Raw genomic sequence first — 57,237 nt, 5'->3', positions numbered from 1 at the left:
AGTGGCGATCGAGCAGCGACTACGCGCCCGACGCCGTGGTCGCCGACTACAACCGCGAACTTCCGCCCCCGCCCGGAGCCCGGTCCTTCGTCGTCGCGGAACCCGACCTCGTCGACCTCCGCCTGATCACCGCCGAGACCGCGCGGCGGCACGGCCTCCCCGAGGACCGGGTCGAGGACGCGGTGATGGCGGTGTCCGAACTGGCGGTCAACAGCGTCGAGCACGGCAGCGGCGCCGCGGTGGTGCGGCTGGGTTTCGCGGACGGCGAGCTGGTCTGCCAGGTCCGGGACGAGGGGTGGCTGGCGGATCCGATGGCCGGTCGCGTCCCGGCTTCCCCGGACCAGGTGCGCGGGCGGGGGCTGCTGCTGGTGAACCATCTCGCGGACCTGGTGCGGATGCATTCGGATCCGTCCGGGTCGACGGTGGAGGCGAGGTTCGCCGCCGGGTGAAGGCGTCCGGCGGGCGCGTTTTAGGCTGGCGGGCGAGGAGAACCTATTCGTCGGGCAGGAGAGTGCGAAAGTGACCGCGGCAGCTGGCGACATCGAGAAGGCGGCCGGGGTGCTGCGCGCCGGGGGCCTCGTGGCCTTCCCGACCGAGACGGTCTACGGCCTGGGCGCCGACGCCTCCGATCCGGCCGCGGTTTCCCGCATCTACCAGGCGAAGGGCCGCCCGTCCACGCATCCGCTGATCGTGCACCTCGCCGGGGCCGGGTTCCTCGACGGCTGGGTCGAGAAGCTGCCCGAACCGGCACGGCTGCTGGCCGAGCGGTTCTGGCCGGGGCCGCTGACCCTGGTGCTGCGGCGCGGCCCCCGGGTGTCGTCGGCGGCGACTGGCGGCCTCGAGACGGTCGGGGTGCGCGTGCCGGACCATCCGGTCGCGCTGGCGCTGCTGTCGGCGTTCGGCGGCGGCGCGGCGGCCCCGTCGGCGAACCGGTTCGGCTCGGTCAGCCCGACCACCGCCGAGCACGTCCGCGCGGAGCTGGGCGACGCCGTCGACTTCGTGCTGGACGGCGGCCCCTGCCAGGTCGGCGTCGAGTCCACCATTGTTGACGCGACCAGCGACACCCTCAGCGTGTTGCGGCCCGGCGGCGTGCCCCGGGAAGACCTGGAAGCGGTGCTCGGCGGCCCTCTCGACGTGCCGTCCACGAGCCCGATCCGGGTTCCCGGCCAGCATCCGTCGCATTACGCGCCGCGGGCGAAGGTCGTTCTCGTCGAGCCGGACCAGGTGGTCGCGGAAGCGGCGCACGCGCGGAAACTCGGGCACCGGGTGGGGGTTTTCCTGCCGCCTTCCCAGAACGGCGGAGCCCCGGAGGCGCACGCGGTGGTGGCGGTTCCGGAATCGACGGCCGAGTACGCGCGCGGCCTTTACGGCTTCCTGCGCGAGCTGGACCGGCAGGGGTGCGACCTGATCGTCGCGTCGCTTCCGGAGGAGACCGGCTTGGGCCTGGCGATCGCGAACCGGCTGCGCCGCGCCGCGGGGCCTCGTTCCTGAACGGTCCACAGTAGACAGTTCGGCAGCTCCCGCACGGCCGGTTCCGGCGTGCCCTGATCCGGCCCAAGATCGTGCCGGGTAGGCTTTTCGCCCGGTGCGTTAAGCAGGCAGCGTCCACCATCCCCTGGCCGCGGCGCACCCTGCGCCCGGTCCGGCCCGCTCCTAGGAGTGCGTGTGGCGACCGCCGAGTGCCGAGCATCCCGTCCAGCCCAGCCCGACCAGGGCGTCTTCGCGCGAAGCGGGGTCGTGCGGCTGCCGTGACGGACCTGAAGATCACCCCTCGGCAGCTCGGGGATGCCGTGGTGCTGACCTTGCCGGACCGGCTCGCGACGACTCACGCGGCCGAAATCGCCGACGCCCTGCACGCGGCGGGCCGTGCGGTCTCGCCGGGCACGCGGGTGGTGGTCGACCTGCGGGGCATGCGGCCGTTGACCGCCCTGCTGGCCCGGGCACTGGTCTCGTTCGCCCGTGACCGCGACTGCGTGCTGCTGGCGGCGCCGGACGAGGCCACGACGGCGATGCTGGACAGCGCCGACCCCGGCGCAGCCGTCCGGCGGTCCGCGTCGCTGGCGGAGGCGCTGGCCCGGTCCGGGGACGTCCGGCAGCCGTTGGCGGCGAGCGGCGCGGTGCGGTCGCTCGCCTTCGACAGCGACGATCTCGGCCGCATCGAGGCGTTCCTGAGCAGCGCGTACGCGCCGACGCGGATCGGCAGCGACACCGGCCGCGCGAGCACGCACATCCGCAGGCACGCGGTGGACGGGCTGATGACCGACCGGCTCGAGCTGTCCTTCGAGATGAGCTACGCCGTCGAGCCGCTGGGCGCGATCTGCCTGTGCGACGTCGAAGCGGGCAGGATCGAGGATCATCGCGCGGACGGCCGGCGGGAAACGGAGACGTTCGGCCCCGGGGACCTGGTGACCTTCTCGGCCGCGGACCGGCCCTGCACCGGCCGGATCGCGCGCGCCAAGTACAGCGTCACCCTGTTCGACCCGATCCTGCTGAGCGAGGCGGCGGGTGTCGACCGGCCGGTGCGGCTGCTCGACCGCCGGCCGGTCGACGCCAGCGCCGCCCAGCACCTGCGGGCCGCGGCCGCGCATCTGCGCGACGACGTCCTCGGCGTGCCCGGGGTCGGGGAGAATCCGCTGGCCGTGGCGACGGCGGCGCGCTACTTCGCCGTGGCCGTGCTGAACGCGTTCCCGCACACGGCGTCCGCCGAACGGCCCGGGGACGGGCTCGACGCCCATTCGCGGACGCTTCGCCGCGCGATCTCGTTCATCGAGGCCAATCTCGACCGTTCCGTCGAGATCGGGGAGATCGCCGCGGCGGCCCGCGTTTCGGCCCGCGCGGTGCAGCTGGCCTTCCGCAGGCACCTCGGCACCACGCCGATGGCGTACCTGCGCCGGGCCCGGCTGGACCGCGCCCGAGCGGAACTGCGCGCCGCCCAGCCGGAGGAGGACACCGTCGCCCGGATCGCCGCGCGCTGGGGCTACGCGCCGAGCGTCTTCGCCGCCCACTACCGCGCTGCCTACGGCGAGTCGCCGTCGGCGACGCTGCAGCGGGACACCGCCGAGCACGTTCGTTTCCCTGGCAGCCGGAACTTCGTTCGCACCGCCATCGCGCTGCGAAGCGAACCCGGTGCGGCGGAACGGGAGTGCGGCCGCGCCTCGGCGAAAAGCGGACTGGTGCTGCCCGGCGACCGGGCCAAGACGGACGCCGCGGGCCGGTTCGAGGCGCTGAGCAGGATGCTGCTGTCCGCCACCTCGGTCGCGGACGTGCTGCGCCAGGTCGTCGAAGCGACGGCGGCGGCGATCGCCGGTGCGGACTGGGTCAGCGTGACGGTGCTGGGCTCCGACGGCCGCTTCTCCACCGCCGCGCGGACCGCGAAGACCGCCGCCGAACTGGACCGGATCCAGTACCGGAGCGGGGACGGCCCCTGCGTCGAGGCAGCCCGCGCGGACGGCCCGAGCTGCGTCGCCAGCGCGGATCTGACGGCCGAGGCGCGGTGGCCGCGGTTCACCGCCGCCGCACGCGAACTCGGTTGCCGGGCGGCGTTTTCCACCCAGCTCCCGGCGGCTCCCGGCCTGGACCGCGCGGCGGGTTCGCTGACGATTTACTCCCGCCGCCCGGACAGCCTGGCCGAGACCGACCGCCGCGTCGCGCTGCTGCTGGCGACGCACGCGTCGCTCGCGCTGGCGAACACGCACCTGCGGAAGGCGGCCGAGCTGCGCCGCGCGGAGTTCCGGCGGGCCGTCGACAGCCGGGACGTCATCGGCCAGGCGAAGGGGATCCTGATGAACCGGGAGGGCCTGAGCGCGGACGAGGCGTTCGACCTGCTGCGCCGGACGTCCCAGGACCTGAACGTGAAACTGGTGGAGGTGGCCCGCACTCTCACCGACCGGCACGGCGAACTCGACCAGGACTGATCGCGGATCCGGTGGCGGCCGAGCCGTATCCGGCTGGTTTCGGTCGCGATCGCCCCGGAACCGGCCGCCGCTTGCCGCAGGTTTCGCCGGCGTTCCGGGGGGTGTCTGCCGCCGCGATCGGTGCGGTGCGCCGACCGGTGGTGTCCGGAACTCGGACGGAGCGCCACGATCGGGCGAAGGCTTCTTCTCCTCCCGTTCGCGGGCGCTTTCTTGTCGGGGCCGCTCCTTAAAGTGCGGTCATGGCAATCGACGAGCGCGAACAGGCGCAACGGGTGCTGAGCTTCGCTCCCGGCCCGGCGAGGCGGATGTTCTGGCAGGGCATCGAAACCGCCGTCGTCGTGCGCACGGTCCGCGGGCTTTCGCACGGGGTCAGCGGCCGGGCAGCAGGCAGCGGCGGCCGGGCAGCAGGCAGCGGCGGCCGGGCAGCAGGCAGCGGCGGCCGGGCAGCAGGCAGCGGCGGCCGGAACCGCAGTCCCGGCCGCCGCTCTGGCCTCAGGTCAGTCTTTCACGCCGTCGACGGCGTCCTTGACCTTTTCTCCCGCTTGCTTGAGGGCGCCTTTCGCCTGCTCGGCTTTGCCCTCGGCCTGCCACTGCTCGTTCCCGGTGGCGTTGCCGAGCGCTTCCTTGGCCTTGCCCTTGAGTTCCTCGGCCTTGTGTCCGGCGGTGTCGCTCATCTCGTTACCTTCTTCTCGTCTCCGGGGAGATCTTCGTCCCGCGGCAGGAAAAGCGATCTTCGCGATGAATCCGGACTACCCGCCCGAGGCGGCGCGCAAACGGCGCCCGCGCGGTCAGCGAGGCGTTTTCGCGGCGGCGAAGTACTGGTTGGCGTCCGGGAGAAAGGACAGCACGACGCCGACCACGGCCAGCGCGGTGCTGACGTAGCCGACGACCGTGCTCTGTCCGGCCAGCAGGGAGAGCACCTGGAGCGCGGTGAGCACCGTGAGCACGATCCTCGCCCAGTTGCGGCCCGCGCGGAGCTTGAACGCGAACAGCAGGCGCAGCAACGCGATCGCGATCGCGATCACCGCTCCGACGACGATGCCGATCGTGACGGCCTGGTCGATCTGGGCGTCGGTGAGGCGTGCGGCGTTCTGCCCGTTGGCTCTTCGCATCGCGTCGGCGAGCGCGTCGCGTGCGAAGAACAAGACCACGGCTCCGACCAGGCCGACGAGCGTCGCGGCGACGAACGCCCAGAAGGCCCCCGTGATCACCCCGGGGCGCGGCGGGGCTTCGGCGGGAGGTTCGGCGGAAGGGGACGGGTAACGAGGCATCTCAGTCATGGGGAAAAGGTGGCACAGCGCGAGAAGCCCCGCAGGCCAAAGCCGAAAAATACGGTCCGGGAACCGTGCGGCGACCGGCTGTGCGCTCATTTCCCGGGATTCCGGTTTGGCCTCCGCGGTCCGCGGGTACCCGGTTGCCGGGGATCTGCCAGGAAATTGTGGCGAAATTCGCCGCCGGTACCGGCGAATCGGCTTTCCTGGCGGCGAGGGGAGCGTCCGGTGCCGAGGGTGGAGTGGACCGCGGCAGATGCGGGTATCTCCTCCGCACAGGCGCGGCACCGGCCGAGGAGGAGGTCAAGCGTGAGTGTGGACGAATTCCGGCGCAGCCGCTCGCCCGAGCGCGCCGGGCCGCCGGAGGAAACGAGCCCGAGGCTGGACTTGGCGCTGGCACAGGATTCCGCGATGCTGCGCCGGATCCGGGACCAGGCCGCGGCGTTCCTGTGCGGCCATCGCCCGCAGGTCGACGCGGACACGGTGGCCGACGTGCGCCTGGTGCTCGACGAGATGGTCTGCAACGCGATGCGGCACGCGCGCCCGCCGTCCGCGCTGGCCCTGACGCTGCGCGGGGACCGGCTGCTGATCGAGGTGTCCGATTCGCTGCCGGACCTCGCCCGCTACCGCGAAGGCTACGCGGGCGGGGGACGCGGGCTGGCCCTGATCAACGCGATCGCCGTCCGCTGGGGGCAGACGCCCCGGGAAGGCGGCAAGACCGTCTGGGCCGAGCTGGCCGTCTGACCGGATCCGCGCCCGGCCCGGAGCATGATCCGCTAGGTTGCGGCAGTGGAGATCCAAGTGGTGGAGGGGGCGCTTCGCGAGGCGCCGACCCGCGCGGTCACGGGAATGGACCGGCGGGCGTTCGGGGAGTTCGCGGGGCCGCGGGGAGAATTGGCCTCGTACGCGTTCGGCTGGACGACCGGCGCGGAGCCGCACGTCGCCCGTCTGTCGGTCGGGATCGGCGCGGGCAACCCCGGCGGCGGGACGTTTCACGCGGTCGTCTTCGTCAACGAAGACGGGCACGCGTTCTCCCTGATCGACGAGCCGTTCGAACGCGTGCCGGAAGGCGGGCCGGACCTGTCCGCGGAGCAGGCGCGCGCCCACCCGGACCTGCCGTTCGTCTGGGCGGTCGCCGATCTGGCGCTGCAGCGCGACCGGCGGGCGTGGTGGATGCTGCACTGGCTGCGGGAAACGGCCTGCGTGCAGACCGCCGAGGTTTTCGAGCGCAAGGAACCGATTCTGCACGTCCGGCACGACGGGGGCGACGGCGTCTGGCATCTCTCCGGCACTTCCGGGGCAGACCGGCGAACCGCCAAGATCGGGCATCTGCACCACGCCGTCGACGAGGAGCCGAGCCTGCTCGACGTCCTCGATCTGGCGCCCGGGAGCGGCGCGTCCCGGACAGCCGTCGGATCCTCGTGGAGCGGCCGCTTTTAGGCCGGCGGATGCGGAGGAACCCCGCGGGTCCCGGGGTTCCTCCGCGTGCGGACGGCGTCAGGAGCGAGCGAGGTACTCCGCCGCGGCCCGCAGGCTCACGTAAGAGCCGCTGAAGGTGTCGATCCGCGGCCCGGCGCCGGGGTCCGGCCCGGGCACCCCGGTCTCGACCCGGATGTAGTCCACAGTGGACAGACCGGCCAGGAACTCGCGCACCGCCGGATGCCGGTGCGCCTCCCGGGTCACCACCACGACGCTGTCCGCCGCCGAGGCCTCGGCCCGGACCCGCGAGACCTCGTCCGGGGAAACCGCGAGCGTGCGGGTGCCCGGAACCAGTTCCGCCAGATGCGCCCCCAGCCCCCAGGGCATCGGGCCGGCGGCGATGCCCGGTTCGGTCTGCACGTCCACCACCAGCGACGCGCCGGCGAGCCGAGGCGTGCCGGTGATCCGCAAGGCGGCCCGCGCGGCGGACAGGCCGAGCGAGCAGTCCACCGGCCGCACCGCCGCCGGCGCGGGGGAGGTGCCCAGCGAAGCGGTCCGGGCAGCGGCATCGGCCAGCCGCTCCACCGAAAGCCGCCCCTCGGTCACCGCCGCGACGATCGCCTCCGCGGTCCGGTCCAGCGTCTCGGCGTCGAACGCGGCGCCGCCGAGACACAGCGCGTCCGCGCCGCCCAGGAGAGCCCGGACCGAGGCCTCGCCGATTCCGTCGTGCCGTCCGTACGCGCCGGAAATCGCGCCCATCTCCAGTGCGTCGGTGATGACCGTTCCGGTGAACCCCAGTTCGCCGCGCAGCACGTCGACGAGCGCGGTCCGGTTGAACGTCGCCGGCTCCTCGCCCCATTCCCGCACGACGAGGTGCCCGGACATGACCGTCCGGACGCCCGCGTCGATCGCGGCGGCGAACGGGACCAGTTCCACTTCCCGGAGTTCGGCCGCGGTTCGCGGCAGCACCGGCAGCGAGAGGTGCGAATCCTCGGTCGCCGCGCCGTGGCCGGGGAAGTGCTTCGCGCACGCGGCGACGCCGTACTTCTGCATCCCGGTCACGAACGCCGCGACGTGCGGCGAGGCCGCGACCGGGTCCGAGCCGAACGCCCGCACGCCGATGCCCGGATCCTCCGCCGCGAGCGTGAGATCCGCGCACGGAGCGAGGTTGACCGTGACCCCGCACGCCGCCAGCCGTTCGCCGAGCGCGGCCGCGACGGACGCGGTCAGCTCCGGGTCCCCGGCCGCGCCCAACGCGAGCGGGCCGGGCACGAACGAACCCTTGCCGACGTCGAGGCGGGTGACGTCGCCGCCCTCCTCGTCGATCCCGATGACGACCCCGTCGCGCTCGGACCGCAGCGCGGACGTGAGCGCGGCGACCTGCTCGTCGTCGACCACGTTGCGGCCGAACAGGATCACGCCGCCGAGCCCCTCGGCGAGGCGGCGGCGCACCCAGTCCGGTGCCGTGGTGCCCGCGAATCCGGGCAGCAGAACGGCTTCGGCCAGTTCGCGAGGGTCGGCCACCGTCATCCCTTCACCGCCCCGGCGGTCATGCCGGACACGAGTTTCCGTTGCACGATCAGGAAGAAGATCACCGCGGGGATCGCGTAGATCACCGACGCGGCCATGACGCCGCCCCAGTCGATCGAGAACGCGGTCTTGAACGACGACAGCCACACCGGCAGGGTCTGCTTCGACTGGTCCCGCATGAACACCAGGGCGAACAGGAATTCGTTCCACGCGGTGATGAAACTGAACACCGACGTGGTCACCAGTCCCGGGCCGAGCAGCGGCAGCGTGACCCGGCGGAACGCGCCGACCCGGCTGCAGCCGTCGATCATCGCGGCCTCTTCGAGGTCATACGGGATGCCGTTGACGAACCCGTAGAGCATCCACACGGTGAACGGCAGCGACGTCGCGAAGTACACCAGCAGCAGCGACGGCAGCGTGTTCAGCAGCCCGATGTCGCGCATCAGCAGGTACATCGGGATGAACAGCGCCGAGAGCGGGGCCAGCTGCGCCACCAGGATCAGCAGCAGGAACCCCTTGCGGCCGCGGAAACGGAAGCGCGCCAGCGGGATCGCCGCGAGCACGCCCACCACGAGCGCGGCCAGCACCGCGCCGAGCGTCACGATCAGGCTGTTGCTCAGGTACGTGACGAACCCGGGCTTGGTCAGCGCCGACGCGAAGTTCGACAGCGTCGCCGAGGTCGGGATCAGGTCGTACTTGGGCGACAGCACGTCGCCCGGCGTCTTCAGCGACGTCGTGAACATCCAGTACGTCGGGAAGAGGAACAGCAGCGCCACGAGGACGCCGGCGACCGACACCAGCACCCGGGCGGGCAGGGACTTCCTCATGCGATCTCCCCGTCCTTGGTCCGGACCAGCAGCTGCACGTACCGGCCGGTGACCAGCAGGAGCAGCACCAGCATGATGGTCGCGATGGCCGCGGCGGAGCCGAAGTGGCTGCCCGCGATGCCCTTGAGGTACTGCAGGATCGCCAGCGTCGTGCTCGCGCCGTCCGGGCCGCCCTGGCGGATGGCCCACACCTGGGCGAACATGTTGAAGTCCCACAGCATCGACAGGAACGTCACCATCGTCAGGATCGGCCGGATCGCGGGCCAGCTGACCGCGCGGAACGTCTGCCACGGCCCGGCCCCGTCGATGCCCGCCGCCTCGTACTGCTCGCGCGGCACGCCGATGAGGCCCGCGTAGAGCGTGAACGCGACGAACGGCACGGCCTGCCACAGCACCAGCAGCCCGATCACCACGAGCGTGCTCGCACCGGTGGAGAACCACGAGTACCCGATGAACGAATGGAAGCCCAGCCGGTCCAGCGTCTTGTTGAGGATGCCGTACTGCTGGTCGAAGATCCACTGGAACACCGTGGTGGTGGCGATGACCGGCACCGCCCACGCGAGCACCAGCGAGACCTGCACGAAGATCCGCAGCACCGGGTGCAGATGCCGCATCAGCACCGCGATCAGCAGCGCCACGAGCAGCGTCGCGGCGACGAGCGCGCCGGTGAAGAGGACCGTGCGGAGCGCGACTGCCCAGAACTCGGGGTCGGACAGCACGTCGGTGTAGTTCTTGAAGCCGATCCACACCATCTTGCCGGTCACCAGCTCGCGCAGGTCGAGCTGGCGGAGGCTGATGCCGAGCATCTGGACGGTGGGCCAGCCGAGCAGCACCAGCACGGCGGCGAGCGCGGGCAGGATCAGCAGGTACGGCATGAGCCGTTCGCTGAACCAGCCGCTTCCTCGCTTCCGCGCCGCCCCGACGTGCGCCGATGCCGGCGGGGTCGCCCCCGCCGGCATCGGCTTGTCCTTCGTCGCGGTCATCCGCCGATGATCTTGTCGAGGGCCGTGTTCGCGTCGGCCGCGGCCTGGTCGAGGGTCTTCTTCCCGGTCAGGTAAGCGGTCAGCATGTCCTTCAGCGGGTTCTGGCCGGATTCGACCTCGCCCCACTTCGGGCTGGCCGGCATCGCGTGGCCGTTCTTCGACGCCTTCGCCATCACCGAGCCCAGCGGGTCCTTGTCGAGGGCGCTGACGTCGGTGGAGGTGCCCGGCACGTAACCGGCGGCGGCGAGCTGCGTCATGTACTTGGTGCTGGTCAGCAGCTTCAGGTAGTCCTTGGCGAGGTCCTGGTGCTTGCTGTTGAGCGGGACGACCAGGTTCGAGCCGCCGAGGAACACCGGGGCGGTCTGGGCGGGAGTCTTCGACGGGATCGGGAACGCGCCGGTCTTGGCGGTGATGCCCGGGTCGGTCTTCGCGGCGGTCGCCACCTCGTTCGGGGTGCCGATGAACATGGCGACCTTGCCCGCGCCGTAGATGCCCGCCTGCTGCGGCGTGGCCTCGTCGTTGTCCTTGGGCGCGGTGGTGCCGGAGGCGTCCACGAGCTTCTTGTAGAACTCGAGGCCCGCCTTGGCTTCCGGCGTGTCGAGCGAGGACTTGAAGGATTTGCCCTCGGCCTTCGCGATGTCGCCGCCGTTGTCCCAGATGAACGACGACAGCGCGTACCAGTTCTGGCCCGGCATGTAGAGCGGCTGGAACTGCGGGTCGCTGCCGAACTTCGTCTTCAGCTTCGCGATGTCCGCGAGCCATTCGTCGTTCGAGGCGGGCGGCTGGGTGATGCCGGCCTGCTCGAACATGTCCTTGCGGTACATCACGACGCGGTTCGCGGCGTAGAACGGCACGCCGACGGTTTTGCCGTCGTACTGGCCGGACGCCTTGAGCCCGGCGAGCCACTGCCCGCCGTTGAGGTTGTTGACGTCGCCGGAGAGGTCGGCCAGCACGCCCTGGGAGGCGAACGCGGGCGTCTGGGTGTTGCCGACCTCGATGACGTCCGGCGGGGTGTCGCTCGCCAGCGCGGTGGTCAGCTTCTGCTGGATGCCGTTCCACTGCTGGATCTGGTAGTCGACCTTGACGCCGGGGTGGGCGGCCTCGAATTCCTTGTTCAGGGCGGCGGTCAGGCCGTCCGGCGCGGAGCCGGTCATCAGCCAGACCGTCAGCTTGCCGTCCTGCGCGCCCCCAGCGCTCGAGGCGTTCTCACTCCCGCCGGAGCCGGCGCACCCGGCCGTGGCGAGCGTGATGGCGGCGGCTCCCGCCGCCAGCTTGAGCCAGCGCTTCACGTGTCTCGTCCTTTCGGTGCCCGGTCGTCGGCGACCGGGGCTGAATGACAAATGGTGTAGACCAATGTCCTGCAGAGTGGTCCGGACCACAGCCGGTGTCAAGCCGGTTGCCAAGATGTTGCGAAGACGTCGGCCGGGTTGACGCTGCGTGTCCGGGCCGTTACCGGCCCTGCGGATAAAAGTGCTGGTAGAGGGCGATTTCCGCGGTGCGGGCAAGGGTTTCCGGCGCACGGGAGTTGTTCGTGAACGGCTCGCCGGGCCGGGCGTGTCGCGCTCCGCGCGCGGATTCGCGGCGGCGCCGAGCGACCGACTTTCGGCCCTTGCGCGAACGCGGAACTCCGGATTCGCGGCAACCGCTGTCCGGTTCGGGACAGGGCGCCGCTCCGCCCCCGGATGGCTGATCACTCACTGCGACGCGTGGCGAATCGGCCGCCGACAGTGACCCGGGGTGGGTGAGTTTCATCCCGGTCGGGGCGGGTCGTACCCCCGGTGACCTCGGAAAACCTCTTGTGTACCACGCGTCACATCACTCCCAGTGGTTTACAGGCGTCCCGCGTGTCACACACACTGGGGCTCGCCCAGGTGATCCGGTGCCGATCTTGGGGAAGAGACTCGGACGGCCGGAGCGCTCCCAGGGCGGGAAAAGAAGAGGGAGTAGAGGATGACGGGCTCCGGGCGGATAGCGGCTCGGGCGGGTGCGGTCGTCGCGGCGGCAGCGGTTGCCGCGGTCGGTGCTTTGGGGCTGCTGCACGCGCCCCGGGCGGTGGCGGCGCCTGCCGAGGTGCCGGGCATGGACGTGTCCGGCCATCAGGGCAATGTGGACTGGAAAGCGGCCTGGAACGCCGGCGCGCGTTTCGCGTACGTGAAGGCGACCGAGGGAACCGGGTACCGGAACCCGTACTTCGCGCAGCAGTACAACGGTTCGTACGACGTCGGGATGATCCGCGGCGCGTACCACTTCGCCCGGCCGGACGTGTCCGACGGCGCGACGCAGGCGGACTACTTCGTGGCGCACGGCGGCGGCTGGTCCGCGGACGGCCGCACGATGCCGCCGATGCTGGACATCGAGTACAACCCGTCCGGCTCGACCTGCTTCGGCCTGTCGCAGTCGGCGATGGTGTCGTGGGTCCGGTCGTTCTCCGAGCGGGTGCACGCGAAAACGTCGCGCTGGCCGATGCTCTACACCACGACCGACTGGTGGAAGACCTGCACCGGGAACTCGGCGGCGTTCGGCGACACGCATCCGCTGTTCATCGCCCGCTACGCGCAGAGCGCGGGCCCGCTGCCCTCGGGCTGGCGGTACTACACGATCTGGCAGTACTCCGACTCCGGCAACAAGCCCGGCGACCAGGACTCGTTCAACGGCTCAATGGAGCAGCTGATCAAGCTCGCCGGGGGAGACGCCCCGAAGAGCGAGGCCCCGGCTCCGCCGAAGCCGAGCACCTCGACGAAGCCGCCGACGTCGGCTCAGCCGACCACGAGCGCGCCGCCGACCTCCGCGACGAAGACGCCGGCCAGTTCGGCCACCAGTTCGCCGGCTGCGCCGACGAAGACGAGCCCGACGACGTCCAGCAGCCCGGCGTCCTCGACGTCTTCGGCGTCTTCGGCGACCAAGCCGCCGACGTCGACCTCGTCGGCCACGCCGAAGAAGGACATCAGCGGTCTTGTCTGGGCGGGCGGCAAGCAGGCGAACCCGCCGGGGTCGCTGTCGGACGCCAAGCACGCCGACCAGCTGACCGCTCGCGTGCACGAGGTCGCGAAGGTGACGCCGAAGGCCCCGGTCGCGCAGAAGGCGACGACCAGCGAGCCGACGCAGACCTCCGCGCCGGAAACCAGCCAGCCGAAGCAGCAGGCATTGGCGAAAACCGGGGTGAGCACCCCGCGGCTCGCCGTGTTCGGCGCGGCGCTGCTGGTGTTCGGGGCGATCCTGATGACGCTGTCCCGGATGGTCGCCCGGCGCTGATCCCGGCCGGGTCCGCACTCCGCGCCCCGGAGCGCGGGCCCGGCCGTTAGGCTTCCCGGCGTGACCACCACTCGACCCGAATTGCGCGGTTTCCGCGGCGCGGTGCTCGCCGTCCGCTTCCTGACCGAACTGGCGCTGCTCGCCGGTCTCGCGGTCGCCGGAGCGCGGCTCGGCGGGAGCGTGTTCCTCGACATCCTGTCCGCGGTGCTGTGGCCGGCGCTGGCCGGGGCGATCTGGGGACTCGTGATCGCGCCGAAGGCCAAGCGGCGCGCGCCCGAGCCGACGCGGTTTTTCCTGGAGGTCGGGCTGTTCGCGGTCGCGGCGCTCGGACTGATCGCGTCCGGGCTGCTGGTCGCGGGGATCGTGCTCGGCGTGGCCGGGATCGCGGTCGCGGCGGCCGTGCGGGTGTGGGCGAAAGACGGCTGAGTTTCCCGAGCGGGGACCGGTCCCGGCGCTGACTCAGTACGGTGCGCGCATGGACTTTCGCACTGCTGCCCGGACGGTCTTCGCGCCGGTTGCGCTGCTCGCCGCGGCGACCGCGTGCTCGGGCAGCCCGGCTCCCGCGCCTCCGCCGTCGTCTTCGTCCGCGGCACCGGTCAAGGAGCAGGTGCCGGATCGGCAGCCGCACACGCTCGTGCTGAACGCGACCGGTTCCGGTTCGCTGAAACAGGTCACGTACACCTTGGACGGGGCCGCCAAGGAAACCGGGCCGGTGAAGATGCCGTGGCGGCAGTCGCTCACCGTGCCCGCGGACGGGAAACCGCACCAGTGGACGCTGGAGGTCACCTATTCCGGCGCGAGCGGCCACGTGGAGATGTATTCGGTCGTGGACGGCAAGGAGTCCGTGCTCACCGCGAGCGGCGGTTCCGGGAACGTCACCGGGTCGGCCTCGGTCGGCGGCTCCGTGCAGGGCTGACCGCCTAGACCGGGCCGGCGTCGTGGGTCCACCAGTCGATCATCGCGAAGGGTTCGCTGCCGCGGTGGGCGACCGCGAGGATTTTCGCCTGGTCGTCTGTCCACTTGAGAGAGCGTTCGCCGCTGGGCTTGAGGGTGGCGCAGGCGAGGCGTCCGGTGCGGCCGTCGCGCGAGTACGGGCGGTCGGCCGAGAAATCGGACGGCTGGTCGGTGCACGCCTTCTCGGTGGTCTGCGTGCTGTTGAACACCTGGTTCATCGTGGCGGCGTCGGGAAGCTGGTAGTAGACGACCAGTCCGGCGCCGCTGGTCTGTCCACACGCGACAGCGGCGTCCGCAGGCACCGCGCCGAGGTCTTGCCAGCGCTGGTCCGCGGACGGGCGCACGCAGTTGATCCGCGAAGCGGCCGGGATCCGTTGCAGCAGCGCGTTTTCTGCCGGGGTCGGAAACGCGGGGGAGGCCTCGCGGTTGACCTGCGCGACGATCCGGCTCAGCGGCGCGAGATGCCATTCCTCCCACCAGTTGCCGACGTACCCCGGTCCGGGCCCGGCGACGTGTCCTACGACGCGGAAGGAATCGAGGCTCCAGTCGATCGCGACGGTGCCGTCCCGGCCGGGGCGGCACAGCACCTGCCCGAGATCGACGCTCAGCCAGTCGAAGCGGGTGGTGCTCGGCACCGCGCCGGGACAAGGGGTTCCGCTCGGGGCCTTCGCGGCGGTGACGAGACTGTCGAAGCTGGTGCGCAGGGTCTGGGTGTCGGCGAAGCGGTAGTAGGACACGTCGCGCGCGCCGGTGCCGTGGGGCGTGCAGGCGATTCCGGCGATGGCGCCGGGGTAGTTGCCGAGATCCGCCGGCGCCGCGCGGCGGCACTGGTTTCCGGCGGCGATGTCGGTGAGGGCTTTTTCGTCCGCGGTCGGAAAAGCGGGCGCGCCGGTCCAGCCGACCCAGGCGGCCCGCAAAGCCGCGTCGTCGTCCGCGGAGGCCGTGGCGGTGGTGATCGAGCGGGCGGCGTCGTCCTTCCAGACCACCAAGGACCGGCCGCCTCCGACCCCGCAGAACACCCGGCCCTGAGCGGGACCGGTTGCCGGATAACGGTGTTCGGCCCACGAGGCGACGGCGCAGTCTCCCTGCCCGGGTGACTCGCCGATGCTCGACAGGGAGGCGGAGTAGGCGTCGGCGGTCTGCTTCGGGTCGGCGTACAGCGCGATCGTCGCGGCGCGGCCGGACGCGTCGTGACAGGTGATGGTCGCGGTGGCGCCGGAGACGGGCTTGTCCGCGGTCGCGCAGTCGGCCCGCAAGGCGGCGGGCACCCGGGCGAGAGTGGCGTCGTCGAGACTGGACAGCGACCCGGTGGTCAGCGAGGCGACGAGCAGCCCGGCCGCGGCGACCGCTGGGACTCCCGCGCGAAGCAGCCATCTGCGCCGCCGGTCCCAGCGCGCGGAGGCGACCAGATCCTCGATCAGCGCGGTGCACGTCGGATGCCGGTCCGCCGGATCGGTGCTGAGCGACCGGCGGAGGGCGCCCGCGCCGGGGTGACTGAGTTTGGCGTGGTGGCCCGGGGGAGCGCCGGCGAGGCATTCGCCGAGCACGCAGGCGAGCGAGTACACGTCGGCGGCCGGTCCGGCCGGTTTGCCCTGGCGTTGTTCGGGAGCGGCGTAGTCGGTCGTGCCGACGAACGCCCCGGTCGCGGTGAGCTGCGTCAGGTCGAGCTGGCGGGCGATGCCGAAGTCGCACAGGTACGCGCGGCCGTCAGCGGCGAGCAGGATGTTGCCGGGTTTGACGTCCCGATGCACGAGCCGCCGGTCGTGGGCCGGGTCGAGGGCGGCGGCGATCCCGCGCCCGATGGCGGCAGTCTCCTGGAACGACAGCGCACCGCGCTCGGCGAGCAGCCGCGCGAGGTTCGTGCCGCGCACGTACTCCATCGCGAGGTAGCCCAGGCAGCCGTCTTCGGCGAACCCGGCGTCGAGCACCGGGACGACGTTCGGGTGCACGAGGTCGCGCGCGATCCGCGTTTCGCGCTCGAAGCGGGTGCGGAATCCGGGCACCGCCATGAATTCCGGGCCGACGACCTTGAGCGCCACCGTGCGCGACCGCCCAGAAGACCTCACTCATCCCGGGGGCGCGAGAGCTGGCGGACAAGTCGGTACCGCCGCAGCCTGCCGGTGATGTCCGCCCGGTCGAGCGTCGGTCTCGGCCGCGCGCCCCTCCCCGGGTGGTGCCGGAAAGCCTGCCGAGCGCGGCGGCCGGTCCCGCTTGCGCGCGCCGCCCCGGTCGATGAGACTCCCGCTATGCCGAGCCCATACCGCGCCGAAACGGCGGAAGCGATCCAGCACGCCCGCCAGCACTCCGTCGGGGATCTGCTGCGGCGCACCGCGTTGCGCCTCCCGGACAAACTCGCGATCGTCTCCGGCGAGCGACGCGCGACCTACCGCGAGTTCGACGCGGCGGTCAACCGCTGTGCGCACCGGCTCGCCGAACGCGGCCTCGCGAAGGGCGACCGGCTCGCGCTGCTCAGCCGCAACTGCTGGGAGTACGCGGTGCTCGTGTTCGCCACGGCCAAGCTGGGCGTGGTGCTGGTGCCGGTGAACTTCATGCTCGGCGCGGAGGAAGTCGCGTACATCCTCGGCCACGCCGGAGTGTCCGGGCTGATCGCCGAAGACGCGCTGCTGGACACCGCGGCGGAGGCGTTGAAGCGCGCCGGCCGCACGGACGTCCTGCGCGGGCGGATCGGCGGCAGTGGCGGCGAATGGGAAAGCGTCGCGGACTGGATCGACCAGCCCGGAGACGAAAGCGCGCCGGCGGTGCTGGTGGCGGACGACGACCCGCTGCGGCTGATGTACACCTCCGGCACCGAATCGCGGCCGAAGGGCGTGCTGCTTTCGAGCCGGTCACTGATCGCGCAATACGTCTCGTGCGCGATCGACGGCAACATGACCGGCGACGACATCGAGGTGCATTCGCTGCCGCTGTATCACTGCGCGCAGCTGGACTGCTTCCTGTCGGTCGACGTCTACGTCGGCGCGACGAGCGTGATCCTGCCCGGCCCGGACCCGGCGGCGCTGCTGGCCGCGGTGGAACGCGAACGCGCGACGAAGCTGTTCGCCCCTCCGACGGTGTGGATCTCGCTGCTGCGGCACCCGGCGTTCGACACGACCGACCTGTCCAGCCTGCGGAAGGGCTACTACGGCGCGTCTCCGATGCCGGTCGAGGTGCTGCGCGAACTCGCGCGCCGCCTGCCGGACGTGCAGCTGTGGAACTTCTACGGCCAGACCGAAATGGCCCCGCTCGCCACGATCCTGCGCCCGCACGAACAACTCGCGAAGGCGGGTTCGGCGGGCCGCGCGTCGATCAACGTCGAGACCCGGATCGTCGACGAGGAAGGGCGCGAACTTCCGCCCGGCGAGGTCGGCGAGATCGTGCACCGCAGCCCGCACGCGACGCTCGGCTACTACGAGGACGAGGAGAAAACCGCCGCGGCCTTCGAAGGCGGCTGGTTCCACTCCGGCGACCTCGGCGTGCTCGACGAAGAGGGCTACCTGTCGGTGGTGGACCGGAAGAAGGACATGATCAAGACCGGCGGCGAGAACGTCGCGAGCCGCGAGGTCGAGGAAGCCCTGTACCTGCTCGACGGGGTCGCCGAGGTCGCGGTGTTCGGGGTCGCGCATCCGCACTGGATCGAAGCGGTCACCGCGGCGGTCGTGCCGCGCGAGGGCGTCGTGCTCACCGAGGAAGAGGTGCTGGCGCACGCGCGCGAGCACCTGGCCGGGTACAAATGCCCGAAGTACGTGGTGTTCGTGGACGCGCTGCCGAAGAACCCGAGCGGGAAGATCGTCAAGCGCGCGCTGCGGGAAGGGCACGCCGGACTGGCGCGGGGCTGACTGCCCGTGCGCGGTCGTCGGCCGTGAGGGGAACCCTGCGGGACTCTGGGTGGATTCCAGGGGTGGTTGCGACACGGGTGGTCAGCTGGATTCGGCCAGGAGTTTAGTCAAGCGTTCGGCTGGGGTGTCCCAGTCGAGTGTTTTGCGTGGGCGCCGGTTGAGTTGTGCGGCGACGGCGGCGAGGTCGTCGGCGGTGTGGAGGGACAGGTCGGTGCTTGTGGGGAAGTATTGGAGGAGCAGGCCGTTGGTGTTTTCGTCGCTGCCGCGTTGCCAGGGGCTGTGGGGGTCGCGGAAGTAGACGGGGATGCCGGTGGCGACGGTGAATTCGTGGTGGCGGCCCATTTCGCTGTCCTGGTCCCAGATCAGGGATCGTCGCAGGTGCTCGGGAAGGGTGTCGGCGAGGGCGTCGCGGACGGCGTCGGCGCCGCGGCCGTCGGGCAGGGGCGCCAGGATCGTGCAGCGGGTGGTGCGTTCGACCAGGGTGGCGATGGCGGAGGCGTTGTCCTTGCCGATGATGAGGTCGCCTTCCCAGTGGCCGGGGACGGCGCGGTCGGCGGCTTCGGCGGGCCGGTCGCTGATCATGGCCATGGGTTCGGCGAAGCGGGGCCGGCGTCGCTCGCCTGAGGCGCGGGGTTTGCGCACGGCGCGTCCGGTGCGCAGTGCGCGGTGCAGTTCGCGGCGCAGTTCGCCGGCAACGCCCGGTCCTGCGGTCGACCCCGACCATCCGGCACGACTCGACCGTGCCCACACCGTCCGCCACAAGATCAAAATAGCGGCGGCGTTCCGCCGCCAGCCTCACCTGACCCCGCGACGCCCGCTCTCTCCCGGCCACGAACATCGCAACCCCTGCGCAACTCGGGTGTTGCAAACACCACTAGGACCCCAGCAGAGCCCCTCAGGGTTCCCCTCACGAACCCGAAGATCAGGCGAGCGTCGCCCCGTAAGCGGCGAGCACCTGCGGCAGCGGCTGGAAGAAGCTGACCTGGTTGTTCCCGCCGGACAGCACGCCGTATCCGACCCCGGCGTAGAACAGCGGGCCGCCGCTGTCCCCGTCCCCGACCGGGATGTCCGTGGCGATCGTGCCGACGACCTGCTTGCCGTCGCCGAAGTTCACGGTCTGGTTGAGGCCGAGGACTTTCCCGCACGTCTTCTTCGTGGTCATGCCGCTCTTGCACACGAGCTGCCCCACCTGCGGGGTGCCCGCGCGCAGGATCCGCTGGGTGCTGCCGTCGTAGAGGTCGACCTGGCTGTGCCCGGAGCCGGACGGGTCCTCGACGCGGCCGTAATCGGTCACCGGGAAGTGGCTGTCGACGTTGCGGCCGATGTCCTTCCAATCGAGCCCGTGTTCGGTGCAGTGTCCCGCGGTGAGGAGGTACCGGACGTCCTTGACCAGGATCGCGAACCCGGCGGAGCAGTAGTACGGCTCGCGGCCGGGCCCCGGCGACACGGTGTACATCGCGTCGCCGCCGTTCACCGTCGTGGCCGCCGACGCGGGCGGGCTGGCCAGCGTGGCGGCCGCGGCCGCGGAACACAGCACTCCGGCCAGCTTGCGGCGTGAGCAGCGGAACATCGGCAGGTCCTTCCGTCCACATGAGACTGAGTACGCGCCCAGTCCAGTGCCGGGCGGGCGACGGCACAAACCGAGTCAGCCGACCGTTCCGGGATTGCGTCCGAACGGGTGACAGCAACGCTGGCCGGACAACTCTCGGCACGGCAGACTGGGCCGGGCTGCCGAACCGGCGGCGACCTGCGCGAACAGCGGCGATCTCGCGGGGAGGGGCGACGTCGGCGGCGTCTCACGATCCGGGAGGGGCGCCTCCATCGTGGTGAATTTCGTTCGGGTTCTTTACTGTCACGTCGTCAAGTAACGCTGATCTGCATAGGGAACCGTTGTCCGACATCCTGTCGCCGGGCGGCGCCAGTGTCCCGGCGGCCGCTCCGGCCTCCCGGAACCTGTGGCGCGCGCTGCGGCACGACCGCTGGGCGCAAGCCAGCGCGGTCGTCATCGTGCTGGTGATCGTCACCGCTCTGGCGGCTCCCCTGTTAGCCCTGATCGAGGGCCAGGATCCGTACACGTACCACACCGAACTGCTGAATCCGGCCGACGGCACCGGGGCCGGATTTCTCGGCGGCATCAGCGGAAGCCACTGGTTCGGCGTCGAACCGCTCACCGGACGGGACCTCTTCGCGGTCGTCGCATACGGCGCGCGGACGTCGTTCCTGATCGGGCTCGCCGCGACCGCGGTGTCGATGCTGCTGGGCGTGCTGCTCGGGGCGAGCGCCGGGTACGTCGGCGGCTGGTGGGACACGGTGGTGAGCCGGGTGACCGACGTGCTCCTCGGGTTCCCGCAGCTGATCTTCATGATCGCGCTCGGCGCGGTCGCCCCGCAGTCGATCCCGCGGCCGCTGCTGCTGATCGCGGTGATCGGCCTGTTCGGCTGGCCGCGCGTGGCCCGGGTGGTCCGCGCGCAGACGCTGAGCCTGCGCAACCGCGACTTCGTCAAGGCGGCCCGGGCGCTCGGCGCGGGCGGCGTGCACGTGTTCCGCCGCGAGTTGCTGCCGAACCTGTGGGCACCGGTCATCGTGCTGGCGACGGTGAGCATCCCGGCCAACATCGGCCTGGAGGCCGCGCTGTCGTTCCTCGGCGTCGGCATCCCGCCGCCCACCCCGAGCTGGGGCCGTTCCATCAGCGACGCGATCAACTGGGTGCAGACCGATCCGATGTTCCTCATTTTCCCCGGCGCCGCGCTGTTCCTCGCGACGCTCGCGTTCAACATGCTCGGCGACGGGCTCCGCGACGCGCTCGACCCGAAGACGGCGGTGCGCCGGTGAACCGCACCCTGCGCTTCGTGGGCATCCGCCTGCTGGGCATGCTCGGCGTCCTGCTCGTGGTCAGCTTCGGCACCTTCGCGGTGTTCTACCTGCTGCCCACCGACCCGGCGTACATGTCGTGCGGCAAACCGTGCACGCCGGAGAACCTGGCGCTGGCCCGCGAGTTCATGGGCTTCGACAAACCGTGGATCCAGCAGTACTTCGACTTCCTCGGCGGCATCTTCACCGGCCGCACGTTCGGGGCCGGCGTGACGGCGATCGTGTGCTCCGCGCCCTGCTTCGGCTACTCGTTCCAGCAGAGCGAACCGGTGCTGACGCTGATCGGCGACCGGCTGCCGGTCACGGTCTCGCTGGCCGTCGGCGCGTCGGTGATCTGGCTGATCGCGGGCGTCGCGACCGGCGTGTTCTCCGCGCTGCGCCGCGGGAAGTTCGCCGACCGGGCCGCGATGACGGTGACGCTCGCCGGGGTGTCCGCGCCCGCGTATCTGGTGGGGCTGCTGGGAATTCTGCTGTTCGGCTTCACGCTCGACGTGGTTCCGGTGAGCGGCTATGTGACGTTCGCGCAAAGCCCGGTCGACTGGGCCTGGCATCTCGTGCTGCCGTGCCTGGTCCTGGCGTTCATCAACGCCGCGGTCTACGCCCGGCTTTCGCGCGGGCAGATGCTCGAGATCATGGGCGAGGACTTCATCCGCACCGCGCGGGCGGTCGGTCTGCCGGAGCGCACCGTCATCGGGAAGTACGCACTGCGCAACGTATTGCTGCCGGTGGTGACGGTGTTCGCGGTCGACGTCGGCGCGCTGCTCGGCGGCGCGGTGATCACCGAGCGGGTGTTCGCGCTGCCCGGTCTCGGCGGGCTGCTCGTCGACGCCGTGCACCAGATCGACTTGCCGGTGCTGATGGGCGTCAGCCTGTTCGTCGCCTTCTTCGTCGTCCTCGCGAACTTCGCGGTGGACGTGCTCTACGGGGTCCTCGACCCCCGCGCTCGGCTCGGTTCGTGAGAAAGGGAACGGAAAAACCATGGATCGCAGGGACTTCCTGAAGGCGCTCGGCGTCACCGCCACGGCCACCGGGGCCGGGGCGTTCCTCGCCGCGTGCAACGCGAACGAGCAGTCCGGCGGCGGGGGAGCGGTCGCGGTGTCGTCCGGCGGGACGCTGTACATCCTCAGCGACACCACGTCGCAGCACCTCGACCCGGCGAAGAGCCAGAACCTGGCGATCACCACGATCAGCCTGATCCACCGGCGGCTCACCGCGTGGAAGACCTCCGCCGACGGCCCGGCCACCGTGGTCCCGGACCTCGCCACCGACACCGGCCGGGCGAGCGCGGACGGCAAGACCTGGACGTACACGCTCAAGGACGGCCTGAAGATGGCCAACGGCACGCCGATCACCAGTGCCGAGATCAAGTACGGCATCGAGCGGTCGTTCGATTCGGCGTTCTCCGGCGGCCTGGGCTACCACAAGACCCTGCTCGCCGGCGGCCCCGACTACAAGGGCCCGTTCAAGGGCGGCGAACTGGCTTCGATCGAGACGCCGGACCCGAAGACGATCGTGTTCCACCTGGCCCGCCCGTACGGCGACTGGCCGTGGATCGCGAGCATGCCCGCGTTCGCCCCGGTGCCCAAGGGCAAGGGCACGGACGCGACCTACGACACGAAGCCGGTCGCGTCCGGCCCGTACCAGGTCGAGTCGTACCAGAAGGGCGTGCAAGTCAAGTTCGTCCGGAACCCGAACTGGGACGCCAAGACTGACCTGGCGCGCACCGGCCTGCCGGACGCGGTCGTGATCCAGATGGGCCAGGACACCGGCGTCGTCGCCAAGCGGCTGCTGGCCAGCCAGGGCAACGACGCGTTCGCGTTCGGCTCGTCGTTCGTGAACCCGGCGCAGCTGGCGCAGATCCGCACGAACCCGGCGGCGAAGAACCAGCTCGTCACGTCGAAGTCCGGCGCGCTGGCCTACCTGGCGCTGAACACGAAACGCGGCCCGCTGGCGAATCCCAAGGTGCGCCAGGCGTTCCAGTACGCCGTGGACAAGACCGCCTACCAGGTCGCCGCCGCGGGCAGCGCGGACCTGGCCGGTCCGATCGCCACGACGCTGATCACCGAGGGCATCGCCGGACGCGAGGTGTACGACCTGTACCCGGCCCCGCCGTCCGGCGACGTCGCGAAGGCCAAGCAGCTGCTCGCCGAGGCGGGTTTCCCGAACGGCATCGACAACCTGGACTTCCCGGTGTCGACGGCGAACAACGAGGCGGACAAGGCGCAGGCGATCCAGGCCGCGCTGCAGCGCGCGGGCATCCGCACGAAGCTGCGCCCGCTCGACGACGAGGCCTGGACCACGCTGGTCACCGGCAACGACGGCAACTACGACCTGACCCTGGGTTCGTGGCAGCCGGACTTCCCGAGCGCCAACGCGAACATCGAGCCGTTGTTCGGCACGTCGGAGATCGGCAACGGCGGGTACAACGAGTCGCGCTACTCGGCGCCCGAGGTGGACGCGCTGATCGCGGAAGCGCAGGGCACGGTCGACCCGACCGCGGCCGGGAAGCTGTGGGCCAAGGCGGACAAGCGGATCATGCAGGACTCGCCGGTGGTGCCGCTGATCTACACGCGCAACTCGTTCCTGCACGGGGCGAAGGTCGGCAATTTCGCGATCGGCGCGTTCCCCGCGTACCCGAACTACCTCCAGATGGGCCTGGCGAAGTAATCCCGTGTCCGAGCAGCTGCTTTCCCTGCGCGACGTCTCGATCCGGTTCGGCGCCGCCGCCGCCGTCCGCGAGGTCTCGTTCGAGGTGAACCCCGGCGAGGTCGTCGCCCTCGTCGGGGAATCCGGTTCCGGCAAGTCGGTCACCGCGCTGTCGCTGCTCGGCCTGCTGCCGGACACCGCGACGGTCGCCGGGTCCGCCGTGCTCGCCGGCCGCGATCTGTACACAGTGGACGGTCCGGCGCGGCGCGCGGTGCGCGGCGGCGAGATCGGCATGGTGTTCCAGGAGCCGATGAGCGCGCTTAACCCGGTGTTCCGGATCGGCACGCAGCTCGTGGACGCGGTCCGGGCGCACCGGAAGGTCTCGCGGACCGCGGCGCGGGAGCGGGCCCGGGAACTGCTGGACCTCGTGGAACTGGATGCCCGGCGGGTGCTGCGGGCTTATCCGCACGAGCTGTCCGGCGGCCAGCTGCAGCGGGTGGTCATCGCGCTCGCGCTGCTCCACGACCCGAAGCTGCTGGTCGCGGACGAGCCGACGACCGCGCTGGACGTCACCGTGCAAGCCGGGATCCTGCAGCTGCTCCGGTCGCTGCGGGACCGGCTCGGGACGGCGATCCTGCTGGTGACGCACGACATGGGCGTGGTCGCCGACGTCGCGGACCGGGTGGTGGTGCTGCGCGACGGAGAGGTCGTCGAGCAGAACACCGCGGCCGGGCTGTTCGCCTCCCCGCAAGCCGACTACACGCGGGAACTGCTGGATTCGGTGCTGTCACTGGGTGCCGAACCGGCCAGCGCGGTGCGGCCGACGTCGGCTCCGCTGGTTTCGGTGACGGATCTGGCGGTGACCTACCGGGTCGGCGGCGGTGCCCCTCCGGTGCGCGCGGTCGACGGGGTGTCGCTGACGATCGGGACCGACGAGGTGCTCGGCCTCGTCGGCGAATCCGGTTCCGGCAAGAGCACGATCTCCTCGGTGCTGACCGGTCTGGTCGCCCCGTCGGCGGGTTCGGTGCTGATCGACGGCGTGGACGTCGCGCGCGCGACGGCCCGGCAGCGGCGGGAGATCCGGCGGCAGATCGGGATCGTGTTCCAGAACCCGGCCTCCGCGCTCAACCCGCGCGCGACGATCGGTGCGAGCATCGCCGAACCCCTGGTGGTGCACGGCGAACGCGGCGAGCACCGGGAACGGGTCGCGGAACTCCTCTCCGCGGTGCGGCTGGACCCCGGCTGGAGCGGGCGGTACCCGCACGAACTGTCCGGCGGGCAACGGCAGCGAGTCGGCATCGCGCGGGCGCTGGCGCTGCGGCCGCGGCTGCTGATCGCGGACGAGCCGACGAGCGCGCTGGACGTCTCGGTGCAGGCCTCGGTGCTGGAGCTGCTGGCGGACCTGCAGCGGGAACTGGCGTTCGCGTGCCTGTTCATCAGCCACGACCTGGCGGTGGTGGAACGGGTCGCGGACCGGGTCGTCGTGCTGCACCGCGGCCGCGTGGTCGAGGAGGGCCCGGTGGCGTCAGTGCTCGGCTCGCCGCAGGAGGACTACACCCGGCGACTCGTCGCCGCGGCTCCGGTCGCGGACCCGGAACGGCAGCGGGAACGCCGGGAGGCCTGGCGCGCGCTGTCGGGCTGACCGATGAGTTTCCGCGCCGCCGGGAGTCGGTACCGGAAACCGACTTGGAGGTGCCGGAAATGGGAAAGCTGCTGTATTCCGCCGCGATGTCGCTGGACGGCTTCATCGCCGGGCCCGGCGGGGACATGGGATGGCTCGCGCCGTACACCGGGGACGCCTCGGCGGACGAGCTGGCCGCCGAGGTCGGCGCGCTGCTGGTCGGCCGCCGGACCTTCTCCGGCGACGATCCGTACCGCGGCACCGAGAACGAGGGCAAGGCTTTCGGCGGCCTGTGGGACGGTCCTCAGATCGTCCTGACCCGGGGCGTCGCGCCCGCGGTGCCGGGGGTGACGTTCTGCGCGTCGCTGGAGGAAGGCGTCGCCGCGGCCCGGGCGGCGGCGGGGGAGAAGACAGTGAACGTGCTGGGCGCTTCGGTGGGCCGGGCCTGCGTGGAGGCCGGTCTGCTGGACGAGGTCGAAGTCATGGTGATGCCGGTGCTGCTCGGCGGCGGCGTGCGGCTGTTCGAGCGGCCGGGTCCGCCGGTGCCGCTGGAGTTGCTGGCGCAGCGGGGAACGAGCCTTCGTTACCGCGTGCTGCGCTAGCGGTCCTCGAACCGGGCGATCGCCTCCAGCACCGCCGTCCCCATCGACGGGCTCCCGGTGTGCCCGGCGTCGTCGATCACGACCAGCTCCGCGTCCGGCCAGGCCTGAGCCAGCTGCCACGCCTTCCGCAGCGGCGCGCTCAGGTCGGCGCGCCCGTGGATCAGCACGGCCGGAATGCCGTGCAGCAGATGGATGTCGCGCAGCAGCTGGTCGTCCTCGAGCCAGGCGTGGTGGCCGTAGTAGTGCGCGCAGAGGCGGGCGAGCGTGATCAGCTCGTCGTCCGTGCCCGCGCTGAACTGGCCGGTCCGGCCGCCGACCCATTCGTGCGAGATCACCGCGTCTTCCCAGGCGCACCAAGCGCGGGCGGCGCGGAGCTGCACCGCGCGGTCCGGGCTCGCGAGCAGCCGCGAGTACCCGGCGAGGAGGTCTCCGTCCGGGTCGGGCGCGCCCGCGCGGAACGCCTCCCACTGCGCGGGCAGCAGCCGCCGGACGCCGCGGTAGAGCCAGTCGATCTCGTCCGGCGACGAGGCGAACGCGGCGACCAGCACCATGCCGCTGACCCGTTCCGGATGCCGCTGGGCGTAGGCCAGCGCGAGCGTCGCGCCCCAGGAACCGCCGTAGAGCAGCCAGTTTTCGGCGCCGAGGTGGACGCGCAGCTTCTCCATGTCGGCGATCAGGTGCTCGGTCGTCTGGTGCTCCAGGCTGACCGCCGGGTCGGCGACGCTCGGCGTGCTCCGTCCGCAGCCGCGCTGGTCGAACACCACGACGCGGAACTTCTCCGGGTCGAAGCCGCTGCGGCCGAAGCTGCCGCCGCCTCCGCCGGGACCGCCGTGCACGCACAGCACCGGCTTGCCGGAGCCGCTGGCGTCCCAGTAGATCTGCTGTCCGTCGCCGGCGTCGAGCATGCCGGTCGCGTCGGGTTCGACCGAAAACGGCCGCATCGCGGGCCTCCTCCCCGGGACGGAAAACCCGTCGAGCGTACTGGATCACGCCCGGGACGGGTTTACAGCGCGGACCGGGGGTCCCTAGGATCTGGCGCGCCGGGAGCGCCGCGGACGCGCGGCCCCGGCGGGGTGGAGGTCTGGATGGGGAACCCGGAGTCCGGCAGCGACCTCGAGTCGGTCGCGAATCTCGTGCGGCTGTCCGAGACGGCGCCGATGCCCCGGATCGACGGCAGCGAACCCCCGCCGCTCGTGCGCCGCCGGGCCGACCGGGCCGACGAGCCGACCTCGGCGTTCGGCGGGGTCCTCGACGTTTCGACCGGCTCGCCGGTCGAACAGCTCGCCAAACGCGGCCCGGTGCCGGTCGCCGATCCGCCCGCACCCGCCGCGGAGACCGCGCCGCCGCCGCAGCGAAGGCCGGCGCGATACGGCGTCTTCGCCGGTGCGGCAGTGGTGGTGTGCGCGGGATTGGGGTCGTGGGCGTTGTGGCCCTCGGCGTCCGGTACTGATCCGCAACCCGTGCCGCCGCCGCCCGCTCCGGTCCGCACGACGTCGTCCGCGCCGCCCGCGGTGAGCACGCTCAGCGCGTCCCCGGCCCCGGCCAGCGGCCAGGTGCGCGACACGGTGATCCGGGCGAGCAGCCGCCCCGCGACGACCGCGCCGCCGCCGCGCGTCCAGCCGACGCAGGCCCCGCAGCAGGACAGCCAGAACCAGTCCGGCGGCTCGATGGAGGACGCGTTCCGCTCGGCGGTGAGCTCGTACATGGAGCACTGGGGCGACGACGACCGGCCGCACCGGTGGCACGGCTGAGCGGCAGTACTACTCTGAGTAGGCCACTGCCGACCGACCGCTCCGCGAGGTGTCCATGACCGGCTCGTCGTCCCCGTTGTCGCCCAGCCAGGTGCCGGTGGGGGTGGACCCGAACCGCCCGAGCATCGCGCGGATCTACGACGGGTTCCTCGGCGGCAGCCACCACTACGAGGTGGACCGCGCGGTGATGGACAAGATCAGCGCGGCGGTCCCCGAGGCGGTCCACATCGCGCGCGGCAACCGGGGCTTCCACAACCGCGTGCTGCGCATGCTGGCGAGCCAGACCGACATCCGCCAGTTCCTCGACTGCGGTTCCGGCCTGCCGACCGCGGAGAACACCCACCAGATCGTGCAGCGCTACCACCGCGACGCGCACGTGGTGTACGTCGACAACGACCCGGTGGTGCTCGCGCACGGCCGCGCGCTGCTGGAGGACAACGACTTCACGCACATGGTCGAGGCCGACATCTTCGAGCCGCAGGCGGTGCTGCAGCACGAAACCGTGCGCGAGTACCTCGACTTCTCGGAGCCGGTCGCGCTCCTGCACATCGGCACGATGCACCACTACGAGGGCGACGGCGCGGTCGAGGTGATGCGCGAGTACATCGACGCCCTCGCGCCCGGTTCGTACGTCGCGATGGCGCATTTCTACGACCCCGAGGTGCCGGAACTGACCGCGGTGGCGAAACGGATCGAGGACATCCTCGTCTCCGGCCCGCTGGGCGCCGGGCGGTTCCGGACGCGCGCCGAAATCGAGGCGATGCTGCCCGGCCTGGAACTGCTCCCGCCGAGCCGCACGGACGGCCCGGGCTTGTCGGTCGCCGACGAATGGTGGCAGGACGGCCCGAGGCTGAAGCCGCTGAGCGACGCCGCGAAGTGCGTGGCGGGCGTGGTGGGACGGAAGGTCTGATCAGGACGCCGCGGCCGGTTGCGGGAGTTCCGCGACCGGGGCGGGTTGCCTGCGGGCGATGAGATACCCGACCACCCCGAACCCGATCAGCACCGCCAGCGTCCCCGCCGTGAACAGTTCGAAGGTCAGTCGCGACACGCCCCAGGTCGCCTCGAAGTCGTACGGCACTCGGAGTGCCCGGTCCAGCACCCCGGGCACCACCGTCTGCCACGCGCCCAGCAGGATCCACGCGTAGATCAGCACCGCGCTGACCCACAGCCCGACCCGGCCGCCGGGCACGCGGAACGGGCGCTCCACCGACGGGTATTTCCGCCGCAGCACCAGGATCGTCGGGAAGATCAGCAGGTACGACAGCAGCAACGTGCTCACCGCGATGTTGAGCACCACCGCGAACACCGCCGACGCCGAACTGCTCTGCACGATCGTCGCCACCACCGTGAACACCGTCGCGACCACGCCGGAGAGCAGGTTGACCCGCAACGGCGTGTTCAGCTTCGGATGGAACGCCCCGAACCATCGCGGGAAGGCGCCGTCGACGGCGGCCATCGCCTGGATGCGGTCCGACGCGATCATCCACGAGCAGCCCTGGTTCAGCAGGACGAAGACGAACACGACGGCGGCGAGCGTCAGCATCGCGTCCGAGGCGCCGCCGTAGACGGAGAACACCTGGCGCACCGCGTCGAGGAACCCGCCGAGTCCGTTGATCTTGTCCGCCGGCATCACCAGGACGATGCCGAAAACCGGCACCAGATAGCACAACGCCGACACCAAACCGGAAACCCCGACTGTCACCGGGACATCGCGCCGCGGGTTGTGCATCTCCTCCGCCGCACCGTTGGGAGCCTCGAACCCGACGAGAGCGAACATCAAAACCGGGACCACGGCGAGGAATCCGCCGACGGTCGGGGAGAAGGCGAGCGAGCCGTGGACGCCGTTGCGTGCCGCGTAGATCGCCGCGGTGACGGCGAAAAGCACCACGAGCGCGACCTTCAGCAAGGCTCCGGCGGCGATGAACCACTTGCCGTACCGCAGGCTCACCACTGCGCCGAGGATCGCCAGCCAGATGAAGACGAGCTTGAACGCGTAGTCCGCGAACCCGCCCGGCGAAGCGTGGACGAGGTACTGCTGCCAGGTCGCCGCGGCGAGGAAGGTGATCGATCCGCCCAGCCACACCGGATTCGTGATCCAGTACAGCAGCGTCCCGAGCGCCGCGGGCAGCTTCCCGAACGCGAGCCGCAGCCAGACGAACGGACCGCCCTCCGCCGGGAACGCGCTGCCCAGTTCGGCCATCACCAGCCCGTACGGGAACAGGAACAGCACCAGGAGCACGGCGGTCCAGGTGACCGCCTCCGCCCCCGAGGTCGCGATCTGGCCGATGGTGTCCACCGAGATGATGGCCGCGATCGCGAGGAAGATCGAGTCGATCCGGCGCAGATTCCGCCGCAGGTTTCCGGATTCGCTGTTGACGAAGGTGGGTTCGGACACGCTTCACCGCCTTTGGCGAGGGTCAGGCTTGGGGGTTCTCCAGGTCTTCCTTGTGCAGCAACGGGGTTCCGGCGGTCTCCCGCATCGAGAACGCCGCGACGAGGCCGACCGCCGCCGCGGCCATCAGGTACGGGCCGGGCACGAGCGTGCTGCCGGTCGCGGAAATCAGGACGGTCATCAGGTACGGCACGGTGCCGGCGAACAGCGCGGCGGTGATGTTGTACGCGATGGACAGCCCGCTTTGCCGGGTACGGGTCGGGAAGATCTCCGCGGACCACACCGCGTAGGTGCCGAGGATCGCCGCCAGGATCGCGCCGAGAGCGAGCCCGCCGATCCAGGTGCCGACGAGGCCGGTGCGCATCAGCAGGTACGCGGGGATGGCGAGGACGAACAGCGCGACGCCCGCGCCGATCAGGACCGGTCGCCGGCCGACGCGGTCGGAAAGACGGCCGAAGAAGGGCACGAGGACGAGTCCGACGAGCGAGATCACAGTGGACAGTGCCGCCGCGCTGCCGGAGGAGTGGCCGAGGTAGTCGGTTTCGTAGGTGACCAGGTAGGTGAGCACGGCGTAGAACGGCACGTGCATCATGGTCATCAGCCCGGCCGCCTGGAGCAGCTGCTTCTTGTTGTGGCGGAACAGTTCCCGGACCGGGCTGCGGGGCACGTTGTCGGTCGCTTCGAGGGCGCGGTACTCGGGCGTGTCCTCGATCTTGCTGCGGATGACGAACCCGATGACGCCCAGCGGCGCGGCGATCAGGAACGGGACCCGCCAGCCCCACGACGCCAGCTGCGCGTCCGTCAGGCCGACCGACAGCAGCAGGAACACGAACGAACCGGCGAGGAAGCCCAGCAGCGAGCCGACTTCCAGCCAGCTGACGCCGAAGCCGCGCCGCCGCCGCGGCGCGTACTCGGCGAGGAAGCTCGCCGCGCTGCCGAATTCGCCGCCCGCGGCGAGGCCCTGCAGCAGGCGCAGCAGCACCAGAAGGATCGGGGCCGCGATGCCGATCGTCGAGTAGCCCGGCAGCAGCCCGATCACGAGCGTCGCCCCGGACATCACGAAGATGACCACCGACAGCGTGCGCTTGCGGCCGATCTTGTCGCCCAGCGGCCCGAAGATCAGCGCGCCGACCGGCCGGATCCCGAACGACACCGCGAAGACGCCGAACACCGCGAGCAGGCCCGCGGTCGAGTTGCCCGCCGGGAAGAACACCGACGCGATGGTGCCGGCGAGGTAGGCGTAGGCGGCCCAGTCGAACCAGTGCACGAAGACGCCGACGGCGCCGGCGGCGACGCTGCGGCGCAACGTGGCGGGATCGGCGCTCTGCTCGGCGAGATCGGGCGCCGGAGAGGCGTCGGGTGCGGTCATGAGTGGCCTCCTTGGACCGGTTCTTCGGGAGGACGCTAAGAGCGGCCCACGGCATCTAACAAGAAGTAATAAGCAAAGCAATGCATCTGTTCGATTTATGCAGACCTGCTGAGCTGTGCCGACACGAGGGTCTGACGGCGGCGAAACGCAGCGTTCACGTGCGCGACAGTCCGCCGGTGAGCGCTTGGGGGGTGATGAGCGCGCTCACCTCGTCGTCGGTCAGCAGCCGCCGTTCCCGTACCAGGTCCAGCGCGGGACGGCCGGTTTCGTGCGCTTCCCGGGCGAGCGTGCACGCGGTTTCGTACCCGAGCGCGGGGCTCAGCGCGGTGACCAGACCAGTCGAGGTGGCGACCAGGCCAGCCAGGTGTTCTCGGCGCGCGGTGATGCCGCGTACGCACTGTTCGGCGAGCACGCGGGCACCGGCGGTGAGGTGGTCGAGACCCGCCGTCAACGCTCGCGCGATGATCGGCTCGAAGGCGTTGAGCTGCAGTTGCCCGCCCTCGGCGGCGAGCGTGATCGTGACGTCGTGGCCGATGATCTCGAAGGCGATCTGGGTGACCGCCTCCGGGATGACCGGGTTGACCTTGCCCGGCATGATCGACGACCCGGCCTGCCGGGCGGGCAGGTCGATCTCGCCGAACCCGGCCTGCGGTCCGGACGAGAGCAACCGGAGATCGTTGCAGATCTTGGACATTTTGACCGCCGCGCGTTTCAGCACGCCGGACAGCTGCACGAAGACGCCGACGTCCTGGGTCGCTTCGATCAGGTCGGGCGCTGAGACGAGCGTCGTGATCCCAGTCAGCTCGCGCAGGTGCGAAACGGCTCTTTCCCGATACCCCGGACGCGCGTTGAGCCCGGTGCCGATCGCCGTGCCGCCGAGGTTCAGCTCGTGCAGCAGCAACCGGGCTTCGGCCAGCCGCTGCTCGTCCTCGGCCAGCGTCGCGGCGAACGCGCCGAACTCCTGGCCCAGCGTCATCGGGACGGCGTCCTGCAGCTGGGTCCGGCCCATCTTGAGGACGTCGGCGAACTCGAGAGCCTTGTCGGCGAACGCTTCCCGCAGTCCGGCGAGCGCGGCGAGCAGTTCGGCGAGATGCCGGTCGAGCGCGAGTTTGACCGCGGTGGGGTAGACGTCGTTGGTGCTCTGCCCGAGGTTGACGTGGTCGAGCGGATGCAGTTCGGCGTAGTCGCCGCGGGCGCGGCCGAGCAGTTCCAGGGCGCGGTTGGCGATGACCTCGTTGGCGTTCATGTTCGTCGAGGTCCCGGCGCCGCCCTGGATGAGGTCGACGACGAACTGGTCGTGCAGCCGCCCGCCCCGGATCTCCGCGCACGCCTGCCCGATCGCCGCGGCCCGTTCCGGGGAGAGTGCACCGACGTCCGCGTTGGCGCGTGCGGCGGCCTCCTTGACGGTGGCCAGCGCGGCGACGAGATACGGCCGGTCGGCGAGGGTTTCGCCGGTGAAAGGGAAGTTGACCAGCGCTCGCGCGGTGTGCGCGCCGTAGTAGGCGTCGCCGGGCACGTCGATCTCGCCGAGCAGGTCGTGTTCGGAGCGGGTGTGGGACATCGGTGTCCTTCCCGGTGCAGGAGGTTCAGAAAGTGCGGTCGACGCCGGTCCACGCCAGCGCGATCGCGCCGTCGAGCAGGGCCCGTTCCGCGGCGCCGCCGACGCAGTGCGCGGCGAACTCGCGCTGGTGGTTGATCGCGGGCAGCGAGCCGATGCCGATGTACGGGTGAATCGCGGGCACGACCTGCGAGACGTTGCCCATGTCGGTGGACGCGCGGTTCATCCGCGCCGCCGTGCCGTCCGACGCGAACTCGCGGCCGAGTTCGAGGGCGTTGGCCCGGTAGGCGGCCAATGCCGTTTCGTCGGCGCGGAATTCGGCGTACGGCTTGCTTTCCGGTTCGACAGTCAGCTCGCAGCCAGTGGCCAGCGCACCGGCCTCGAACGCCCGCATCACGCGGGGCTCCACTTCGGACAGTTCCGCCAGCGTCTCGGCCCGTACATACCACCGGCCGGACGCGTGTTCGGGGATCGCGTTCGGTGCGTCTCCGGCGTGCGTCACGATGCCGTGCACGCGCGCCGAGGCCGGAAGTTGTTGCCGCAGAAGGCCGATCGCGACCTGGGCGACGGTGAACGCGTCGGCCGCGTTGACCCCGGCCTCGGGGTAAGCGGCGGCGTGCGCGGACTTGCCGGTGTAGGAGATTTTCGAGTGGCTGACCGCGAACGGCCGTGCTTCGGCGACGTCCACCGGTGCCGGATGCACCATCATCGCGAGGTCCACGCCGGTGAACGCGCCGCGTTCCAGCAGCTCGATCTTCCCGCCGCCGCCTTCCTCGGCCGGAGTGCCGTAGACCTCGACCGTGATCCCGAGGTCGTCGGCAACCTCGGCGAGCCCCAGCGCGGCGCCGATGGAACTGGCCGCGATGAGGTTGTGGCCGCAGGCGTGGCCGAGACCGGGCAGCGCGTCGTACTCGGCGCACAGCGCGATCCGTTTCGGCCCGGAGCCGAAGCTGGCGTGGAACGCGGTGTCCAAGCCGAGGTACTTCGCGGTGACCGCGAACCCGGCCCGGTCGAGCAGTTCCGGCACCGCAGCGGCCGCGCGATGCTCTTCCCACGCGGTTTCCGGGTCGGCGTGCAGCCGCTCGGACAGCTCGACCAACTCGTCGGCGTGCCGTTCGACCGCGGCTCGGGCGGCTGCTTTGCTCGCCGTCATCACTCGTCTCCCGGCACGCCGTAGGACGGCGCGGCGGCGGGGTTCAGTCCTCGGGTGACGTAGTCGTCGCGCTGGGGGAGCCAGACGTCGAGGAGTTCGGCGAGCTGTCCGATCGGCTCGTCTGCCCAGTCCACGCGCAGATCCGTGACCGGCCAGTCCGCCGCGGACACCACGACCAGCCCGGCGGACCGCACCGGGCCCTCCTCGCCGCCCGCCGCGAGCCCGGCCCGCATCGCCGCGAGGAGACGCTGTTCCAGCTCGCCTGTCGCGGAGGCGAAAGCGTCCACCATGGACTGCGGGATGTGGTCGCCGGCCAGCATGTTGCCCGCCGCGACCACGCCGTCCGCCGTCGCCGACCCGTGGGTGCCGAGAGTTTTCGAGCCGCTGTAAGCGAAACCGGGTCCGCTGGTGCCGAGCACGGTCAGCTGCCGGTACTCGATGTGCTCCGCTGTCGACGTGACCTCGGCCAGTGCTTTCTCCGGGTCCCGGTGCTCGGCGAGCCGGTCCAGCAGCCGTCCGCCGAGCCGCGGGTCGGTGATGTTCTGCGAGGCCGCCGCGCCGAGGCCGGGGCGCAGGTGCGCGACGCGGGCGACGACCGCCGGACTGGACGAACTGGCCGCGATGCCGAACCGGACGGCGCCGCCGGACGTGTCGCGGGCGACGATCGAAAAGGTCACTTCTCCTCCTCCGGGATCACCGCGACGGCGTCGATTTCGCACAGCCATTCCGGCCGGGCGAGCGCGGACACGACCACGCCGGTCGAGATCGGGTGCACGCCCTTGGTCCAGCGCCCGACGGTGCGGTAGACGGCCTCGCGGTAGCGCGGGTCGACCAGGTAGATCGTGAGCTTGACCAGGTGTTCCATCCGGCTGCCCGCTTCTTCGAGCAGCATTTCGATGTTCGCCATCGCCCGCTCGGCCTGCGCGGCGACGTCGCCGATCCCGACCGATTCGCTCGTGTCGAGGTCCTGCCCGATCTGGCCGCGGACGTAGACCGTGCCGTTGGCGACGACGGCCTGGCACAGGTCGTTGTCGAGGTTCTGCTCCGGGTAGGTGTCCCGCGTGTTGAACGGGCGGATGCGACGGTGGACAGTCACTGCGGGGCCTTCCGTGCGGCGGTCGTCGGACGCCTCAGCCTGACCGCGCCGCCGAGGTTCTGTCCAGTAGATGTTTCCGGACCAATGCATCTGTTGGATCAATGCAGTCTGCATCGGCAAATCAGATCTTGAGTGCCGGAAACATCTGTTGGACACGGGCAGGGCGGGCCGTGAGGATCCGGGAGACGGCGCCGAACCGCGCCGGAGCCGGAGCGGAGGTCTGGGATGTCGAGCGAACAGGTGGAGGCCCTCGTCGTGGGCGGGGGACAGGCCGGCCTGGCGATGAGCGAGCACCTGAGCGAGTGCGGCGTGCCGCACCTGGTCCTGGAACGGAACCGGATCGCCGAACGCTGGCGCTCGGAACGGTGGGACTCGCTCGTCGCGAACGGCCCCGCGTGGCACGACCGGTTCCCCGGCTTGGAATTCCCGGACGTGGCGCCGCACGAATTCGCGTCGAAGGACCAGGTCGCGGATTATTTCGAGGCATACGCGGAAAAAATCGCCGCGCCGATCCGCACCGGGGTCGAGGTCACGTCGGTCCGGCGGCACGAGGGCCGGCCCGGATTCCGCGTCGAAACCTCGGAAGGCGCTGTCGACGCCCGCTTCGTGATCGCGGCGACGGGCCCGTTCCAGCGTCCGGTGATCCCGCCGATCGTGCCCGCCGACGCCGGTCCGGTGCAGCTGCACTCCAGCGGCTACCGGAACCCGCGGCAGCTGCCCGAAGGCGCGGTGCTGGTCGTCGGCGCGGGTTCGTCGGGGGTGCAGATCGCCGAGGAACTCCGCCGTTCCGGGCGCGAGGTGTACCTGTCCGTCGGCCCGCACGACCGTCCGCCGCGCAGCTACCGCGATCGCGATTTCTGCTGGTGGCTCGGCGTTCTGGGCAAGTGGGACGCCGAAACGCCGCCCGCCGGAGCGGAACACGTGACCATCGCGGTGAGCGGCGCGCGCGGCGGGCACACGGTGGACTTCCGCGCGCTGGCCGGGCTCGGGATCACGCTCGTCGGCATGACCGGCGCGTACGCCGACGGCAAGCTCACCTTCGCGACCGACCTGGCGAAGAACATCGCGGCGGGCGACGAGAATTACCTTGCCCTGCTTGCCGAAGCCGACGCCTACGCGGCTCGCAACGGGCTCGACCTGCCCGAGGAACCGTCCGCCCGCGAGCTGGGCCCGGATCCGGCGTGCGTCACCGATCCGGTGCTGGAGCTGGATTTGGCCGCCGCCGGAGTGACCTCGATCGTCTGGGCGACCGGGTTCGCCGTCGACTACAGCTGGCTTCAGGTCGACGCGTTCGACGAAAACGGGCGGCCCCGGCATCGTCGCGGCGTGTCCGTGGAGCCAGGCGTGTACTTCATCGGCCTGCCGTGGCTGGCGCGGCGCGGGTCGAGCTTCATCTGGGGGGTGTGGCACGACGCGAAATTCGTGGCGGACCACATCGCGATCCAGCGCGGGTACCAGAACTACTGAGCAGCGAGAGGGCGGCGCGGGTTCGCCCGCGCCGCTATTGCGAGTACATCGCGCGGCACAGCTCCCGGAATTCGTGCGCCCGCCGGGTAAGCCGCACCCCGCGCATGGTCGCGAGCACGATCTCCAGCGACGGCACGTCGTCGGTCAGCGTCAGCGGCACCACGCTCGCGCCGGCGTAAGTGGTGTCCGCCGGCGGTCGCTGGTTGAGCAACGCGAACCCGTGCCCGGAAGCCACCAGGGCCCGCACCGTCTCGTACCCGCTCGTCCGATGCCGTACCCGCGGCGCCACCCCGGCGTCGCTCAGGATCGACTGCAGGTACTCCCGGCTGTGCGGCAGATCGAGCAGCACCATCGGCTCCTCGGCCAGCTCCTGCAGCGACACCTTGCGGCTTTTCCGCCGCGCGAGCCGGTGGTCCTCGGACACGAGGGCATACGGTGCGGCGGTGCCGACCACCTCGCGGTCGATGTCGTCGTCGAGGTCGTAGCCGTACAGCATCGCCAGCTCGGTTTCCCCGGCCCGCAACGCACTCTTGAGCGCCTTGTGCTCTCCCTCGCGCAGGGACACGTGAACGCGCGGATGCCGGGCTTCGAACTCGGCCAGCAGGCTCGGCAGGCGAAACGGCGCGAGCGTGGTGAAACAGCCGACGGTGAGCGTGCCGACCAGGTCGGTGCCGGATTGCCGGGCCGTTTCGACCAGCTCCGCGCCGTGCGCCAGGAAGTCCAGCACGCGCTTGTAGAACTCCTCGCCTGCCGTGGTCAGGCTGAGCCCGCGGGCGTGGTGGCGCAGCAGGAACTGCACGCCCATTTCCTTCTCCAGCTGCGCGATCGCCGTCGAAACGGCCGACTGCGACACCATCAGCTCCTTCGACGCGGCCGTCATGCTCAGGTGCCGCGCGGCCGCCTCGAAGTAGCGCAGCTGCACGAGGGTGAAGGAAGGCTCGCTCATGCGGACATCCTGCCTCAGTGGCAGCAATCGGGATGCTGCGGTTTCGGCGCGGGCGTGTCCAGCGCGGGATTGGCGTCGAAGAATCCGCTCGGCTTGAGCGTGAAGCCGGTGTGGTCGACCGGCATGATCGGCCAGTCCTCGGTGCGCGGATAGTGGGTCAGGCCGAAGGTGTGCCACACGACGAGGTCGGCGCCGTCGAGGTCGCGGTCGGCCTGGATCCAGGTGTCGATGCCGGTTGTCCCGTTGTTCTGGTTGACGTACTCGCCGGCCGGGAAGCGTTCGTCCTCCGCGTACGCGGTGACCCACAGGTGCTTGCGGGTGAAGGCGGCGCGGCGGGCGATGGAGGACGCGTCGTCGGCGAGCAGCGGCGGCAGTCCCTCCGGATGCAGTGTGTAGCCGACCGGCTGGCCGAGGGCGTTGCGGGACTCGGGATTGCTGATCCGCCAGGTTCGGCCGAGGTTGCCGTCGGCGAGCCGGGCGGCCTCGGCTTCCTTCGCCAGCCTGGTGATCTTGCGGGTGAAGGCATTGCCGTACGGGTTGTCCGGGCCGATCGGGACGCGCTGCACGTCGATCTCGTCGACGGCGTTGGCGAGGCCGTCGACCATCATGTCCAGCCGCGCGGAGAACAGGTGCTGATGGAACGGCGCGCCGATGCCGGGCGCGATTTCGGTGGCCCAGGGGTACTCGGTGCCGGCAGGGAAGGCGGAGGTGAAGACGATGCCGGTGGCCTTGCACTCGAGTTCGATCGTGCCGTCGAGGTAGAGGTACCAGTAGAAGCCGTAATCGTAATTGCCGACCGTCACGAAGAACGAGATGACCAGCCGGCGCTGCCGACGGGTGGAAACACTGCCGTTGTAGTGGTCAGTGTGTTTCCACAGCACGCCGGCGTCTTCCTCGTGCAGGCAGATCGCGTTCGCGATGGTGTGCGGCTGGCCGTCGTCGTCGTGCAGGACGGCGTCGAAATAGCGGATCTCGCCGAGGCAGTCGCAGCCCAGCGTCAGCGAGTTGGCTTCCTTGCCGAGCGAGTACTCGCCCGCGTCGAAGTAGTTCTGCCAGAACCGGACCGGGCTCGGATCGCCGTAGGGCACGACCATCTCGGCGACCGAGGCGCGGTAGACGACCGGACGCAGCCGTTCGCCGTCTTGGAAGCCGATTTGGTGCAGGGTCAGGCCTTCGACCGCGTTGAATCCGATCCGGAACTGCCACTTCTCCCACGTGACGACGTCGTCCTCGACGGTGAAGCTCGGCCCCTCGGGCTGGGTGATGACGATCGGCTTCTGCGTGTCGCGGACCGGGCCGTCGAGGTGGTAGTCGTACGGGGTGCGCGGGATGTCGGCCGGACCGTCGTCGACGAGGTCGTGCACGCGCCCGGCGATCAGATCGACATAGGCCACGACGCCGTCGATCGGGTGCGCCCACAGGTTGTCGTCCTTGTTGAGCTGCAGGAAGGCCAGACAGCGCACGAGCCGCAGCCCGGCCTCGCCGGGAATGTCGAAACATCCGGCGCTGAGCGCGGAGATCCGGACCGACCGCGGCTCGTCGACGCCGCGTCGGCGCATCGCCGCGTTCCACGCCTCGTCCTTCCAGAGGATGTCCTCGACCAGGTCGAACTCCTCGTGCAGGATCGGCGGCTGTCCTTCGGCCACGACGTCCACCGCCCGGTCCGCCACGACCTCTCCGCTGGTCAACGAGACGACCACCGCACGCACCGCGCCGCTCCGCCGGTCGAGCAGCAGCGAGCGCACGCGACGGTCCACCGGGTCGCCCGGCTGCCAGGCGAGCACGGCGGCCTTCGCGGGTTCGAGCAGCGACACGAGCGCGAACCGGGTGCTCTCGGTCGCGATCCCGGCGTCGGCCAGCAGCGCGCGGTTGCGGGCGACCTCGTCTTCGGTCAGGCGCGAGAGGGGGTGGGCCATGCGCGTCTCCTCATTCTTTGCGGTCTAGCGCAAAGAATGCGCGCCGCCGGGGCCGGAGGCAAGGCCCTTACGGGGTCGGTTCTCCGGAACCGGTACTGGGTTTTTCGATGCACGTCATCAATAATCCTGGACGTGGCACGACCCAAGGACCAGGCGAAGCGGCGCGACGAGCTGGTGGCGGCGGCCGCCCGCGCGATCCGGAAGCGGGGGCTGGCCGGTCTCCGCGTGCGCGACGTCGCCGAGGAGGCCGGGCTGTCGGCCGGTTCGGTCAGCTATTACTACCCGGACCTGGACGACCTGCTGTTCGAGCTGCATCGGGACGCGGTCGACCGGTTCTACTGGGCGCGAGCGCGGGCGGCGGAAGCGGAGGACGACCCGGTCCGGCGGCTCGTGCGGCTGGTCGACGCGGGGCTCCCGGCCGCGGAAGGCGATGCGCTGAGCCGGGTGCTGTACGAAATGCACGTCCACGCGGCGCGCAATCCGGCGCACGCGGTGCTGATGACGGCGTTGTGGGACCGCGAGGTGTCGCTCTACTCTGCCGCGCTCGCGCACGGCCAGGACACCGGGGAGTTCCAGCTGCGGTCGCCCGCGGCGGACATCGCGGCGAACGCGGTGGCGCTGGAAGACGCGTACGGCCTGCATCTCGCCGGGCACAACACCAGCCTGTCCGCGGCCAGGACGCGCGAACTGCTGCTCGGGTACCTGGCCGCGGAGACTGGACGCGATCTCGGTCAGGCGTAGGCCGTCCAGACGGTCTTGAGGCCGGTGTACTTGTCGAACGAATGCAGGGACAGGTCGCGGCCGAAGCCGGACTGCTTGAAGCCGCCGAACGGGGTCGCGGTGCTGAGCGCGTCCACTGTGTTCACCGAGACCGTCCCGGCGTGGATTCCGTCCGAGACGCGATGGGCGCGGGCGAGATCGCGGGTCCAGATCGACGCGGCGAGGCCGTACGGGGTGTCGTTCGCCAGCCGGATCGCCTCGGCCTCGGTCTCGAAGACCTGCGTCGCGAGCACCGGCCCGAACAGCTCCTCGGCGACCAGCGGGTCGTCGGCGGCCAGGCCGGTCACGACGGTCGGGTCCAGGAACGCGCCGCGCCTGGTGCCGCCCGCGACGACGGTTCCGCTGCTGGCCTCGACGGCAGCGAGCACCCGCGCCGCCGCGTCCTCGTCGATCATCGGACCCAGTTTCGTCGCCGGGTCCAGCGGATCCCCGGGCACCCACGCGGCGACCTTGTCCCGAAGCCGGGCGAGGAACTCGTCCGCCACCGGAGCCTGGACCAGCAGGCGGGTGGTCGCCGAACAGACCTGGCCGGAGTTCGCGCAGAACCCGAACGCGACCAGGTCCGCCGCGGCGTCGAGGTCCGCGTCGGCGAACACCGCGACCGGGCTCTTGCCGCCGCATTCGAGCCAGACCTGCTTGAGGTTCGACTCCCCGGCGTAGCGCAGGAACAGCCCGCCCACCGGCGTCGACCCGGTGAAGGCGAGGACGTCGACGTCCGGATGCCGTCCCAGCGCCTGTCCCGCGGTCTCGCCGAAGCCCGGCACGACGTTGAGCACCCCGTCCGGGATCCCCGCCTCCGCCGCCAGCTCAGCCAGCCGCAGCGCGGACAACGGCGACTGTTCGGCGGGTTTGAGGACCACGCTGTTGCCCGCCGCAAGTGCCGGGGCGAGTTTCCATGCGGCGACGTCGAGCGGGAAGTTCCACGGCACGACCGCGCCCACCACCCCGAGCGGCACTCGCCGGATCGCGGCGAAATTGCCCGGAGGGGTGGGCGCGACCTCGTCGTAGCGTTTGTCGAGCGCTTCGGCGTACCAGGCGAAACATTCGGCTGTCGCGGGCACGTCCTGGCCGAACGTGTCGGAGATCGGCCGGCCGACGTCGAGGGTGTCGCAGAGCGCCAGTTCCCGTCCGTGCGCGCTGATGAGATCGGCCAGGTTCAGCAGGCGTTTCTTGCGCTCTGCCGCGGCGAGCCGGGACCAACGGCCGTCCTCGAACGCCTGTCGGGCGGCGGCGACCGCGGCGTCGATCTCGTCCGGGCCGCATTCGGCCACATGCGCGACTGGGTGCCCGGTGGCCGGGTTGACGTCGGCGAAAGTCTTGCCGGACTTGGCTTCGAGCCAGTCACCGTCCACAAAGGCCGCGGTGCGGGGCCGCACTTGCGCGGCCTCGTGCACCCAGTCGCCGTGGTTCATCCTCGGAACCGCCTTTCGTCGCTTCCGTTCACTATCGCCAGCGCGCGGGTCGCGGGAAAGCAGAGCTTTTCGCTGCCTTGCATAGGGCGAACCGATGCAGGGTCACCGCACCAGCTCCCACAGCGACGCCCACTGCTCGGCGGTCAGCTCGCGGGGAAGTGCTTGCGGCGACAGTCTTTGCCGGGCAAGCCACGTCCGCGCCGCACGGGTGCTGAGACGGCCGGTTCGGGGAAGGATCCCGCCCAGCCCGCGGCCGCGGCCGGTGAACACCTCGCGGACGAACTCCTGGTACTCCGCCCGGTCTTCGACGAGCGGCACCGGGCGGCGGGAGATCACGAGGATCCCGCCGTCCACGGCCGGGCGGGGCCGGAACGCGTGCGCCGGGACCCGCGCGGGGACGGCGAACTCGAACCACGGCCACCAGGCGGCGGTCATCTGCGAGGCGCCGCCGATCCCGGCGCGGCGTCGCGCGACCTCCCATTGCACCAGCAGCACCGCCAGTTCCCAGTGCGGCTGCCGGAACAACCGGCGCAAGGTCGCAGTGGTGAGGTGGAACGGCAGGTTGCCGACGACGGTGTGCGGAACGTCGGGCAGCCGGTGCCGGAGCAGGTCGCCACGGACGACCTGGACGTGGCCGCCGGTCCGCTGCGCGAGGCGGCGGGCGCGGCGGGGATCGAGCTCGACCGCGGTGAGCGGACGGCCGGTGCGGCTGAGCGGGACGGTCAGCGCGCCGTCGCCCGCGGCCAGTTCCACGAGGGGACCGGTCGTGCGGGCGGCGGCGGTGCAGACAGCGGCGATGACGGCGGGGTCGGCCAGGAAGTTCTGGCCGAGCTCGTGCCGTCCGCCGAAGGACTGGGCAGACATGAGGGTGCGTACTCCGCGCATGAGGAAGCGACCCGAGCGCCAGGACAGGCAGCCCGGACGGGCAACGGGGGAGAGCGCGGCGGAGCGGTGTGCGTCCGGCGCTCAGGCGTTGCGCAGGCGAATCAAGGCGTACGCGGCGAAAGTGGCACCCATGGGCCCGAGCCTAGCCGACCGGACCGCACGGAGGCATCCGGGTTTTCGGCGGGGGCTCGTCGCGGTGCCTGACGAATACGCGCGCAGCCTTTCTTGACCCGGCAGACGAACAATTTTCGCCCATTCCGCCGGGCGTCTCCGAACGGACCGCTCACGACGGAGATACCCGCTGTTTCCGGCCCGCAAACTGGCACGAAACGGGGTCGCTCGCTTGAGGGGTGCGGCGCTTGCTCTGCCCTTTGCCCGGCCGGACAGTGGGGACGGAAGCGCAAATTCCGATTCGGGGAAATGGAGTGGATCCATGGTACGCGCAATCCAGCCGCAGGATCTCGTCGACAGCACCGTGATGGACAATTCCGGCAGCAAGATCGGCAAGGTGGGCACGGTTTATCTGGCCGACGACACGAGGAGGCCGGAGTGGGTGACGGTGAAAACCGGCCTGTTCGGCCAGAAGGAGAGCTTCGTGCCGCTCTCCGGTGCCGGCTTGGAGAAGGACGGCCTGCACGTCCAGGTCGCGAAGGACCAGGTGTCCGACGCGCCGCGGATCGACGCCGAAGGCCACCTTTCCGAGAAGGAGAGCGTCGAGCTGTACAAGTACTACGGCCTGCCGACTCCGCGGTCCGGGGACAGCCCGACCACCCAGAACCGCGGGCGTGACGCGGCAGCGGGCGGCATGGCCGGCGGAGCCGCGGGCCGGGGCCGCGAGGCCGCGATGGGCGGCACCGAAGGCCGGGGCCGTCCGGCCGGCCAGGAGACAGCCGCGGCGAAGGGCGGACGCCACGACGCGTCCGGCACGGGCGACGTGGTGCGTTCCGAGGAGCGCCTGCGGGTCGGCACCGAACAGGTCGAAACCGGCCACGTCCGGCTGCGCAAGTACGTGGTGACCGAGGACCAGCAGGTGACCGTCCCCGTCACGCACGAGGAGGTGCGCGTCGAGCGCGAGCCGATCACCGACGCCAAGGCGGCCGGCAGGGCCGAGATCGGCGAGGCGGAACAGGACGTCGTGCTGCACGCCGAGAAGCCCGTGGTGCAGAAGGAGACCGTGCCGGTGGAGCGGGTGCGTCTCGGCACCGAGCAGGTGACCGAGGAGCAGACCGTCCAGGGCAAGGTCCGCAAGGAGCAGATCGACATCGACGACGACACCAGGCGGGGCAAGAAGTCCTGACCCGCCCGCGCGCCTGCTGTCTCCCGCCGGACCGGTTCCGGGCGGGAGACAGCGCGCGCGGCTACCGCCGCGAGCGGCTGGCCTTCATGAACTCGCGGTTGAGGTTCGCGATGCTGGCGAGCGGAATCCCCTTGGGGCACGAAGCGACGCATTCGCCGGTGTTCGTGCAGCCGCCGAAGTCCGCCGCGTCCATGGTCTCCACCATGTCGAGCACGCGCTGGGCGCGTTCGGGCTGGCCTTGCGGCAGGGAGTTCAGGTGCGCCACCTTGGCCGAGGTGAACAGCATCGCCGACCCGTTCGGGCAGGCCGCCACGCACGCGCCGCAGCCGATGCAGGTCGCGTTGTCGAAGGCGAGGTCCGCGTCCGGCTTGGGCACCGGCGTCGCGTGCGCCTCGGGAGCGCTGCCGGTCGGGGCGGTGACGTAGCCGCCCGCCTCGATGATCCGGTCGAACGCCGACCGGTCGACCACCAGGTCCTTGAGCACCGGGAAACCCTTGGCGCGCCACGGTTCGACGTCCAGCACGTCGCCGTCGCGGAAGGACCGCAGGTGCAGCTGGCAGGTCGTGGTGCGCTCCGGGCCGTGCGCCCGTCCGTTGATCACCACGCCGCAGGAGCCGCAGATGCCCTCGCGGCAGTCGTGGTCGAACGCGATCGGCTCGGCGCCGTCCTCGATGAGGTGCTGGTTGAGGACGTCGAGCAGTTCCAGGAAGGACATGTCCGGGCTGGCGTCGTCGACCGGGTAGTCGACGAGCCGGCCGTCGTCGTCCGGGCCGGACTGGCGCCAGACCCGCAGGGTGAGTTTCACGTGTAGCTCCGCTGGGTGGGGTGGACGTGCTCGAAGTTCAGGAGTTCCGGGTGCAGCACCGGCGTTTCGCCGTACTCCCAGGCCGAAACGAAGGAGAACCGCTCGTCGTCGCGCTGCGCTTCGCCGTCTTCGGTTTGGTGTTCCTCCCGGAAATGGCCGCCGCACGATTCCTCGCGCACGAGTGCGTCGAGCAGCAGCAGTTCGGCGAGTTCGAGGAAATCGGCGACGCGACCGGCTTTCTCCAGTTCCTGGTTCAGTTCGGCGCCGGTGCCGGGAACGCGGACGACGCGCCAGAATTCGGCCCTCAGCTCCGGAACGCGGTCGAGCGCTTTCCGCAGGCCTTCGGCGGATCGCGACATTCCGCAGTGGTCCCACATCAGGTGGCCCAGTTCGCGGTGGAACGAGTCGACGCTGCGCGTGCCGCGCACGGACAGCAGCCGTTCCAGCCGGTCCCGTACCGCGGTTTCGGCTTCCGCGACCGCCGGATCGGCCGGGTCGAGCGCGGGGAAGCTGCCGCGGGCGATGTAGTCGTTGAGCGTGGCCGGGAGCACGAAGTAGCCGTCGGCGAGGCCCTGCATCAGCGCGGACGCGCCGAGCCGGTTCGCGCCGTGGTCGGAGAAGTTGGCTTCGCCGATCACGAACAGGCCGGGCACCGTGCTCTGCAGGTCGTAGTCGACCCACAGACCGCCCATCGTGTAGTGGATCGCCGGGTAGATCCGCATCGGGACCTCGTACGGGTTCTCCGCGGTGATCCGCTCGTACATGTCGAACAGGTTGCCGTACTTGGCTTCCACCGCCGGGCGGCCCATCCGCTCGATCGCGTCCGCGAAGTCGAGGTACACGCCGAGCCCGCCCGGACCGACCCCGAGCCCGGCGTCGCAGACGTTCTTGGCCGCCCGCGAAGCGATGTCGCGCGGCACCAGGTTGCCGAAGCTCGGGTACATCCGCTCGAGGTAGTAGTCCCGTTCGGACTCCGGGATCGCTTGCGGCGGACGCGGGTCGCGCGGCTGCTTCGGCACCCATATCCGGCCGTCGTTGCGCAGCGATTCGCTCATCAGCGTCAGCTTCGACTGGTGCTCGCCCGAGCGCGGGATGCAGGTCGGGTGGATCTGCGTGAAGCACGGGTTCGCGAAGTACGCGCCGCGTTTGTGCGCCCGCCAGATCGCGGTCGCGTTGGAGCCCTTCGCGTTGGTGGACAAGTAAAAGACGTTGCCGTAGCCGCCGGTCGCGAGCACGACGGCGTCCGCGAGATGCGTGGTCACCTCGCCGGTGACCAGGTCGCGCGCGACGATCCCGCGCGCCTTGCCGTCGGAGACGATCAGGTCCAGCATCTCCGTCCGCGGGTGCATCTCCACGCCGCCGGCGTCGATCTGCCGCGCGAGCGCCTGGTACGCGCCGAGCAGCAGCTGCTGCCCGGTCTGGCCGCGGGCGTAGAACGTGCGCTGGACTTGGACGCCGCCGAACGAACGGGTGTCGAGCAGCCCGCCGTACTCCCGGGCGAACGGCACGCCCTGTGCCACCGCCTGGTCGATGATCTGCGTGGACACCTGCGCCAGCCGGTACACATTGGACTCCCGGGACCGGAAGTCGCCGCCCTTCACCGTGTCGTAGAAGAGCCGGTAGACCGAATCGCCGTCGTTGCGGTAGTTCTTCGCCGCGTTGATGCCGCCCTGCGCGGCGACCGAATGCGCGCGCCGCGGCGAGTCCTGGAAGCAGAACTGGACCACGTGGTAGCCCTGTTCGGCGAGCGTCGCCCCGGCGGACGCGCCCGCGAGGCCGGTGCCGACCACGATGATCCGGTGCCGCCGCCGGTTGGCCGGGTTGACCAGTTTCGCGCCGAAGCGGCGGCTGTCCCAGCGGTCCTCGATCGGACCGGCCGGCGCTCGCGTGTCGGCGATCGGCTCGCCGAGCGTGTAGTCGTTCATGTCAGGCCACCCATCCCGCCATCACGGCGATCGGCACGATCAGGAAGCCGCCGGTGATCACGACGGCGAGCACGGAGCCCGCGGTTTTCAACGCCCGGTCGCGGGTTTTGCTGGTGATGCCGAGGGTCTGCGCCGCGCTCCAGAAGCCGTGGTTGATGTGCAGGCCGAGCATCAGCAGCGCGACGATGTAGATCAGGTTGACCCACCAGACCTGGAAGTCCGCGACGATGTTGTGGTACGGCTGGCCGTCGCGGAAGTCCTGGTTGGCCACGCCGACCGTGAGGTCCAGAATGTGCCACACGATGTAGAGCGCGAGCGTCGCGCCGCCCCAGCGCATGGTATGCGTCGCGAAACTGGCCTTGCGCCGCTGGCCGTGCGCGTACTTCACCGGGCGCGCCTGGCGGTCCCGTTTGGACAGTTGCCCGGCCGCGACCACGTGCAGCACCAAGGCGATCAGCAGCACGGCGCGCTGGATCGAGAGGTACCAGGCGTTCTGCAGCACCGGTTCGCCGATCGTGCGCAGCCAGGCCGCGTAGTCGTCGAAGTGCTGCGGTCCCAGGAAAACCTTGAGGTTCCCGGCCATGTGCACGAACAGGAACGCGACGAAGATCAGCCCGGTGACGGCCATGACGGCCTTCTTGCCGATGGTCGAACGCCAGAACGTCACGAGCGCCGGGCGACGGCGGGGCGGAGCGGGTGCGAGTGCCACGAAACCGACGGTAAGTCCGCGCTGACGAGAGGGCAAACACATGCTTTCTCTCGAAAGCATAGCCAGCGCCTATGATGGGGGTCATGCAGTTCCAGCAGCTGGCGTATTTCCTGGCAGTGGCCGAGACGCGGCATTTCACGCGTGCCGCGGAACAGATGCGAGTGGCGCAGCCCTCACTGTCGCAGCAGATCCGTGCGCTGGAACGGGATGTCGGCGCGGGGCTGTTCCACCGGATCCGCGGGAACGTCACGCTCACCGAGGCGGGGGAGACGCTGCTGCCGATCGCGCGCCGCATCCTCGCCGAGACGGAGACCGCGTACCGGGCGATCCGCGAACTGGACGAACTGGGCCGCGGCCGCGTGCGGCTGGGCGCGACCCCGAGCCTGTGCACCGGCCTGCTGCCCGCGATGCTCGCCGCGTTCCGCCGGGACTACCCGGGGATCGAGCTGGTGCTGCACGAAAGCGGGTCGCGCGACCTGCAGACCGCGCTGTCGGAAGGCGGCCTGGACCTGGCGATGATCGTGGACAGCCGCGTCCACGACGATTCCCGGCTGGAGAGCCGCGCGCTGTTCGTCGAGGACCTGGTGGTGATCTCGCCGAAGAACGCGCCCGCCCCGGTGCGCGGCCGGATGCCGATCGCCGCGCTCCGGGACCGGCCGCTGGTGATGTTCCGGCAGGGCTACGACCTGCGCGAGGCGACCGTGGCCGCCTGCCGCGCCGAGGGCTTCGACCCGCTCTTCGCGATCGAAGGCGGCGAGATGGACGCGGTGCTGGAGCTGGTCCAGGCCGGGCTGGGCCTGGCGGTCGTGCCGAGCACCGTGGTCGGGGACCGGTTCCGCCGCACGCAGTTCACCGAGCCCGGCCTGAGCCGCGTGGTGCGGCTGGCGTACCGGCGGGACGTCGAGCAGCCGCGCGCCGTGCGGGCCCTGCAGGACGCGGTGGTGCGGTATCTGGGCGGCGGGGTGGCTCAGCTGCCGCCCGGTACGCGTCCGCTGGTGAGCCGGTGAGCGGGCCCCGCTTCTCGGCTACATCCCCACCGACTGCCGTTCGGGCTCGATCAGGCCGACGACGCGGACCTGCTCGCGCGGGTACGGCTGTCCGATGTACTTCTTGGCCACTTCGTCGACGATCTCCCATGCCGGGTCGCCCTCGATCCACTCCGCCACCCGGCCGCGGACGATGATCGGTTCGAACGGATTGTCCGGCGGCGTAAGGGAAAGCGCGACGCGGGGGTCGCGGCGGAGGTTGCGGGCCTTGCGGCTGTCCGGGCCGGTCAGGAAGACGATCCGGTCGCCGCGCGTGCCGATCCACACCGGGACGACGTGCGGCGATCCGTCCGGGAGCACGGTCGCGAGGTGGGCGATCGGGGTGCCGTCGAGGACGCGGCGGATTTCGGGGTTCAGCATCGGGATTCCTTTCAGCGGAGGATTTCGTAGTGAAGGTGGGTGACGCCGGGCGCCGGGACTGCTTCGACCAGCCGCAGCCGCACGTGTTCCGGCAGCTCGCCGAAGAAGCTCCGGCCGCCGCCCAGCAGGATGGGCACCTGATGCAGCACGAGTTCGTCGACGAGCCCGGCCTTGATCGCCTCGGTGACCAGAACGCCGCCCATGAGCGCGACGTCCTTGTCGCCCGCCGCCGCCCGCGCGCCTTCGATGGCCTCTTCGACGCTGGTGGCCTGGGTCTGCGCGTCGCTCAGCTCCGGCACCGGCTGGTGGCTGACGACGAACAACGGCGCCGTCGGATGCGGACCACTACCGCCGAAGTGGCTTGAGTGGTCGTACGTCGTGTGCCCGACGACGGTCGCCCCGACGCGGGCGGCGAGCGAGTCGAAAACCCGCGCGCTGGGCTCGGAAAGCTTGAACCCGTCGAAGACCTTGCTGGGCGTGTCGCCGGTGAAGTACCAGTCGAATAGCGCCCCGGCGTCGCCGAGCCCGCTGCCGACCTCGTCGGCCCCTTCGGGGAGGCGGCCGCTGATGTAGCCGTCGACCGAAACGGCGAGGGCACTGAACACTTTGGTCATGACGCTCCTTAGTAGTCGCTCACAGAGCCTGGGGAAAGTCGAAAACCCGGTGCGGGTCGCAGCTTTTCTTGACCGCGGCCAGCCTGGGGAGGTTGCCCGCGTGATACGCCCGGTGCGGGTTTTCGAGGGCGAGATCGGGGAAGTTGGGATAAACCCGGCCGGACCCCTCCGCGTGTGCGGTGGTCCACGCGTCGTCCACCCACGGATCGCCGAGGTCGCCGACCTCCTCCAGCAGGAACCGCTCGCCCCGATGGGCGAAGGCGGTCGCCTCCTCGGCGACCCGGTTGTACGCCCCGCCCATCGCGGTGAACGCCAGGCGCCGATTCCCGGTCAGCCCCCGGAGAAGTTCGCCGGTCGTCCGGTCGGTCATCGGGCGAGCGAAGAACTCCGACCGGACGCGGCGCGGTTCGCCGGCCGGATCCAGTGTGCTGAATGTCGGCTTCACCAGGCTGTAGGGAACATCCAGTCGGATGTCGATTGCATACAGCACACCGGCCCGCGCGGTGAACTCCCGGAGCAGGCCCCGGGTCTCCGCCGGCGGCAAGGTGGAAGCGCCGAAAAGCGTCGTGCGTCCCTCTTGGACGATGAGGTTGGCCGTGAAGCCGTCCGGAGCGTCGGGTGCCCAGTCCTGCCAGGCCTGGACGAGGTTTCCGTCCGCCCAGTTCCCTTCGATCCGGCAGACCGGCGGCTCCGGCACCGTGGCGAACCGCAATTCCGTGACGATCCCGAACTGCCCGCCGCCCGCGCCGCGCAGGGCCCAGAACAGGTCGGATTCCCGGCGCTCGTCGCACTCCACGACGGTCCGGTCGGCGAGCACGACCTGCGCGCCGACGAGCCGGTCGCAGGTCAGCCCGTACTGGCGACCGAGCAGCCCGATCCCGCCGCCGAGCGTCAGCCCCGCGATGCCGACCGTGTCGCCGCAGCCCGCCGGGATCGTCCGTCCGGATTCGTGCAACGCCGCGTACACCGCTCCCAGCCGCGCACCAGCACCGATCGTCGCCACTCCGCTGTCGTCGACCGCGATCCGGTCCATTCCCGACAGATCCACCACGATCCCGTTGCTCCGGCACCGGTCCACGAAACAATGCCCGCCCCCGCGCGGCACGGTGCGCGCACCGGTCGAGGCCGCGTAGGCCATGACCTGAACGACCTCCGAGACCGAATGACACCGCACGACCGTCTCGCCCGGTGAACCGGGGGAGAGGACGTCAAGGTCGATCACGGAGACGACGCTACGAAGCCTCAGCGCGCTTTTCTTGAACAAAACGCGCACGGGCCGCGCTCAACTCCGGATCGGCGACCGCCTCCGGGTAGCGAGGAACGGCGCGTACGAAGCCGAATGATCATGCCCGCACGCGCACCGGTCGAGGTCGCCCCCGAGCAGCTGCCTGGGCGTGACCCCGGTCAGCCGAAGACATTCCCGGCTCAGGTGGGCCTGGTCGGCATAACCGGCGTCGACGGCCAGGCCAGCCGTCCCGTCCGCGCCCCGCCGCCCGGTCGCGCTCGCCCCGGACTGAGCGAGCGCGAGAAACCCCTGAAAGCGCAACGTCCGCTGCAGCACCTTCGGACTCATCCCCACCGCCTGCAAGCATCGCCGCCGCAGCTGGCTGGCCGAGAGCGCGAGATGCGCCGCGACCGCGTCCACGCCGACCGGGTCCCACGGCATCAGCACCTGCACCGCCTCGCCGACCAACGGGTCCACCCCGCCGGTGAGGCGAAACTCCCGCACGAGGTGCGCCTGCACCGCGGCCAGCCCCAGCTCGGGCGTCGCGGCGAGCGCCACGTCCTCCACGAGCCGCTCGACGGTCCGTCCCCACAGTTCGCTCAGCCCGACATGCTGATCCGCCAACTCGTCGAGCCCGGCGGGCAGGGGAGGCGCGGCCCCCGGCCGGAACCGCACCCCGACGACCGTCGTATGCGCCGGAATGACCTCGATCCGCGGCCCGGTCAACGGCCCGAGCAGGCGCGGACGCCCGCCGACCGGGAAATGGATCTCGACCCCGCCGGTCGGCAGATGCCGCTGCACGTACGGCGCGTCGCCGGTGCGCTGGATCCACACCGTGCGCACGACTCCCGCCAGCCCCGGCGCCGGCGGACGCTCCACATACGCGGTCATCCCCGTACCGAAGCGGTCCGCCGCCCGCACGTCAAGCACCACGCTGAGGCTTTCGCGGTCCAGGTGCGGGGGATTTCACCGCAGTGGCCCTCGGCCGCCTGTGCCAGGCCGCAAGGCCCCGGACCGAGTGACCTTCTCCGGTAGCCCGCGAGCTTCGTGCCGAGGATTCTCGCTGTCTGGAACCCCGCTCACCGCGCATCGGCTCGCCGAACCGGCTCAGATGTACCCGCACACATCCATCGCGGCGACCACCTTCCGGAACCCCGCGATGTTCGCCCCGCTCACGTAATCCCCGGCCACCCCGTGCTCGTCGGCCGTTTCGAGGCACGTCCGGTGGATGTCGGTCATGATGTCGCGCAGCGTCCGGTCCGTGCGCTCGAACGTCCAACGCTCTCGCGCCGCGTTCTGCTGCATCTCCAGCGCGGACACCGCGACCCCGCCCGCGTTCGCGGCCTTGCCCGGTCCGACCGCGACCCCGGCCTCGCGGAAGATCTGCAGCGACCCCGGTGTGCACGGCATGTTCGCGCCCTCGGCGACCGCCCGCACGTTGTTCTTCACCAGCCGCAACGCCGACTGCTCGTCCAGCTCGTTCTGCGTCGCGCACGGGAGCGCGAGGTCGCACGGCACGTCCCACGGCGAGCCGTCGGTGACGTACTTGGCCGTTGGCACATGGTCGACGTACTCGGAAAGCCGCCCGCGCCGCGCGACCTTCAACTCGTGCAGCAACTCCAGGTCGATCCCGCGCGGATCGTGCACGTACCCGCCGGAATCCGAGCACACGACCGGCTTCGCGCCGAGTTCCCGCAGCTTCGCGATCGCGTGGTAGGCGACGTTGCCCGAGCCGGAGACCACCGCGGTGCGGCCGGAGAACGAGTCGTCGCGCGCGCCGAGCATCGCCTCGAGGAAGTACACCGTCCCGTACCCGGTGGCCTCCGGACGCGCCGGAATGCCGCCCAGCAGCGGGTTCTTGCCGGTGATCGTGCCCGCGTCGTAGCGGTTGGTGAGCCGTTTGTACTGGCCGAACAGATACCCGATCTCGCGCCCGCCGACCCCGATGTCGCCCGCCGGGACGTCGGTCTCCGGCCCGATGTGCCGGACCAGTTCGGTCATGAACGCCTGGCAGAACCGCATGATCTCGCCGTCGCTGCGGCCGGCCGGGTCGAAGTCGGACCCGCCCTTGCCGGCGCCGATGCCGAGCCCGGTGAGCGCGTTCTTGAAGATCTGCTCGAAGGCGAGGAACTTGACCGTGCCGAGCGTGACGTCGCCGCGGAACCGCAGCCCGCCCTTGTACGGCCCGAGCGCCGAGCTGAACCCGACCCGGAAACCGCGGTTGACGTGCACCTCGCCCGCGTCGTCGGTCCAGACGACCCGGAACATCACCTGCCGCTCCGGCTCGCACAGCCGCTCCAGCATCGCCGCGTCCCGCAGACCCGGGTCCCGCCGCAGCGCGGGCCGGATCGCTTCCAGCACCTCGAACACGGCCTGGTGGAACTCCGGCTCGGCCGGGTTCTTCCGGACGATGTCCTCGTACACTGCGCGCGATGTCCCGTCGAGTGGCATCCGCCGATGATGCCGTCCAGGTGCCGGATTTCGCACCCCCTGACGGGGTTTGCGAAGTTAGGGGTGACCAGACTCACGCATCGAGCACTACATCGGCAGTGGGCACCGCCTGGCAGGAAAGGCACTGGTCAGCGGGCAGATCGTCGGCGATCGCGACCAGGTGCGCGACGGTTCCCTCCAGTACCGGCACCGCGCAGCTTTCGCACTGCCCGAGCCGGCATCCGCTGGGCAGCGCGATGCCGGAAGCCTCGGCGAACCGCAGCAGGTCCCCGTCGCCCGCCCGCCACGTGAGCGCTCGGCCGGACCGGGCGAACCGCACCTGGGCCGTGGCGTCGTCCGGGATCCGGATCGGGGCGGGCGCGGCGTGGAACTTCTCGGTGAAGATGTCGAAGCGCGGCACGCCCCGCTCGACGAGCCCGGCGGTCAGTTCGTCCAGCATGCTTTCGGGACCGCACAGGTAGAACCGAGCCCGCCGCCGGATCAGCTCGGAGTCGATGCGGTCGGCGGTCATGCGTCCGATGAAGTCGCACCGGTCGTCCGGACCAGGACGGCTGTAGTGGTCCATTATCCGTACACTGGGCAGCCGAGCCGCCAGCTCGGCGATGCGCTCCCGGAACGCGTGCCTCGAACGGTCCCGGCTGCCGTGGTGCAGCACGATCTCCGGCGCGGACGCGGCGTCGAGTGACTCCAGATAGCTGAGGAACGGCGTGATCCCGATCCCGGCGGCGACCAGCACGATCGGTCGCGAATGGACAGTCGGCAGCGCGAAGCCGCCCGACGGAGCCGTCACCAGCAACCGGGTCCCCGGCTGGAGCCGGTCGTGCACGCCCGGCGAGAACTGCCCGCCCGGCACCCGGCGCACCGCGATCGAGTACCCGTCGTCCGACACATTCGCCGGCCCGGTGAGCGAATAACTGCGGGTCAGCCCCGGCGCGTCCGGCCAGGCGACGGTGATGTGCTGCCCGGCGCGAAACTCCGGCACCGACCAGTCGTCCACCGGCTTGAGGCGCACCGACCGGATGTCCTCGGTCTCGAACTCCGCCCGCTCGACCACGAACTCCCGCTGCCCGGTCCACGGCTCCGGCTCGTCCGGCCGGACGTCGCAGAACGTCGACCGCAACGGCACGGACCCGCTCACCGGATCATGGGCGTCGTCGCCGACGAGGAGGTTGTAGTTGGTCCCACCGTCCTCGAGCGGATTCGAACCGGGCAGCGCGAGGTCGGGCGCCGGTTGCCACCAGCCGTACTCCGCCACGACCACGTCGCGGTGCAGCGCGGGGTCGATCCGCGCCCGCATCCGGACGGACGCGGAGGCGGTCGTGAGGCGGACCCACTGTCCGTCGACGATCCCTCGCTGTGCGGCGAGTTCCGCGCTCAGTTCGACGGCCGGTTCGGGAAAACGCTTCCGCAGCGACGCGATCCCGCGATGCTGGCTGTGGCAGAAGTACCCGTTCTTCGCGCAGGTCAGCACCAGCGGATGCCGGGCGTCCGGGGTTGGCGGCTCAGCGTCCGGAACCGCGGGCTGGCCATGCTCGGCAAGCCGCTCCGAGTACAGTTCGACGCGTCGAGTCGGCGTCGCAAACCCAGTCACCGCACCATTTTCCGCCCGGTTGGCGTACTTGCGATACTCAGTCGGCAACGGCAGATCGACGCCGCCAGGCCGCTCCCGCAGCTGCGCGGCAGTGAGGCCGAGCGGGGCCAGTTGGTGATCCCAGCCGTCCTCGATGCGGCCGTCGAAGAACTCCGCATCGAGCCCGAGCCGCGTGGCCAGCTCGAACACGACCTCAGTGTCCGAACGCGACTCGCCGATCGGTTCGGTCATCCGCGGCCGAAGCTGCACGCGCTCCTGCGCCGCCTGGCTGATTTCGAAACCGGCCTTGACCGCCTCGTGCTCCCACGGCGTCTGAACAGGCAACAGCAGATCGGCGAATTGCGCAGTCGGGTTCTCGAACAAATCAAGATGCACCGAGAATTCCAACCGCCGCAACGCGTCCGCGGTGCGTCGAGGATCCGGCTGGGACAGAAGAAGATTTCCGCCGAAGGACACCAGCGCTCGGACCGGATAAGGCTTTTCGTCGAGAACCGCGCGACAGAAGTTGCGCGCGGTCACCCAGCCTTGCGCGGGCGGTCCGAGGGGAAACTCCTGCAGGCCAAGAGCTTTCGCGCGCTGCTTCGGCGCGAGCTGATCCGGCGACGTCACCGGAGCGACCGGAAGCTTCGGCAGGACGACGTTTCCGCCGGGGGCGTCGTAGCTGCCGGTGAGCGCGTAGAGCGTGGCGATCGCACGCTCGGTCTGCGTCGCGTTCGCGTGCTGACCGACGCCCGACCAAGCCGCGTACGTCACGGACTTCGCTTCGGCAAGATCGGCCGCGAATGCTTCGATCGCGGCAGCCTCTACGGTCGTCACCGCTTCGGTCCGATCGAGCGGCCACGCAGCACAAGCCTCCGCGTAGAATTCGAACGCGGGAACACAGTCAACCGAACCGGAAAGCGTGCGCGCCCGGTGCTTTCCTCGCAGAGCAAACCTTTCCGGCCTGCTCGCGGGATATTTCGTGTCGTAAGGCTCAGCTCGGCCAGCGACTTCGTCCCACACCGCGAACCCGGCCGCGGCGGGATCGATTTCCGCCGCCCGAAGAAATCGGCCGGTGTCCGCCCGGACCAGCAACGGAGCATTCGTCCACGACCGCACGAACGCCTCGTCGTGCCCGCGCCGCTCGAGCAACGTCCGCGCGACGCCGAGCGCGAGCGCACCGTCCGTGCCTGGCCGGACCCGCAGCCAGTGCTCAGCCTGCACTGCGCTGGCCGTCCGCCGCGGATCGATGACCGCCAGCTTCGGCGGCCGTGCCCCGGCCAGCGCGGCGGACTGCGCGAGCCACGCCTTGGCCGGATTGTGCCCCCACAACACCGCGAATTCCGTGCCCGCGTAATCCGGGGCGGGCAATCCCGAACCGAACGTGAACGCGTGCGCGAAATCCTTGTGCCAATTGCAGATTTCGGTCGCGTACAAGGTATTGGGGCTGCCGAAAAGCCGGATGAACCGCTCGACCCAATCGATCGAATCCGACATCGGCGTGCCGCTGGGGGAGGTGACCGAGAACGCGACCGCCTCGGCCCCGCTGGCCGCCCGGATGCCGCCGAGCCGCTCGGCGGTTTCGGACAGCGCTTCGTCCCAGCTGATCTCGCGCCAGCGCGGATCCGGATCGGACTTGGGCGTCGTGCGCCGCAGCGGCACGCGCAGTCGTTCGGGGGAGTGCACCAATTCGGGCGCGGCCCGGCCTTTCGGGCACAGCGCGGCACCGGTCGGATGCGCCGGATCCGGCCGGACGCCGCGCAGCGCGCCGTTCTCGACCGTGTAGACCGCGCCGCAGCGCGACCGGCACAGCGTGCAGTAACCCCGGACCTCAGGCATCAGTTACTCCTTAGTAACCGGCTACCGGTTACTAAGGTACGATGCGGCACGGGAGCGGGCGGAGTCAAGGCGAAGGAGCGTCGCGTGCCGCAGCTGCAGCGCACGAACCTGCGCGAACAAGTGCTCGAAATAGTGCGGCAGGCGATGGTGTCCGGCGACCTGCGGCCCGGCGACATCTATTCGGCCGCCGCGCTCGCGACGCGCCTGGGCGTGTCGAGCAGCCCGGTGCGCGAGGCGCTCCTGACGCTGGTCAACCAGGGTCTGCTGGAACCGGTCCGCAACCGCGGGTACCGGGTCGTCGCGATGACCGAACGGGACCTGGACGAGATCTACGAGATGCGGCTGCTGCTGGAGGTCCCGGCGACGCTGTCCGCCGGCGCCGCCGCCGGTCCCGCCGACCTCGCCCGGCTGGACGGCCTGGCCGCCGAGATCGAGTCCGCGGCCGAGGCGGGCGAGGTCGCGCGTTTCCTGGAGGCCGACCGGCGGTTCCATCTGGACCTGCTGTCGCTCGCCGGGAACGGGCGGCTGACCGGCGCCATCGCCACGCTGCGCGACCAGACTCGGTTGTACGGCTTGGAAAAGCTCGCCGAACACGGGCGGTTGACGGAGTCGGCGCGGGAACACCGGGAGATGCTGGCGACGATCGCGGCTCGGGATTGGACCCGGCTGGAGGGCCAGGTCAGGGCGCATTTGAAGCACATCCGGGCGGATTGGGCGTCCGGCTGAAGCGGTGACCTCGTGCAGGACAGTCCGGCGAACCCGGGCCGTCTCGCTCCCGGAGACCTTCGCACTTTGGAGTTCACCGGAACGGCGGTCGTCAGCACGGAATCCGGACTGCGCGTGTCGATGACCGAACGCAACCGCATCCCGAAAGCGGTGCTGAAAGTGGAAATCGAAACCGTCCGGCTCGCCCCGAACGCCGGGCTGCGCGACGCCGGATTGCGG

The 57,237-nt window shown here is 70.8% G+C and carries 49 protein-coding genes and 2 pseudogenes (2 of these 51 cut by a window edge); 22 read left to right on the top strand and 29 right to left on the bottom strand.

What is annotated here, in order from left to right:
- The 3 genes from SSMG_RS19910 to SSMG_RS47035 form a co-directional block, all read left to right on the top strand.
- Nucleotides 1–449, top strand: partial view of a sensor histidine kinase gene (locus tag SSMG_RS19910; protein WP_037714262.1) — the 3' end only. Its footprint begins 478 nt before the window's first position; the window shows 449 of its 927 coding nt (coding positions 479–927); its start codon lies beyond the left edge, outside the window; its stop codon occupies nt 447–449.
- A gap of 70 nt (nt 450–519) precedes the next feature.
- Nucleotides 520–1,491, top strand: a complete 972-nt coding sequence (locus SSMG_RS19905) for an L-threonylcarbamoyladenylate synthase (protein ID WP_037714260.1) — start codon at nt 520–522, stop codon at nt 1,489–1,491.
- Between the two features lie 257 nt (nt 1,492–1,748).
- On the top strand, nt 1,749–3,914 hold the full coding sequence (locus SSMG_RS47035) for an ANTAR domain-containing protein (protein ID WP_234392856.1): 2,166 nt from the start codon (nt 1,749–1,751) through the stop codon (nt 3,912–3,914).
- A gap of 497 nt (nt 3,915–4,411) precedes the next feature.
- On the opposite strand, the gene SSMG_RS19890 is transcribed toward SSMG_RS47035, so the two are convergent.
- Nucleotides 4,412–4,588 (bottom strand): CsbD family protein, encoded by a 177-nt coding sequence (locus SSMG_RS19890; protein ID WP_009078829.1) that lies wholly within the window; start codon nt 4,586–4,588, stop codon nt 4,412–4,414.
- Nucleotides 4,589–4,702: 114 nt separating this feature from the next.
- Nucleotides 4,703–5,194: a hypothetical protein gene (locus SSMG_RS19885; RefSeq protein ID WP_037717560.1), complete on the bottom strand. Its 492-nt coding sequence runs from the start codon at nt 5,192–5,194 to the stop codon at nt 4,703–4,705.
- A 300-nt stretch (nt 5,195–5,494) separates the two neighbouring features.
- On the opposite strand from SSMG_RS19885, the gene SSMG_RS19880 reads away from it, so the two are divergent.
- Nucleotides 5,495–5,929: an ATP-binding protein gene (locus SSMG_RS19880; RefSeq protein WP_100266832.1), complete on the top strand. Its 435-nt coding sequence runs from the start codon at nt 5,495–5,497 to the stop codon at nt 5,927–5,929.
- A 45-nt stretch (nt 5,930–5,974) separates the two neighbouring features.
- On the top strand, nt 5,975–6,625 hold the full coding sequence (locus SSMG_RS19875; RefSeq protein WP_009078826.1) for a hypothetical protein: 651 nt from the start codon (nt 5,975–5,977) through the stop codon (nt 6,623–6,625).
- Nucleotides 6,626–6,682: 57 nt separating this feature from the next.
- Here SSMG_RS19875 and SSMG_RS19870 read toward each other — a convergent pair whose 3' ends face one another.
- From SSMG_RS19870 to SSMG_RS19855, 4 genes are read right to left on the bottom strand one after another with little or no spacing between them, the layout of a single operon-like run.
- Nucleotides 6,683–8,134, bottom strand: coding sequence for a glycoside hydrolase family 3 protein (locus tag SSMG_RS19870; protein ID WP_009078825.1), 1,452 nt, complete (start codon nt 8,132–8,134; stop codon nt 6,683–6,685).
- A complete protein-coding gene (locus SSMG_RS19865; protein ID WP_009078824.1) occupies nt 8,131–8,961 on the bottom strand; it encodes a carbohydrate ABC transporter permease in 831 nt (276 codons plus the stop codon). Before SSMG_RS19865 ends, SSMG_RS19870 begins: the two co-directional genes overlap by 4 nt.
- Entirely contained in the window at nt 8,958–9,944 is a 987-nt protein-coding gene (locus SSMG_RS19860; RefSeq protein WP_009078823.1) for a carbohydrate ABC transporter permease, read from the bottom strand. The genes SSMG_RS19865 and SSMG_RS19860 overlap by 4 nt, the downstream gene beginning before the upstream one ends.
- On the bottom strand, nt 9,941–11,233 hold the full coding sequence (locus tag SSMG_RS19855) for a sugar ABC transporter substrate-binding protein (protein ID WP_037714258.1): 1,293 nt from the start codon (nt 11,231–11,233) through the stop codon (nt 9,941–9,943). The genes SSMG_RS19860 and SSMG_RS19855 overlap by 4 nt, the downstream gene beginning before the upstream one ends.
- 775 nt (nt 11,234–12,008) lie before the next feature.
- Between SSMG_RS19855 and SSMG_RS47030 the strand changes: the two are divergent.
- The 3 genes and pseudogenes from SSMG_RS47030 to SSMG_RS19840 all read left to right on the top strand — a co-directional run.
- A pseudogene (locus tag SSMG_RS47030) lies at nt 12,009–12,632 on the top strand (lysozyme); the annotation flags it as partial.
- A 624-nt stretch (nt 12,633–13,256) separates the two neighbouring features.
- The gene (locus SSMG_RS19845) at nt 13,257–13,622 is read left to right on the top strand and encodes a YrdB family protein (RefSeq protein WP_009078818.1); all 366 of its coding nucleotides are present in this window, start codon (nt 13,257–13,259) and stop codon (nt 13,620–13,622) included.
- 49 nt (nt 13,623–13,671) lie between these two features.
- A complete protein-coding gene (locus SSMG_RS19840; protein WP_009078816.1) occupies nt 13,672–14,112 on the top strand; it encodes a hypothetical protein in 441 nt (146 codons plus the stop codon).
- Nucleotides 14,113–14,116: 4 nt separating this feature from the next.
- Here the strand turns inward: SSMG_RS19840 and SSMG_RS42500 are convergent, their stop codons facing one another.
- Nucleotides 14,117–16,216 carry a serine/threonine-protein kinase gene (locus SSMG_RS42500; RefSeq protein WP_009078815.1) on the bottom strand — a complete coding sequence of 700 codons (2,100 nt, stop codon included), beginning with the start codon at nt 16,214–16,216 and terminating at the stop codon, nt 14,117–14,119.
- Nucleotides 16,217–16,396: 180 nt separating this feature from the next.
- Here SSMG_RS42500 and SSMG_RS19830 point away from each other — a divergent pair, with 180 nt between their 5' ends.
- Complete coding sequence (locus SSMG_RS19830; RefSeq protein WP_009078814.1) at nt 16,397–17,986, top strand: acyl-CoA synthetase; 1,590 nt, start codon at nt 16,397–16,399, stop codon at nt 17,984–17,986.
- Nucleotides 17,987–18,067: 81 nt separating this feature from the next.
- Here SSMG_RS19830 and SSMG_RS19825 read toward each other — a convergent pair.
- Nucleotides 18,068–18,676: pseudogene (locus SSMG_RS19825) on the bottom strand (IS30 family transposase); the annotation flags it as partial.
- A 232-nt stretch (nt 18,677–18,908) separates the two neighbouring features.
- Entirely contained in the window at nt 18,909–19,556 is a 648-nt protein-coding gene (locus tag SSMG_RS19820; RefSeq protein ID WP_009078811.1) for a S1 family peptidase, read from the bottom strand.
- 320 nt (nt 19,557–19,876) lie between these two features.
- Here SSMG_RS19820 and SSMG_RS19815 point away from each other — a divergent pair, with 320 nt between their 5' ends.
- From SSMG_RS19815 to SSMG_RS19795, 5 genes are read left to right on the top strand one after another with little or no spacing between them, the layout of a single operon-like run.
- Nucleotides 19,877–20,818, top strand: a complete 942-nt coding sequence (locus tag SSMG_RS19815; RefSeq protein ID WP_009078809.1) for an ABC transporter permease — start codon at nt 19,877–19,879, stop codon at nt 20,816–20,818.
- Entirely contained in the window at nt 20,815–21,816 is a 1,002-nt protein-coding gene (locus tag SSMG_RS19810) for an ABC transporter permease (RefSeq protein ID WP_009078807.1), read from the top strand. The genes SSMG_RS19815 and SSMG_RS19810 overlap by 4 nt, the downstream gene beginning before the upstream one ends.
- 19 nt (nt 21,817–21,835) lie before the next feature.
- Complete coding sequence (locus tag SSMG_RS19805) at nt 21,836–23,524, top strand: ABC transporter substrate-binding protein (RefSeq protein WP_037714255.1); 1,689 nt, start codon at nt 21,836–21,838, stop codon at nt 23,522–23,524.
- A 4-nt stretch (nt 23,525–23,528) separates the two neighbouring features.
- Nucleotides 23,529–25,145, top strand: coding sequence for an ABC transporter ATP-binding protein (locus SSMG_RS19800; protein WP_009078804.1), 1,617 nt, complete (start codon nt 23,529–23,531; stop codon nt 25,143–25,145).
- A 59-nt stretch (nt 25,146–25,204) separates the two neighbouring features.
- Nucleotides 25,205–25,726, top strand: a complete 522-nt coding sequence (locus tag SSMG_RS19795) for a dihydrofolate reductase family protein (RefSeq protein WP_037717554.1) — start codon at nt 25,205–25,207, stop codon at nt 25,724–25,726.
- Here SSMG_RS19795 and pip read toward each other — a convergent pair.
- Nucleotides 25,723–26,667, bottom strand: a complete 945-nt coding sequence (gene pip, locus SSMG_RS19790; RefSeq protein WP_009078800.1) for a prolyl aminopeptidase — start codon at nt 26,665–26,667, stop codon at nt 25,723–25,725. The genes SSMG_RS19795 and pip overlap by 4 nt on opposite strands.
- Nucleotides 26,668–26,811: 144 nt before the next feature.
- On the opposite strand from pip, the gene SSMG_RS19785 reads away from it, so the two are divergent.
- Together SSMG_RS19785 and SSMG_RS19780 are read left to right on the top strand one after the other, a co-directional pair.
- The gene (locus SSMG_RS19785; protein WP_037714253.1) at nt 26,812–27,477 is read left to right on the top strand and encodes a hypothetical protein; all 666 of its coding nucleotides are present in this window, start codon (nt 26,812–26,814) and stop codon (nt 27,475–27,477) included.
- Between the two features lie 55 nt (nt 27,478–27,532).
- Nucleotides 27,533–28,387, top strand: coding sequence for an SAM-dependent methyltransferase (locus SSMG_RS19780; RefSeq protein WP_009078797.1), 855 nt, complete (start codon nt 27,533–27,535; stop codon nt 28,385–28,387).
- On the opposite strand, the gene SSMG_RS19775 is transcribed toward SSMG_RS19780, so the two are convergent.
- From SSMG_RS19775 to SSMG_RS19750, 6 genes are all read right to left on the bottom strand, one after another.
- Nucleotides 28,388–29,872 carry an APC family permease gene (locus tag SSMG_RS19775; protein WP_009078794.1) on the bottom strand — a complete coding sequence of 495 codons (1,485 nt, stop codon included), beginning with the start codon at nt 29,870–29,872 and terminating at the stop codon, nt 28,388–28,390.
- Nucleotides 29,873–29,894: 22 nt separating this feature from the next.
- Nucleotides 29,895–31,238, bottom strand: a complete 1,344-nt coding sequence (locus SSMG_RS19770) for an MFS transporter (protein ID WP_009078793.1) — start codon at nt 31,236–31,238, stop codon at nt 29,895–29,897.
- A gap of 154 nt (nt 31,239–31,392) precedes the next feature.
- Complete coding sequence (locus tag SSMG_RS19765; RefSeq protein WP_009078792.1) at nt 31,393–32,799, bottom strand: aspartate ammonia-lyase; 1,407 nt, start codon at nt 32,797–32,799, stop codon at nt 31,393–31,395.
- 25 nt (nt 32,800–32,824) lie between these two features.
- Nucleotides 32,825–33,949 carry a M20 family metallopeptidase gene (locus tag SSMG_RS19760; RefSeq protein WP_037714250.1) on the bottom strand — a complete coding sequence of 375 codons (1,125 nt, stop codon included), beginning with the start codon at nt 33,947–33,949 and terminating at the stop codon, nt 32,825–32,827.
- Nucleotides 33,949–34,626 (bottom strand): DUF1028 domain-containing protein, encoded by a 678-nt coding sequence (locus SSMG_RS19755; RefSeq protein WP_009078788.1) that lies wholly within the window; start codon nt 34,624–34,626, stop codon nt 33,949–33,951. The genes SSMG_RS19760 and SSMG_RS19755 overlap by 1 nt, the downstream gene beginning before the upstream one ends.
- Nucleotides 34,623–35,045, bottom strand: coding sequence for a RidA family protein (locus tag SSMG_RS19750; RefSeq protein ID WP_009078786.1), 423 nt, complete (start codon nt 35,043–35,045; stop codon nt 34,623–34,625). Before SSMG_RS19750 ends, SSMG_RS19755 begins: the two co-directional genes overlap by 4 nt.
- A gap of 225 nt (nt 35,046–35,270) precedes the next feature.
- Between SSMG_RS19750 and SSMG_RS19745 the strand changes: the two genes are divergently transcribed.
- Nucleotides 35,271–36,512: an NAD(P)/FAD-dependent oxidoreductase gene (locus tag SSMG_RS19745; RefSeq protein WP_009078785.1), complete on the top strand. Its 1,242-nt coding sequence runs from the start codon at nt 35,271–35,273 to the stop codon at nt 36,510–36,512.
- 34 nt (nt 36,513–36,546) lie between these two features.
- Here SSMG_RS19745 and SSMG_RS19740 read toward each other — a convergent pair whose 3' ends face one another.
- Together SSMG_RS19740 and SSMG_RS19735 are read right to left on the bottom strand one after the other, a co-directional pair.
- Nucleotides 36,547–37,458: a LysR substrate-binding domain-containing protein gene (locus tag SSMG_RS19740; protein ID WP_009078784.1), complete on the bottom strand. Its 912-nt coding sequence runs from the start codon at nt 37,456–37,458 to the stop codon at nt 36,547–36,549.
- A gap of 14 nt (nt 37,459–37,472) precedes the next feature.
- Nucleotides 37,473–39,374 (bottom strand): primary-amine oxidase, encoded by a 1,902-nt coding sequence (locus SSMG_RS19735; protein ID WP_009078783.1) that lies wholly within the window; start codon nt 39,372–39,374, stop codon nt 37,473–37,475.
- A 132-nt stretch (nt 39,375–39,506) separates the two neighbouring features.
- Here SSMG_RS19735 and SSMG_RS19730 point away from each other — a divergent pair, with 132 nt between their 5' ends.
- The gene (locus SSMG_RS19730; RefSeq protein ID WP_037714248.1) at nt 39,507–40,115 is read left to right on the top strand and encodes a TetR/AcrR family transcriptional regulator; all 609 of its coding nucleotides are present in this window, start codon (nt 39,507–39,509) and stop codon (nt 40,113–40,115) included.
- Here SSMG_RS19730 and SSMG_RS19725 read toward each other — a convergent pair.
- Entirely contained in the window at nt 40,106–41,566 is a 1,461-nt protein-coding gene (locus SSMG_RS19725) for an aldehyde dehydrogenase family protein (protein WP_009078781.1), read from the bottom strand. The two genes, SSMG_RS19730 and SSMG_RS19725, sit on opposite strands and share 10 nt — an antisense overlap.
- Nucleotides 41,567–41,668: 102 nt before the next feature.
- Complete coding sequence (gene erm / locus SSMG_RS19720) at nt 41,669–42,430, bottom strand: 23S ribosomal RNA methyltransferase Erm (protein ID WP_037714244.1); 762 nt, start codon at nt 42,428–42,430, stop codon at nt 41,669–41,671.
- A 454-nt stretch (nt 42,431–42,884) separates the two neighbouring features.
- Between erm and SSMG_RS19715 the strand changes: the two genes are divergently transcribed.
- Nucleotides 42,885–43,748, top strand: coding sequence for a DUF2382 domain-containing protein (locus SSMG_RS19715; protein ID WP_037714242.1), 864 nt, complete (start codon nt 42,885–42,887; stop codon nt 43,746–43,748).
- 61 nt (nt 43,749–43,809) lie between these two features.
- Here the strand turns inward: SSMG_RS19715 and SSMG_RS19710 are convergent, their stop codons facing one another.
- The 3 genes from SSMG_RS19710 to SSMG_RS19700 are packed head-to-tail and all read right to left on the bottom strand — an operon-like array spanning nt 43,810 to nt 47,187.
- Nucleotides 43,810–44,553, bottom strand: a complete 744-nt coding sequence (locus tag SSMG_RS19710; RefSeq protein ID WP_009078778.1) for a succinate dehydrogenase/fumarate reductase iron-sulfur subunit — start codon at nt 44,551–44,553, stop codon at nt 43,810–43,812.
- On the bottom strand, nt 44,550–46,478 hold the full coding sequence (locus tag SSMG_RS19705; RefSeq protein ID WP_009078777.1) for a fumarate reductase/succinate dehydrogenase flavoprotein subunit: 1,929 nt from the start codon (nt 46,476–46,478) through the stop codon (nt 44,550–44,552). The genes SSMG_RS19710 and SSMG_RS19705 overlap by 4 nt, the downstream gene beginning before the upstream one ends.
- A 1-nt stretch (nt 46,479) precedes the next feature.
- Nucleotides 46,480–47,187: a succinate dehydrogenase cytochrome b subunit gene (locus tag SSMG_RS19700; RefSeq protein WP_009078776.1), complete on the bottom strand. Its 708-nt coding sequence runs from the start codon at nt 47,185–47,187 to the stop codon at nt 46,480–46,482.
- 83 nt (nt 47,188–47,270) lie between these two features.
- Here SSMG_RS19700 and SSMG_RS19695 point away from each other — a divergent pair, with 83 nt between their 5' ends.
- Nucleotides 47,271–48,194 carry a LysR family transcriptional regulator gene (locus tag SSMG_RS19695; protein WP_037717552.1) on the top strand — a complete coding sequence of 308 codons (924 nt, stop codon included), beginning with the start codon at nt 47,271–47,273 and terminating at the stop codon, nt 48,192–48,194.
- Nucleotides 48,195–48,212: 18 nt separating this feature from the next.
- Here SSMG_RS19695 and SSMG_RS19690 read toward each other — a convergent pair whose 3' ends face one another.
- From SSMG_RS19690 to SSMG_RS19665, 6 genes are all read right to left on the bottom strand, one after another.
- A complete protein-coding gene (locus SSMG_RS19690) occupies nt 48,213–48,593 on the bottom strand; it encodes a PPOX class F420-dependent oxidoreductase (RefSeq protein ID WP_009078774.1) in 381 nt (126 codons plus the stop codon).
- 11 nt (nt 48,594–48,604) lie between these two features.
- Nucleotides 48,605–49,207: a dihydrofolate reductase family protein gene (locus tag SSMG_RS19685; protein ID WP_009078773.1), complete on the bottom strand. Its 603-nt coding sequence runs from the start codon at nt 49,205–49,207 to the stop codon at nt 48,605–48,607.
- 19 nt (nt 49,208–49,226) lie between these two features.
- A complete protein-coding gene (locus SSMG_RS19680; protein WP_199785941.1) occupies nt 49,227–50,429 on the bottom strand; it encodes an FAD-binding oxidoreductase in 1,203 nt (400 codons plus the stop codon).
- A 60-nt stretch (nt 50,430–50,489) separates the two neighbouring features.
- The gene (locus SSMG_RS19675) at nt 50,490–51,362 is read right to left on the bottom strand and encodes a DUF6597 domain-containing transcriptional factor (RefSeq protein ID WP_199785940.1); all 873 of its coding nucleotides are present in this window, start codon (nt 51,360–51,362) and stop codon (nt 50,490–50,492) included.
- Between the two features lie 177 nt (nt 51,363–51,539).
- Complete coding sequence (gene gdhA / locus SSMG_RS19670; protein ID WP_009078770.1) at nt 51,540–52,883, bottom strand: NADP-specific glutamate dehydrogenase; 1,344 nt, start codon at nt 52,881–52,883, stop codon at nt 51,540–51,542.
- A 73-nt stretch (nt 52,884–52,956) separates the two neighbouring features.
- The gene (locus SSMG_RS19665) at nt 52,957–56,292 is read right to left on the bottom strand and encodes a molybdopterin-dependent oxidoreductase (RefSeq protein WP_009078768.1); all 3,336 of its coding nucleotides are present in this window, start codon (nt 56,290–56,292) and stop codon (nt 52,957–52,959) included.
- Nucleotides 56,293–56,376: 84 nt separating this feature from the next.
- On the opposite strand from SSMG_RS19665, the gene SSMG_RS19660 reads away from it, so the two are divergent.
- A complete protein-coding gene (locus tag SSMG_RS19660) occupies nt 56,377–57,018 on the top strand; it encodes a GntR family transcriptional regulator (protein WP_234392855.1) in 642 nt (213 codons plus the stop codon).
- 12 nt (nt 57,019–57,030) lie between these two features.
- Nucleotides 57,031–57,237: the 5' portion of a hypothetical protein gene (locus tag SSMG_RS19655; RefSeq protein WP_009078766.1), read on the top strand. 171 nt of this gene lie beyond the right edge of the window; the window shows 207 of its 378 coding nt (coding positions 1–207); its start codon is at nt 57,031–57,033; the stop codon falls past the right edge of the window.

Origin of the sequence: Streptomyces sp. AA4, assembly GCF_000158875.1 — a bacterium.
Taxonomy (GTDB): Bacteria; Actinomycetota; Actinomycetes; order Mycobacteriales; family Pseudonocardiaceae; genus Amycolatopsis.
The sequence above is the reverse complement of the archived record's forward strand: the minus strand, read 5'-3'. Positions and strand labels throughout refer to the sequence as shown.

Excerpts from the sequence above, each read along its gene's own strand:
- SSMG_RS19860 (WP_009078823.1), bottom strand. The coding sequence starts at position 9,944 with ATGACCGCGACGAAGGACAAGCCGATGCCGGCGGGGGCGACCCCGCCG.
- gdhA (WP_009078770.1), bottom strand. The coding sequence starts at position 52,883 with ATGCCACTCGACGGGACATCGCGCGCAGTGTACGAGGACATCGTCCGG.
- SSMG_RS19870 (WP_009078825.1), bottom strand. The coding sequence starts at position 8,134 with ATGACGGTGGCCGACCCTCGCGAACTGGCCGAAGCCGTTCTGCTGCCC.
- SSMG_RS19745 (WP_009078785.1), top strand. The coding sequence starts at position 35,271 with ATGTCGAGCGAACAGGTGGAGGCCCTCGTCGTGGGCGGGGGACAGGCC.
- SSMG_RS19740 (WP_009078784.1), bottom strand. The coding sequence starts at position 37,458 with ATGAGCGAGCCTTCCTTCACCCTCGTGCAGCTGCGCTACTTCGAGGCG.
- SSMG_RS19770 (WP_009078793.1), bottom strand. The coding sequence starts at position 31,238 with ATGACCGCACCCGACGCCTCTCCGGCGCCCGATCTCGCCGAGCAGAGC.
- pip (WP_009078800.1), bottom strand. The coding sequence starts at position 26,667 with ATGCGGCCGTTTTCGGTCGAACCCGACGCGACCGGCATGCTCGACGCC.
- SSMG_RS19865 (WP_009078824.1), bottom strand. The coding sequence starts at position 8,961 with ATGAGGAAGTCCCTGCCCGCCCGGGTGCTGGTGTCGGTCGCCGGCGTC.
- SSMG_RS19690 (WP_009078774.1), bottom strand. The coding sequence starts at position 48,593 with ATGCTGAACCCCGAAATCCGCCGCGTCCTCGACGGCACCCCGATCGCC.
- SSMG_RS19685 (WP_009078773.1), bottom strand. The coding sequence starts at position 49,207 with ATGACCAAAGTGTTCAGTGCCCTCGCCGTTTCGGTCGACGGCTACATC.
- SSMG_RS19840 (WP_009078816.1), top strand. The coding sequence starts at position 13,672 with ATGGACTTTCGCACTGCTGCCCGGACGGTCTTCGCGCCGGTTGCGCTG.
- SSMG_RS19820 (WP_009078811.1), bottom strand. The coding sequence starts at position 19,556 with ATGTTCCGCTGCTCACGCCGCAAGCTGGCCGGAGTGCTGTGTTCCGCG.
- SSMG_RS19665 (WP_009078768.1), bottom strand. The coding sequence starts at position 56,292 with ATGCCTGAGGTCCGGGGTTACTGCACGCTGTGCCGGTCGCGCTGCGGC.
- SSMG_RS19705 (WP_009078777.1), bottom strand. The coding sequence starts at position 46,478 with ATGAACGACTACACGCTCGGCGAGCCGATCGCCGACACGCGAGCGCCG.
- SSMG_RS19735 (WP_009078783.1), bottom strand. The coding sequence starts at position 39,374 with ATGGCCCACCCCCTCTCGCGCCTGACCGAAGACGAGGTCGCCCGCAAC.
- SSMG_RS19695 (WP_037717552.1), top strand. The coding sequence starts at position 47,271 with ATGCAGTTCCAGCAGCTGGCGTATTTCCTGGCAGTGGCCGAGACGCGG.
- SSMG_RS19785 (WP_037714253.1), top strand. The coding sequence starts at position 26,812 with ATGGGGAACCCGGAGTCCGGCAGCGACCTCGAGTCGGTCGCGAATCTC.
- SSMG_RS19795 (WP_037717554.1), top strand. The coding sequence starts at position 25,205 with ATGGGAAAGCTGCTGTATTCCGCCGCGATGTCGCTGGACGGCTTCATC.
- SSMG_RS19765 (WP_009078792.1), bottom strand. The coding sequence starts at position 32,799 with ATGTCCCACACCCGCTCCGAACACGACCTGCTCGGCGAGATCGACGTG.
- SSMG_RS19760 (WP_037714250.1), bottom strand. The coding sequence starts at position 33,949 with ATGACGGCGAGCAAAGCAGCCGCCCGAGCCGCGGTCGAACGGCACGCC.
- SSMG_RS19805 (WP_037714255.1), top strand. The coding sequence starts at position 21,836 with ATGGATCGCAGGGACTTCCTGAAGGCGCTCGGCGTCACCGCCACGGCC.
- SSMG_RS19890 (WP_009078829.1), bottom strand. The coding sequence starts at position 4,588 with ATGAGCGACACCGCCGGACACAAGGCCGAGGAACTCAAGGGCAAGGCC.
- SSMG_RS19830 (WP_009078814.1), top strand. The coding sequence starts at position 16,397 with ATGCCGAGCCCATACCGCGCCGAAACGGCGGAAGCGATCCAGCACGCC.
- SSMG_RS19725 (WP_009078781.1), bottom strand. The coding sequence starts at position 41,566 with ATGAACCACGGCGACTGGGTGCACGAGGCCGCGCAAGTGCGGCCCCGC.
- SSMG_RS19715 (WP_037714242.1), top strand. The coding sequence starts at position 42,885 with ATGGTACGCGCAATCCAGCCGCAGGATCTCGTCGACAGCACCGTGATG.
- SSMG_RS19780 (WP_009078797.1), top strand. The coding sequence starts at position 27,533 with ATGACCGGCTCGTCGTCCCCGTTGTCGCCCAGCCAGGTGCCGGTGGGG.
- erm (WP_037714244.1), bottom strand. The coding sequence starts at position 42,430 with ATGTCTGCCCAGTCCTTCGGCGGACGGCACGAGCTCGGCCAGAACTTC.
- SSMG_RS19885 (WP_037717560.1), bottom strand. The coding sequence starts at position 5,194 with ATGACTGAGATGCCTCGTTACCCGTCCCCTTCCGCCGAACCTCCCGCC.